The sequence below is a fragment of the Mesorhizobium sp. CA16 genome (genome assembly GCF_020165175.1).
Lineage (GTDB): Bacteria > Pseudomonadota > Alphaproteobacteria > Rhizobiales > Rhizobiaceae > Mesorhizobium.
The window spans coordinates 54724-111892 of sequence record NZ_JAIUHP010000017.1 but is presented as its reverse complement, the minus strand read 5'-3'; the positions used below and the strand labels follow the sequence as shown (position 1 = coordinate 111892).

Below are 57169 nucleotides of genomic sequence, written 5' to 3'. Positions count from 1 at the left end.
ACCTGGCCGAGGAGCTCGAGCATCAGATCCTGCCCGATGGCGGCCATATCTCGCGCAAGCCGATGGCGGTGCTCGAGCTGCTGGCCGATCTTCTGCCGTTGCGCCAGACCTATGCCAACCAGGCCGAGGCGCCGCCGTCGGCCTTGATCGGCGCCATCGACCGGATGTTGCCGGCGCTGCGTTTCTTTCGCCATCAGGACGGCAGCCTTGCCCGCTTCAACGGCATGGGCGCCACCATCCACGACCGCATCGCCACCATCATGCGCCATGACGACACGGTGGGCGCGCCGCTGCTGCACGCGCCGCATTCCGGCTACGAGCGCCTGTCGATGGGCGGCGTGACGGTGATCGCCGACACCGGCCTGCCGCCGCCTGTCGACGTCTCCAACGCAGCACATGCCGGCTGCCTCGCCTTCGAGCTCTCCTCCGGGCGCCAGCACTTCATCGTCAATGCCGGCATCGACACTTACGGCGCCCCGGAATTCCGGCCGCTGGCGCGCGCCACCGCCGCGCATTCGACCGCGACGCTCAACGACACCTCGTCGGCGCGCTTCAGCCACTCGCTGCGCGTCAGCGACCTGTTGGGATCGCCACTGATCGGCGGCCCGCAGCATGTGCCCTGCAAGCGCCTCGACGAGAAGGGCATGCAAGGCTTCGTCGCCCGCCATGACGGCTATGTCCAGCAGTTCGGCTTCCTGCATGAGCGCGAGCTGAAGCTGACCAGCAACGGCAACGTGCTTGCCGGCCGCGATCGGTTCCTGCGCCCGGGCAATGCCGCGATCCGCAACAACGGCCGCGACTTCGTCACGGTGCGCTTCCACGTCCACCCGGACATCAGCCTGCTGCAGGACGACCACGACCGCCTGACGCTCGCTGGCGCGCAGGGCGACAGCTGGGTCTTCACCTGCGCCGAAGTGGTGCCGGAGGTCGAGGAATCGATCTACTTTGCCGGCCTGAGCGGCCCGCGCCGCAGCCGGCAGATCGTGCTCGCCTTCAAGGCCTCGGAAATCGCCGAGGTCCACTGGCAGCTGACCCGCACTGTTATTTCCGGCTATTCCGAAAACAACTGAGGCTGGCTGGCAAACGGCTGCGCGCCTGATCCCGGACTCACTTGATTTCCGGGGCTCATATGCTAGGGCCGGCCAACGTCCCTGCCAACAGCTCTGAAAGGCCGCCCGCCATGGCCGTGCCCACAAAAAACATTCCGGCGCCTGACCTCGTTCCGGTGCGCCGCGCGCTGCTTTCCGTCTTCGACAAGACAGGCTTGGTCGATTTCGCCAAGGCGCTCGCCGCCGCCGGGGTCGAGCTGGTTTCGACGGGCGGCACGGCAAAGGCCCTCGCCGGGGCGGGCCTGGCGGTCCGCGACGTTTCCGACCTCACCGGTTTTCCCGAGATCATGGACGGGCGGGTGAAGACCTTGCATCCGTCGGTGCATGGCGCGCTGCTCGGCATCCGAGACGACGCCGAGCATGCCAAGGCGATGCACGACCACAACATCGAGCCGATCGATCTCGTCGTCTGCAATCTCTATCCGTTCGAGGACGTCCGCCGCTCCGGCGCCGGCTATGCCTCGATCGTCGAGAACATCGACATCGGCGGGCCGGCGATGATCCGCGCCTCGGCCAAGAACCACGCCTACGTCGCCATCGTCACCGACCCGGCCGACTATGCTTCCGTCGTCAGCGCGCTGGAGATGAATCTGGGCTCGCTGTCGCTCGATTTCCGCAAGATGCTGGCGGCCAAGGCCTTTGCCCGCACCGCCACCTATGACGCCGCGATCTCCGGCTGGTTCGCCGAGGCGCTGGAGATCGAGCACCCGACATGGCGCGCGTTCGGCGGCCGGCTCGACCAGGTGATGCGCTATGGCGAGAACCCGCATCAGGGCGCAGGCTTCTACCTGTCGGGAGACAAGCGGCCGGGCGTGGCAACGGCAAAGCAGTTGCAAGGCAAGCAGCTCTCCTACAACAACATCAACGACACCGACGCCGCTTTCGAGTTGGTCGGCGAGTTCGATCCGGCGCGCTCGGCGGCGGTCGCCATCATCAAGCATGCCAACCCCTGCGGCGTTGCCGAGGGCTCATCGCTGAAGGCGGCCTACGCCAAGGCGTTGGAATGCGACCCGGTCTCGGCCTTCGGCGGCATCGTCGCCATGAACCGCATCCTCGACGCCGAGGCGGCGGAAGAGATCGTCAAGACCTTCACCGAGGTCATCATCGCGCCCGACGCCACCGACGAGGCCGCCGCGATCGTCGCGGCGAAGAAGAATTTGCGCCTGCTGGTCACCGGCGGCCTGCCCGATCCCCGCGCCGCCGGCACGACGGTGAAATCCGTCGCCGGCGGACTGCTGGTGCAAGGCCGCGACAATGCGGTCGTCGACGATCTCGAGCTCAAGGTGGTGACGAAGCGCGCGCCGACGCCGGCTGAGATGGCCGACCTCAAATTCGCCTTCCGCATCGCCAAGCATGTCAAGTCCAACGCCATCGTCTATGCCAGGGACGGCGCGACCGTCGGCATCGGCGCCGGCCAGATGAGCCGCGTCGATTCCTCGCGCATCGCCGCCCGCAAGGCGCTGGACGCTGCCGAAGCGGCGGGCCTCGCCGAGCCGCTGACCAAAGGCTCGGTCGTCGCCTCGGACGCCTTCTTCCCCTTCGCCGACGGCCTCTTGTCGGCAATCGAAGCCGGCGCCACGGCGGTCATCCAGCCCGGCGGCTCGATGCGCGACGAGGACGTCATCGCCGCCGCCGACGAGCACGGCATAGCCATGGTGTTCACCGGGGTGAGGCATTTCAGGCATTGATGCGCTTCTTCCTTCTCCCCTTGTGGGAGAAGGTGTCGCCGAAGGCGACGGATGTGGGGTGTTCCAGAAGACACCAGCCTCTCACTCCGCTGGAACACCCCTCATCCGTCTCGGCGCTACGCGCCGATCCACCTTCTCCCACAAGGGGAGAAGGAAAAGTCGTACTACGCCTACCGCTTATCCGCCGGATAGGGTGTCCCCGCCAGGATCGCCATGCCGATGCCGAGGAACAGGATGATCGCCGCCATGCCGAGCCGGGGCGAATCGCTGATGGTGGTGATGCTCGCCACCATGAACGGCGCCAGGAAGCTCGTTGCCCGACCAGCCAACGCATAGATGCCGAAATAGCGGCCGGACTCGGCGGCGGTCACGCTGCGCGCCATGTAGGACCGCGACGAGGCTTGCACCGGCCCGAAGGCGAGCCCGATCAGCAGGCCGTAGAGGATATAGGCTTTCTCGGCCGCTGTGCCGAACAGGCCGCCGGAATCGGCGGTCGGCAGGGGGATCAGGCCGAGCAGCGTGAAGCCCGGTCCGGTGGAGACGACGCCGATGGTGGCGACCGACAGCATCACCAGCGCGATCATCACCACATGCTTCGAGCCCAGCGCTGTATCGAGCCGTGCCGCGATCCAGCAGCCGAAGATGGCGACGACATTGAGGATGATGCCGAACAAGCCGATCTCGGTGATCGACCACTGGAACATGCCGGCTGCGAACGTGCCGCCGAGTGCCAGCAGCGCATTGACGCCGTCCTGATAGATCATGCGGGCCAAGAGGAAGCGCAGGATGCCGCTGCGCTGGCGCACTTCCACCAGGGTGGACTTCAGCTCGGACAGGCCCTCGCGCACCGCCGGGCCGATCGGGATCCCCTTGGTGGCGTCCGGCGTGAATAAAAACATCGGCAGGATGAACAGGAAATACCAGCCGGCCGACATCGGCCCGGTGAAGCGCGCGTCCTCGCCGAGTTTCGGATCGAGTCCGAACAACGGATCAAGGCCGATGAGCGTCTTGCCGGTCTCGAGATTGCCGGCCAGGAACAGCACCACGAAGATCAGCGCGATCATGCCGCCGAGATAGCCAAGGCCCCAAGCCATGTTGGAGATCCGGCCGATCTCTTCCTTCGGCACCAGCCGCGGCATCATGGAATCGTTGAACACGGTGGAGAATTCGGCCGCCACCGAAGCCAGCGAGAACAAGAGCACGACCAGGAAAAGGTTGGAGCCCGGCGCCGCGAACCACAAAAGCGTGAGGCTGGCGATCTTGATGGCCGCGAAAAAAGCGATCCACGGCTTGCGCGGTCCGGTCTGGTCGGCGATCGAGCCGAGCACCGGCGACAGCACCGCGATGACCAGGCCCGCGGCGGCAATGCCGTAGCCCCACGCGGCCTGCCCGGCAGTCGGATCGCTCGCCATGCGCGAGACAAAATAGGGTCCGAAGATGAAGGTGGTGACAACTGTGAAGAAAGGCTGCGCCGCCCAGTCGAAGAACATCCAGCCCCAGATGCCGCGGCCCGATGCCCGCTGCACTGTCTCTACCGCCACCATGCTGATTCCCCTGGCACCGCTCGCGTCGGGCGCCATGTCTGCATGTTTTCAGCCAGCGATGCAAATGGACAAGCGCCGGTTCCTCGCCCCACGCAGTGGGTTACGCTATGCACACATCTTCTGTGACTGGCGCGACTGATCAGGCCGAAGCTTGATTGCCACGTGGTTCCCCCAATCCGTCGCTGCTTCGCAGCGCCACCTTTCCCCCTCCGGAGGGAAAGGAAGGGAGCGTTGCTGGACCAGCAGACGGCAAAAAGCTTGGCGCCTTTCCTCTACCCCGTCGATCGGGGGAGAGGTGGCTCGACGAAGCCGAGACGGAGTGGGGGTCGACCAGCGCGGCATAAGACAATGCATGCGAGGAACCCAAGCAAACTCTCACATCCCCGTCAGGTCGCTCATCAGGCCCGATGCCACCGACAGCCGCGACACGGTGATGTCGCCGCCTTCGGTCAGCGCCTGCAGCCGCTCGCGGATGCGCGCGACACGGTCGCCGCCGGCTTCCAGCCAAGCCCCGACCGGATCCGCCGTCGTGCCGTGCGCGGTGAGCGCCGCCACCGCGATGCCGCGCCGCGCCACGCCGATCGTGTCGGCCGCGCGCGACAGCGCCAACTGGTCGTAATAGTCCGGCGGCATGATCGAGCGCGCGGCTTCCTCGACGCGCGGGATGCGGAAGGCATCGCTGACGGCGAAGAAGGCCTTGGCCGCGCTGACGATGTCGGCATTGGCCGTGCGCGCGGTGAGCGCGACGTCGGGGATCAATTCGGCCACTTCGGCCAGAGCGAGCTGCCCGGCGAGCTTCTCCGGCGCGCCGCTCTTGGACAGACCGTGCCGCCGCTCCTCGACGCGTTCACGCGAGAAGGCCGGCAGCAGCGAGAGAAGCTTCGGCTCGAGCGCCTTGCGCGCCTCCTGCAATTCGGCGATGCGCTGGCCAAGCGGCGCGGAGCCGGCTTCGTGCTTCAGGTACCAGCCGCTGGTCACAAAGATAAGCCGGCTGATCGCTTGATAGAGATCGAGCTGGACCTGCCCGTCGATATGGTTGTCGAGCGCGTCGATCTCGCGATAGAGCGCAGGCAGCGCGAAGCCGTCGCGGACCATGGCGAAGATGCGCACCACATCGGCCGCCGTGCGGCCCGTGGCTTCCTGCAGCCGGTTGACGAAGGACGGTCCGCCGCGATTGACCAGGTCATTGGCGAGCACGCGCGCGATGATCTCGCGCCGCAGCCGGTGTTCGCGGATCTCGCCGGCGAATTTCCTCGCCATGCGTTCCGGGAAATAACCCATCAGATCGCGATCGAAATGCTGATCGTCCGGCACGTCGCTGACGACGATATCGGAGAACAGCACGATCTTGGCATAGGCGAGCAGCACGCCGAGCTCGGCCCGGGTCAGCGGCTCGCCGCGCGCCTCGCGTTCGGCAAGCGCAGCCGGCGAAGGCAGCGTCTCGACCGCCCGGTCGAGCAGGCCGCGCGCTTCCAGCGCCGACATGAAGCGCGCCTGGTGCGCGATGTCGGCAAGCCCGCGCTTGCGCGCCAGCGAAAGCGCCAGCGTCTGCTGATAGTTGTTGGCGAGCACCAGCGCGCCCACCTCGTCGGTCATCTCGGCAAGCAGCTTGTTGCGCGCCGGCCTCGCCAGCGAGCCTTTGCGCATCGCCGACGCCAGCGCGATCTTGATGTTGACCTCGACGTCGGAACAGTTGACGCCACCCGAATTGTCGATGGCGTCCGAGTTGCAGCGGCCGCCATTCATGCCGAACTCGATGCGCGCCCGTTGCGTGACGCCGAGATTGGCGCCCTCGCCGATGACTTTCGCCCGGACATCGAGCGCCGTGACGCGGACGGCGTCGTTGGCGCGGTCGCCAACATCGGCGTTGCTTTCGCCTGAAGCCCGCACATAGGTGCCGATGCCGCCGAACCACAAAAGGTCGACCGGCGCCTTGAGGATGGCGTTCATGATCTCGACCGGCGTAGCCGTGGTCTTGGCGAGGCCGATCGCGGCGGCCGCGGCCTGCGGCAGCGTGATCGATTTCTGGTTGCGCGAGACGATGACGCCGCCTTCCGACAGCTTCGACTTGTCGTAGTCCTGCCAGGACGAGCGCGGCAGCGCGAACATGCGCTGCCGCTCGACCATCGAGGCGGCCATGTCCGGATCGGGATCGATGAAGATGTCGCGATGGTCGAAGGCGGCGATCAGCCTGGTGGCCGGCGACAACAGCATGCCGTTGCCGAACACGTCGCCCGACATGTCGCCGACGCCGACCACAGTGAAGGGCGAGGTCTGGATGTCGCGGTTCATCTCGCGGAAATGCCGCTTCACCGCTTCCCAGGCGCCCTTGGCGGTGATGCCCATCTTCTTGTGGTCGTAGCCGGCCGAGCCGCCGCTGGCGAAGGCGTCGTCCAGCCAGAAATGGTGTTTTTCGGAAATGGCATTCGCGGTGTCTGAGAAGGTCGCCGTGCCCTTGTCGGCGGCGACGACGAAATAGGGATCGTCCTGGTCGCGCCGTACCACATCGGCCGGCGGGATGACGCCGTCGACGCCGATATTGTCGGTGATCGAAAGCAGGCTGGAGACGAAGTTCTTGTAGGCCGATGTGCCGGCTTCGAAGATGGCGTCCCGCCCGGCGCTCATCGGCAGTTTCTTCGGATAGAAGCCGCCCTTGGCGCCGACCGGCACGATGACTGCATTCTTGACCTGCTGCGCCTTCACCAGGCCCAGCACCTCGGTGCGGTAGTCCTGGGCGCGGTCCGACCAGCGCAGGCCGCCGCGCGCCACCGGGCCGAAGCGCAGATGCACGCCTTCCACCTCGGAGCCGTAGACGAAGATCTCGCGCCATGGCCGCGGCGCCGGCAGTCCCTCGACCGCCTGCGAATCGAGCTTGATGGCGAGCGACTGCCCTTTCTGTTTCGTATCGGCTACGAAATGATTGGTGCGCAGCGAGGCTTCGATGAGGTTGAGATAGCGGCGGATGATGGTGTCGTCGTCGATATTGGGCACCTCCTCCAGCGCATCCTTGATCTTGGCCTTGAGGTGCTTGGCCGCGACCGCGCCTTCGCCTTCGGCCGCCGGACCGAGCCGGGCGACGAACAGCGCGTGCAGGCCGCGCGCGATCTCGGGATAGCGATTGAGCGCGGCGGCGATGAAATCCTGGCTCTGCGGAATGCCGGCCTGCTGCAGATAGCGGCCATAGGCGCGCAGGATGGCGATCTCGCCAGACCACAGGCCGGCGGTCTGGGCCAGGCCGTTATAGCTGTCATTGTCGACATCGCCGCGCCAGACCGACAGGAAGGCGTCTTCGAACAACGCGCCGCCATCGGAGATGTCGATACGCGCGCCATAGCTGTTCTCCAGCTCCATGTCGTGGATGAAGACTTTGCCGGAGCCGGTGTCGGCGACCTCGAAGGTGCGCTCGCTGATGACGCGGAAGCCGATATTTTCGAGCACCGGCACGCGCCGCGACAGCGCGACAGGGCTGCCGAAATGATAGATCTTCAAAGCCGCCTGGTGCGGCTTCTGGTCGGCATGGCGGTAATAGTCGATGGCGATCGGATTGTCGGCCCCGATCTTCGCGATGCGACCGGCATCGGCCAGCGCCACGGCGGCCGAGAAGCTGTCGCGATAGCTTTCGGGGAAACGCGCCGCGATCGCCTTCAGCGCCGGGTCGCTGCCGGCCGCCTCCGCGGCTTCGGCGAGCGCGTCCTCCCAAGTGCGCACGATGTCGCGAATCGCCGCCTCGATCGCCGACTGCTCGACCTTCGGGGTCTTACCGCCGGAACGGCCGATGATGAAATGCACGCGCGCCAGCCCGCCTTCCGGGAAGGCCGGGTAATAGGCCGACAGACGGCCCTCGAACACCGTCTTGAGATAGGTGCCGACCTTCTCGCGCACGACGCTGTCGTAGCGGTCGCGCGGTACGAAGACGATGATCGAGACGAAGCGGTCGAACTGGTCGACGCGTACCAGCGCCCGCACGCGCGGCCGCTCGATCAGCCCGAGTATGGCGCTGGCATGCTTGCGCAGGATGGGAATGGGAACCTGGAACAGCTCGTCGCGCGGATAGCTTTCCAGGATGTTGATCAGCGCCTTGCCGGAATGATCGTGCGGATCGAAGCCGGATTTCGAGATCACGGTCTCGGCCTTGGAGCGCAGATAGGGGATCTTCATCACCGAGCGCGTGTAGGCGGTCGAGGTGAACAGGCCGACGATGCGCAGCTCGCCCGCGAGCGCCCCCTTCGACGTGTAGGTCTTGATGCCGATGTAATCGAGATAGATGCGGCGATGCACCGACGACTTGGCATTGGCCTTGGTGACGATCAGCGGCTCCGGCCCGTGCAGGAAGGCGCGGATTTCCGGCGTCGTCGTCACCGCCTCGGTGCCGCGCCTCAACACCAGCACATCCGGATCCGACAGGATGCCCAGGCCGGGTTTGTCGGCGCGCTCCAGCGAGCCGCTTTCCTCGCCGCCGGTATATTTGAACTCGCGCATGCCGAGGAAGGTGAAATTGTCGTCGCGCAGCCATTCGAGGAAGGCGATCGCCTCGGCGACGCTCTTCTTGTCGAGCGGCACCGCCGAATAGCGGAATTCGGAAATCGCCTGGTCGAGGCGGGCGAGCATCCGCTTCCAGTCGACGACGGCCGCCCGGACCTGCGAAAGCACCTTGTGCAGCCGCCCGGTGAGGCTCTTGGCCTGCTCGGCGGTCAGCCGCGGGATATGAACATGGACGACGCTCAGCCGGTCGTCATCCTCCTTGCCGCCGTCGCTAAGCACCTCGACCACACCGGTCTTGCCGTGGCGGACGGTGACGATCGGATGGGTGACCAAGGTCGGCTCACCGCTTGTCTCGGTGATTTCGCCGAGGATGGAATCGAACAGGAACGGCATGTTGTCGTTGACGACGGTGATGACCGTGACCGGCCGGCCGTCGCAGGCAACGCCCGAATCGGCTTCGACGGCAACGACGCTCTCGCCCTTCCTGTGGCTGGCGACTGCTTGGGCGGCGAGCTCGCCGGCGCGCTCGAGGTCGGCCACGTCATAGGCCGCGATGTCCTCGGCGGGCGCCCGCGCCAGCAGATAGTCGGCAAGCCTTGCGGGTTTCTCCTCCGCTTTCGCGGCGGCGGCTTTCCTCTTCGGCTTGGATTTCACGCTGGCCATGACGCTTAGTCCCTCCCGTTATATGCTTTTGCGACTATGGTAGCCAGATGACCGCCGTTTGGCGACAAAGGTTTGACGGCGCTTAAAAAAATTCCAACCGACGCCATCACAGCGCGAGGAGAACAGTCATGACCGGCAAAGTAACCGCGCTCGACCTTGTCCAGGCGGAGCTCGGCGAGGCGACGAAAGCCTATTTCGACAAATGCCGGGAGAAGCTCGGCCTCGTGCCAAACGTGCTTCTCGCCTACGCCTTCGACGAGAAGAAGCTGCGCGCCTTCACTGACATGTATAACGACCTGATGCTGGGCGAGTCCGACTTGTCGAAGCTGGAGCGCGAGATGATCGCCGTGGTCGTCTCCTCGATCAACCACTGCTTCTATTGCCTGACCGCGCATGGCGCGGCGGTGCGCCAGCTGTCGGGCGAACCGGCCTTCGGCGAGATGATGGTGATGAATTTTCGCGCCGCCGATCTGTCGGACCGGCAGCGCGCCATGCTCGAATTCGCTGTGAAGCTGACCGAGGAGCCGGCTAAAATCGTCGAGGCCGATCGCGCCGCCTTGCGCCAGGCCGGCTTCACCGACCGCGACATCTGGGACATCGCCTCGACTGCCGCCTTCTTCAACATGTCGAACCGGGTGGCGGCCGCCGTCGACATGCGGCCCAACCCCGAATACCACGCCATGGCAAGGTGAGCTCGTTACAGTAGACTCAACTTAACATCGATTGCCTGTTTTTCGTTTTGGTCCGATGATCAGGATTGCGGCAAGGCCGCATATCGGATTGCGGCATCACTGCATATCGCAAGCGGCGTGGCCGCATGCCGGTTCGACGTCGCCGACAAGGGAGGAGAACATGGCGAAATTTCTCTATGTCTATCATGGTTCCGGCAAGATGCCGACCGACGAAGCCGAACGCAAAGCGGCGATGGATGCCTGGACCGGCTGGTACGACAAGCTCGGCTCGGCCGTGGTCGACGGCGGCAATCCGGTCGGCATGTCGAAGACGGTGCTGCCCGGCGGCAAGATCGAGAACAATGGCGGCAGCAATCCGACCGCCGGCTACACCATCGTCGAAGCCAAGGATATCGACGATGCCGTCGCCAAAGCCAAGGACTGCCCGATCCTGATGGACCCGGCTTTCACCGTCGAGATCGCGCCGATCATCGAGATGATGTGAGGCCGGCGCTCTATCGCGCGGCGATAGCGGCGGCGGCGCCCGCCATCGTCGTAGCGCTGACGCGGTTGGCGATCTTCATGGCGCGCTTGCTCTTCAGCAGCCGGCGCGCCTGGGAGGCGGCCAGCACCCAGGCGAGATCGATGACGATCAGCACGAGCGCCATGGTCAGCGTCAGCTCGACCCAGCCGATCACGCTGACCGAAGCCAGATCGATGATGGTCGGCAGCAGCGCCAGATAGAACATCATGATTTTCGGATTGCCGAGTGTCACCGCCATGCCGGCAAGGAAAAGTTTCAGGGGCGAGTCCTCGCGCGGCATCTCGCCCTCCTTCGCCTCGACCGGCGCCGTCCACATCTTGAACGCGAGATAAGCAAGGTAGGCCACGCCAACCCATTTCACGACGACGAAGGCGTAATGGAAGGTTTGCGCCACGACGGCGAGCCCGAACACCGCCAGCGAAAGCCAGACGCCCTCGCCGATCCACATCGCCAGCAGGAACGGGAAGACGTCGCGGAACCCTTTCGAGATCACCCGTGCCACCAAGGCTGCGATCGACGGGCCGGGCGAACCGGCGGCGACAAAGAGCGCGGCGGCGAAGATCAGCAACGAGGCGAGATGCATGGGGTCGCTCCCTATAAGAAATAAAGAACGATAGCCGATCGTACTAGATTTGGCACGCCCAACAAGGCGCGAACGTTGATCAAGGCGACAACAACTGCCAGCGCCGGCGCCGCCCCTCATCTGGCTGCCGCCATCTTCTCCCCGTAAACGGGGCGAAGGGACATGGCGCCGACGATTTCGCCAGTCGCGAACGTTGCAGAAAGAGCGCCGGCGTCGCGGCCAGCCTCTTTCTCCCCGTTTACGGGGAGAAATGCCCGGCAGGGCAATGAGGGGCAGCGCCAACCTCGGCCCCCTAAACCTTGCCCCTTCGTCAACGTCCCGCTAGAAGACCCATCCCGACGTCCATTTCGAGCATCACTTTGCCTCAGTAATCGCCGGTCTCGCCAACTCCTCTGAATGCACCGCAGGCGCAGCTTTAGCGCCCCTGCATCTGTTCACGTGTTCTTCAGGCGGCGGTTCGAGACCGGTTTGGCATTGCTGAGCCGCCGTCGCGTGCAATCCGCGCCGACGCCTGACTTTCAAACACGCAGTCTTCGCCACGCCGTGGCCCGTGAGGGCATCTCGGACATCGCCGGCCTGAGGGACTTCCCGACGGGAAGGGCCTACCGGCATGTCTCGAGCCTTGTGCGCACGCTGGACGATTGCGCCCGCAATCGCGCCTCGACCTCTCATCAATTGCAATCGCTGCGGCGGCTTCAAGCCTTATCGATGCGGCGGGAAATTCCGCGTCAATGCCAACGGCAAGCGCATTGACGTCTGGCTGATCTATCGCTGCGTCGACTGCGACAATTCCTGGAATTTCCCCATCCTGGAACGGCGAAACCGCCGCGACATCGAGCCGGCGCTGCTCACCGCGCTTGAAAGCAACGATCCAGGCCTTGTCCGCCGCCACGCCTTCGATGGCGCGATGCTGCGCGACCGGGCTGGCCGGATCGAAGAATCGCCCGAAGTCACGGTTCGAAAGGAGCTTCTGGCCGGCGAGCCGGGGCGCGCGAGCGCGCTCGCGCTCGAACTTCGGCTCGAGAGCGCGACGCCTTTGCGGCTCGACCGCCTGCTTGCCGGCGAGCTCGGCCTTTCGCGGTCAAGGCTTCAGGCCCTGGACGACCGGAAGCAATTGACCGTCGAGCCCGATGGCGGAAGGGCCTTGCGCAAGCCCGTGCGCGATGGCCTGGCGGTGCGCATTGACCTGGCCGGGGATGCGGATTGCGCCGCGATCCTCTCGGCCGCGTGCTGCTGAAACAAAAAGAGGGAGCACCCGCTCCCTCTTGTACCTTCTCTGAAAATTTACGCCGCGCCCATCACCTTGGCGGCCTTCTCGAAACGCTTGCGCTCGTTCGGGTCGAGATGGAGCTTGCGCAGGCGGATGGTCTTCGGCGTCACCTCGACCAGCTCGTCGTCCTGGATCCAGGCGAGCGCCCGCTCCAAGGTCATGCGGATCGGCGGCGTCAGCTTCACCGCTTCGTCCTTGCCGGCGGCGCGGATGTTGGTGAGCTTCTTGCCCTTGAGCACGTTCACTTCGAGGTCGTTGTCGCGCGAATGGACGCCGATGATCATGCCCTGATAGACCTTGACGCCCGGATCGATGATCATCGGGCCGCGGTCTTCCAGGTTCCACATCGCATAGGCGACCGATTCGCCCTGCTCGTTGGAGATCAGCACGCCATTGGTGCGGCCGGGCAGCTCGCCCTTATACGGCTCGTAGGCAAAGAACAGCCGGTTCATCACGGCGGTGCCGCGCGTGTCGGTCAACAATTCGGACTGATAGCCGATCAGGCCGCGCGTCGGGGCATGGAAAACCAGGCGCTGGCGGTTACCGCCGGACGGGCGCAGCTCGACCATCTCGGCCTTGCGCTCCGACATCTTCTGCACGACGACGCCGGCATGCTCCTCGTCAACGTCGATAACGACTTCCTCGACCGGCTCCAGCAGCTGGCCGTCCTCGCCCTTCTGCATGACGACGCGCGGACGCGACACGGCAAGCTCGAAGCCTTCGCGGCGCATCGTCTCGATCAGCACGGCGAGCTGCAATTCGCCGCGGCCGGACACGAAGAAGGAATCCTTCTCCGCCGATTCCTCGATCTTCAGCGCGACATTGCCTTCGGCCTCGCGCAGCAGCCGGTCGCGGATGACGCGGCTGGTCACCTTGTCGCCCTCGGTGCCGGCAAGCGGCGAGTCATTGACGAGGAAGGACATGGTCACGGTCGGCGGATCGATCGGCTGCGCATGCAGCGGCTCGCTCACCGCCGGATCGCAGAAGGTGTCGGCGACGGTGCCTTTCGACAGGCCGGCGATGGCCACGATGTCGCCCGCCTGCGCTTCCTCGATCGGCTGGCGCTCGAGGCCGCGGAACGCGAGGATCTTGGAAATGCGGCCGGTCTCGATCTGCGTGCCGTCATGGTGCAGCACCTTGACCGCCTGGTTGGCCTTCAGCGTGCCGGACTCGATGCGGCCGGTTATGATGCGGCCGAGGAACGGATTGGCCTCGAGGATGGTGCCGATCATGCGGAACGGGCCGGGATGGACCGTCGGCGCCGGCACATGCTTGACGACCAGGTCGAACAGCGGTGCAAGACCTTGGTCCTTCGGACCCTCGGGGTTTTCCGAAACCCAGCCGTCGCGACCCGAACCGTAGAGGATCGGGAAGTCGAGCTGCTCGTCGGTGGCGTCGAGCGCGGCGAAGAGGTCGAACACCTCGTTGACCACTTCGATATGGCGGGCATCCGGACGGTCGATCTTGTTGATGACGACGATCGGGCGCAAGCCGACCTTGAGCGCCTTGCCGACGACGAATTTGGTCTGCGGCATCGGCCCTTCGGCGGCGTCGACGAGCACGATCGCCGAATCCACCATCGACAGGATGCGCTCGACCTCGCCGCCGAAATCGGCGTGTCCGGGCGTGTCGACGATGTTGATGCGGGTGCCATGCCAGTCGACCGAGGTCGCCTTGGCCAGGATGGTGATGCCGCGTTCCTTTTCGAGGTCGTTGGAATCCATGGCGCGCTCGGCGACGCGCTGGTTGTCGCGGAAGGCGCCGGACTGTTTCAGGAGTTGGTCGACCAGGGTGGTCTTGCCATGGTCGACATGCGCGATGATCGCGATATTGCGGAGGTTCATTGTCTGGTCTCGGGAGCGTTGCAGGCAGCAGGCCCAGAGGCGCCGCCTTTTTCGGTTGCGCGGCTCATACAAGGTTTTTCGCAATTGCGAAAGGGGAGGCCCGACCCCAAATACATGGTCACCGATTCTTAAACGTCTTGGTGTGAAATGATTCCGTTAACCAAGGCGGAACCTTTGAGGGGCCGGACAGTTCCATGTTCATGACCGATCAGATGTCCAGATTGCGTCCGGTTTTCGCGTGGGCGGCGCTTGGCGTGCTCGTCGCGGCCGGTGCCGCGCAGTCGGCGGCTGCCCTTCGGCAAGCCGACCCGATCGTACCGCCCGACGCCAGGACCGCGCAGCAGATGTTCGCCGACGCCCCCGACGGCGTCGACCCGATCGTCACCGGCCCGGTCAGCGCCGCCTTCAAGCAACGCCAGAAGGATGCCAACTGCGACACCGCAGTCTGGCCGAAGATTCCCACGGCTTGCTATCCGGATTGACGCTCTTGACGGCATTTCCGAGTTCAGTTCTGGACTGTCACGGCGCTTTGACATCGCGGCATTAGGCCGAGCGACTGCTGGGTCCAGGGTGTGTTGAGATTCAGGTTAGGCCGGGCCGAGAACGGTGGTTTCCGAGAACCGGAGCGGAGCGTACTTAAAGTACGTGAGCACCGGAAGCGCAGGAAACCATTGTTCGCAGGCCGGCATCACCTGAATATCAACGCAGCCTAAGCCGACCGCACCGGATCGAGCGTAACCTTGTAAAGCTCGTTGTCGTCGCGATCCATCAGCCGCACGGTGAGCTGTTCCGTCGCGCCGGAAATGTCGACCAGACCGAAGAACTGCAGCCCGGCCGACGGCGGCAGGTTCTGGCCCTGCTCGGCGGTTGGCGCCTTGATGAATTTCAGCTCCGGCCCGAAGGTCATGTCGAGGTCGTTGGGGCCGAAGGTGCCGGCGTGGATCGGGCCGGAGACGAATTCCCAGAACGGATTGAAATCCTGGAACTGCGCCTTGTCGGGATTGTAGTAATGCGCCGCGGTGTAGTGGACGTCGGCGGTCAGCCACACCGTGTTGGTGATGCCGGCATTCTTGATGAAACGCAGCACGTCGGCGAATTCCAACTCGCGGCCTTTCGGCACGCCATTGTCGCCGTTTGCGACCGCCTCGGCACCGGCCTTCTTCGCCGCGTCGTTCCAGACGACCAGGCCAAGCGGCATGTCGGCGGCGATGACCTTCCACGTTGCCCTGGAATTCGCCAGCTCGCGCTTCAGCCACTTGGACTGCTCCTCGCCGATCATGCGCGACTTCGGCGTCAGCGTCTCTTCCATGTCGGGGCCGTTCGGGCCGCGATAGGAACGCATGTCGAGGAAGAACACGTCGAGCAGCGGCCCATGCGAGACCTTGCGGTAGACGCGGCCCGGTTCCGACGGCTCGTAACGGATGGTCGTCATTTCATGGAAGGCGCGAGCCGCCCTGGCCGCCAGCACATGGATCGACTTTTCCTTGTAGCGGTCGTCGGCGGTCAGGTCCTTCGAATCCGACCAGTTGTTGAGCACCTCGTGGTCGTCCCACTGGTAGAAGGTCGGGCAGATGGCCGACAGGCCAAGCACATGCTTGTCCATCATGTTGTATTTCCACTGGTCGCGGTATTCGTCCAGCGTCTCGGCCACCTTGCGCTTGCCGTCGATCATGACGACGTTCTTCCACTTGCCGCCGCCGGGCAGGTCGACCTCGTCCTTCATGGCGCCGTCGGCATAGATGGTGTCGCCGGAATGCAGGAAGAAGTCCGGCGTGTGCTTGGCGATGGTCGAATAGGTCTTCATGCCGGTCTCGTCGATGCCCCAGCCCTGACCGGCGGTGTCGCCCGACCAGGCGAAGCGCACATCGCGCTTGGACGACGGCGCGGTACGGAAACGGCCGACGATCGGCTCGGACACGGCATTGATGTCGGAAAGATCGGCAGCAGTCATGCGGTAGAAGATGTCCTGGTCCGAGGCGAGATCGGTGAGCAGCCGCTTCACCGTGTAGTCGCTGGCCGGCGAGGTATCGAGCGCCGCCAGCCGCGTCGCATTGGCGAAGCTTTCGGTCGTCGACACTTCATACATCACGCGGGCCGGACGATCGGTGCGGGTCCAGACCATGCCCGAGATGGCGTCGACGTCGCCGGACTGGACGCCATGCGTGAAGGCCGGACGCTGGCTGGCGCGGGAATAATAGGGCAGCGCCAGACCGGAGGCGCCGACAAGGCCGAAGGCGCTGGCCGAAGTGACGAAAGCGCGGCGGGTGAGCGAAAGCTTGTTCATGGCTGTCTCCGGGATGGCATTGAGCGGGACCGCCAAGCTCTCGCTTCAATGTTTCAGGCGCATATCGGAACCATGAAGTTTTGATAACAGTCGACATCTTCCTTCTCCCCTTGTGGGAGAAGGTGGATCGGCGCGCAAGCGCCGAGACGGATGAGGGGTGTTCCAGCGGAGTGAGGCGTCGGTGTTCCCTGGAGCACCCCTCATCCGGCCGCTTCGCGGCCACCTTCTCCCACAAGGGGAGAAGGGAAAGTCGCGCCTCAAGCCGCCTGCGGCTCCGGCTCGAAAGCCGGCCTGTCGGTGTTGATCAAGAGCGAAATACAAGCCGCCGCGATGCCCGTCATGCCGGCAATCAGGAAGGCCAGCTCGTAATTGCCCTGCAGTTCGCGCATCGTGCCGCCGAAGGCGGCGGCGGCCGCGGCGCCCACCTGGTGGCCGGCGACGATCCAGCCGAACACGATCGGTCCGCTGCGATCGCCGAACGCCTCGTTGGCAAGCCGCAGCGTCGGCGGCACGGTGGCGATCCAGTCGAGCCCGTAGAGCACGGCGAAGATGACCAGGCTGGTAGCCGAGAAGCCGGAATAGGGCAGGTAGATCAGCGACAGACCGCGCACCGCGTAATAGACGCCGAGCAGCTTGCGCGGATCGAAACGGTCGGTGAGCCAGCCGGACAACGTCGTACCGATCAGGTCGAAAATGCCCATCATCGACAACAGCCCGGCTGCCTGCACCTCGCCGATGCCCATATCGCCGCAGAAGGCGATGAGATGCGTGCCGACGAGTCCATTGGTGGTGAAGCCGCAGACGAAGAAGGTGGCGAACAGATACCAGAACACCCGCGTGCCCGCCGCGCGGCGCAGCGTGTTCAGCGTGTGCGCCAGGAAATTGCCCTGCGATGCCGGCGACACCGGCGGCACGTCGTCGGCATCGGCGCCGTAACGAACCTGGCCGATCGAAGCGGGGCGCTCCGGCACCAGCAGCAAGACGAAGGGTATCAGCGCGGCGGTGGCCAGCGCCACGGCGATCGCCACCGGCTTCCAGCCGCCGCTCTGCGCCAGCGAGGCGATGAGCGGCAGGAAGACTAGCATTCCGGTGGCGCTGGAGGCCGACATCAGCCCCATCATCAGGCCGCGATTGGTCTTGAACCAGCGGTTGACGATGGTGGCGCCGAGCACGCTCGCCACCGCGCCCGAACCGATGCCGGAAAACACGCCCCAGGTGATGAAAAGATGCCATGGCTCAGTCATGAACAGGCTGAGCGCGGTCGATCCCGACATCACCAGCAGCGAGCCGAGCAGCGTGCGGCGCAGCCCAATGCGCTCCATCAGCGCGGCGGCGAACGGACCGGTCAGGCCGTAGAGCAGGATGCCGACGCTGGCGGCCCAGGACGTTACGTCGCGATGCCAGCCGAAGCTTTTCTCCAGCGGCACCATCATCACCGAGGGCGCCGAACGGAGCCCGGCCGCGATCAGCAGGCACAGGAAAATGACGGCAACAACGACGAATGCGTAGCGCTGGCCAAACGGACGGGACTGGATTATCATGTTACTGACCGGTACGTTGCAATGGAGTGAGGCCATACATACGTACCGGTCAGTAACATTGTCAAGCGAGTTGTTTGAATGCCATCCGACAATAAAATTGAAGCGTCGATCAGCGAGCCCCCTGCTCCGAGGGCGGCGGACAAGATCCTGGACGTGGCGCGCGACCTTTTTTATCGCGAAGGCATCAGGGCGATCGGCGTCGACGAGATCGTCAAGCGCGCCGGCGTCACAAAGCCGAGCCTGTACCGCAGCTTTCCATCCAAGGACGAGCTTGCCGCCTCCTATCTGCGCAAATACGACCTCGAATTCTGGGAACGCTTCGATGAAGCCGTCGACGCGCATCCGGGCGATCCGCGCGCCCAGATCATCGCCTTCCTGACCCGCGTAGGCAAGCGCACGCAAAAGCCGGACTATCGCGGCTGCGGCATGACCAACGCTGCGGTGGAATATCCCGAGCGCGGCCATCCCGCACGGGTGGTGAGCGAGAACAACAAAGTCGAATTGCGCCGCCGCCTGCGCGCCATGGCCGCCGCAATGGGCGCCGCCGATTCCGATACGCTGGGTGACGGCCTGCTGCTGCTCATCGAAGGCGCTTATATCAGCGGTCAGCTGTTTGGCGTTGGCGGACCGGCGGCGGCAGTCGCCCGCAACGCCGACCTCTTGATCGAAGCCAGCTTGAAGAAATAGCGATTGACGTTACGCTCGGGCAGCTCGAACGGAGTTGTCAGCGATGCGCGCTCTTCTGGTCCCGCTTGCCCTCGCCGGTTTCTGCCAGGCGGCCCAGGCCGGCGACATCTCCAGCGCCTACACCGATCTCGACTGGAAGAAGGACTGCGTGACCTACGCGCAGGCCGCGGAAGGCGACGGCGACTGGGCGAGCCTCGCCTGCTCCGGCTACCGCGGCTACCCGGTGCTGATCGGCTATGACGACGCGCGCGAATCCGTCTATTACGGCTTTCCGTCCGACGACATGACTGCGGTCTGGGAGAGCTTCACCGCCTTCAACGGCTCCGGACCGAAGGTGGAATGGCGCATCGAGACCAATGGCGGCGTCGCAATCCCCTTCGCCGCCATCCACCGCCGCTCCGTCAGCAACCCTGAGGACGAAAAGAAATCGACCGATGTGCTGGTCGTCGCCAAGGTCGCGCAACCGGAAGAGCATCAAGGCTGCACGATCGGCCTGGTATTAGCCACTGGCAACCCGCAGGCCAACGACCAGGCGCGCAAGCTCGCCGATGACAAGGCAAAGACCTTCGCCTGCGGCAAGGACAAGCGCGAGGTGATCGGCGACGTGCCGCCCTTCGGCCGCGTGGACAACTAACCGGGCCTCGCCAACAATTGGGCCAGGGCCGGATCGGGTTCCCATTCGGGTCGCTGCCTAGTAAACCCTTGCGCGGTTGCAGCCGGTCTCGGGAGGTTCCGCTTGTCCAGTTCTGTCAGCGTCACGAACGAGAACGGCGTGGCGGTGGTCACCATCGACAACCCGCCGGTCAATGCGCTGAGCTTTCATGTCCGCAAGCCGCTTTACGAGGCGCTCACCGCTTTGCGCGACGATCCCGCCGCGAGCGCGATCGTCATCGCCTGCGCCGGCCGCACCTTTGTCGCCGGCGCCGACATCACTGAATTCGGCAAGCCGGTCGAGCAACCGGAACTGCGCGCCATCGTTGCCTTGCTGGAAACCATCGCCAAGCCGACGGTGGCCGCCATCCATGGCACGGCGCTCGGCGGCGGGCTGGAACTGGCGCTCGGCTGCCATTTTCGTGTCGCGGACGCCGGCGCCAAGCTCGGCCTGCCGGAGGTAAAGCTCGGCCTGTTGCCGGGTGGCGGCGGGACCGTACGTTTGCCACGCCTGGTCGGCGCCGCGAAAGCGCTCGGCATGATCGTCTCGGGCAGACCGATCTCGGCCGGCGAGGCGAAGGCCGTCGGTCTTGCCGATGCGGTTGTCGACACCGATCTATTGGCAGAGGCGGTTCGTTTCGCCCGCGAAATGGTTTATCGAGGCGGACCGTTCGTGCCGGTGCGTGATCGCAACGACCGCCTTGCCGGAACCGACCTCGGTGCCTTCGACCGCCAAGCCGCCGATCTGGCCCGAAAAGCCCGCGGACTGGACGCGCCGCTTGCCTGCGCCGAAGCCGTGCGTAACGCGATCACCTTGCCGTTCGACGCAGCGCTTGCGGCCGAGCGGCAGCTCTTCCAAAAACTCGTTTCCGGCGACCAGTCGCGCGCGCAGCGGCATCTGTTTTTCGCCGAGCGCGAGGCGGCGAAGGTGCCGGGCAAGGATTTGCGGAAGCGCCGGATAGAGCGCGTCGGCGTGATCGGCGCCGGCACGATGGGCGGCGGCATCGCGATGGCCTTCGCCAATGGCGATCTGCCGGTGACTTTGCTCGAGACCAGCGAGGAAGCGCTGCGGCGCGGCCTGGCGACGATCGAGAAGAACTATGCCGTCTCCGTCAGCCGCGGCTCGTTGAGCGAAGAGGCGAAGCAGAAGCGGCTCGGACTTTTCAAGGGCAGCACCGATTACGCCGATCTCGTCGATTGCGATTTGATCATCGAGGCCGTGTTCGAGGACATGGCGGTGAAGAAGGACGTGTTCGGCAGGCTCGATGCGGTCGCCAGGCCCGGCGCCATCCTCGCCACCAACACCTCCTATCTCGACGTGAACGAAATCGCCGCCTCTACGTCGCGGCCGCAAGACGTGCTCGGCATGCATTTCTTTTCGCCGGCAAACGTCATGAAGCTCCTTGAGATCGTGCGCGCCGAAAAGACCGCACCTGAGGTTCTGGCGACGGTCACCGACCTCGCGCGGCGCATCGGAAAGGTCGCGGTCGTCGTCGGCGTCTGCCACGGTTTTGTCGGCAACCGCATGCTGTCCGCAAGGGGCGCCGAGAACGAGGCGCTGTTGCTTGAAGGCGCGACGCCAAGTCAGGTCGACAAGGCATTCACCGATTTCGGATGGCCGATGGGGCCGTTCCAGATGGGCGATCTCGCCGGCCTTGACATCGGTTGGCGCAACCGCAAGGCCCGCGGCCAGAAGGCTGTGATCGCCGATGCGCTGTGCGAAGAGGGACATTTCGGCCAGAAGACCGGGCGCGGCTGGTATCGTTACGAGACCGGCTCGCGTGAGCCGATTGCCGATCCGGAAATCGAGGCGCTGATCCGGGCGAAGGCGGCGGAGCTTGGAATTGCGCGGCGCGAGATCGGCGCCGAGGAGATTCTCGAACGCACGCTTTATCCCTTGGTCAACGAGGGTGCGAGGATTCTTGAGGAAGGCATCGCCGCGCGCGCCTCCGATATCGACGTCGTCTGGGTCAATGGCTACGGCTTCCCGATCGGCAAGGGCGGGCCGATGTTCTGGGCCGGGCTTGAAGGTGCGACGAAGATCGTCAGGCGGCTGGAGTTCTGGCACCGGCAGACCGGCCGGGCGATCTTTGAGCCGGCGCCGGCGTTGAGGCGGTTTGCCGAGACGGGATCGTGGGAAGGTGCGGGCGGCGCCCCATAACTTCGTCATTCCAGGGCGAAGCGAAGCGTAGACCCTGGAATCCATGCCGTTCCATCAGACAAAGAATGCAACGGTGCAGAACGAGCGATGGCACAGCCGTCGATTATTCTGCATCGTCGCCGCGCTCAGACGTCGCGGCATGGATCCTCGGGTCTGCGCTGCGTCGCTACGCTCCTTGCTCCGCCCGTGGATGACGAACGCGGAGGCGACAACACCCAAATTTGACCATGTGGACAAATCTCAGGCGCCGTTCCATAGTCCCGGGTGTCTGACATTTTGGAACGGCCGGCTCGACACGGCTGTCGAACAGAGGGGCACTTCAATGGAAAACGAACGTAGCAAAACGCAACGCGCCGGCCTGTCGCGGCGCAACGTGCTGGAACTCGGCGCGCTCGGCCTAGCGGCGGCTGCACTGCCCGGCGCGGCCTTCGCCAAGGACAAGAAGCTGAAGGTGGCGGCGATCTTCGCCACGCCGATCGAGGAGCCGTGGGACAACCAGATCCATGTCGCCCTGCAGAAGGCCGAGAAGGAGCTGGGCATCGAATACAAATGGTCGGAAAAGGTGCAGACCGCCGACTTCAGCCGCGTGATGCGCGAATATGCTCAAGGGGGCTACCAGCTGGTGCTGGGCGACGCCTTCGCCGCCGAGCGCGAGTCGCGCCGCACGGCCAAACAATTCCCAAAGACGGCGTGGCTGTTCGGCTCTGGCGCCGGTCCGGCCGAACCCAATTTCGGCGTCTTCGACAACTGGATCCACGAGCCCGCCTATCTCTCCGGCATGATCGCCGGAAAGATGTCGAAATCGGGCACGGTCGGCGCCGTCGCGGCGATGGGCATTCCGGAGGTCAACCGGCTGGTCAATGCCTTCTTTGCCGGTGCCAAGGAGGTCAACCCGAACGTCAAGAAGAAGGTCGCCTTCATCGGCTCTTTCTTCGATCCGCCCAAGGCCAAGGAAGCGGCCGTGGCGCAGATCGATGCCGGCGTCGACGTCATCTATGCCGAGCGCTTCGGCGTCATCGAGGCGGCGGTCGAGAAGAAGATCTTTGCCATCTCCAACATGTCCGACCAGTCCAGCCTCGGGCCGGATACGGTCATCACCGGCCCGGTGTGGGACATGTACCCAACGGTCGAGCAGGCGATCAAGCTGGTCAAGGCCGGCGTCTTCACCGCGCAGGACTATGGCGATTTCTCGCGCATGGCCAAGGGCGGTTCGTATCTGGCGCCCTTCCACAAGTTTGACAAGACGCTGCCGGCGGACGTCAAGGACCTGGTCGAGAAGAAGAAGGCCGAGATCCTCGAAGGCAATTTCCGCGTCGACGTCGACGAGAACACGCCGGTTTCGGATTAGAGCCGGCATTCCCCTCCCCCTTGAGGGGAGGGTGGCCCGCAGGGCCGGGAGGGGTCGCCCGCGATGCGCTCCATCCTTTTCATCAACGTCGAGGCGGTTGAGGCGACCCCTCCCGCCTCGCTTCGCTCGGCACCCTCCCCTCAAGGGGGAGGGATACCAGCGCAGGAGCACCCTTGTCCGCCCCACTCATTGAAATGCGCGGCATCACCAAGAGCTTCGGCGCCGTCAAGGCGAACGAGGCCGTCGACCTCAGCGTCGCACCCGGCGAGATTCTCGGGCTGCTCGGTGAGAACGGCGCCGGCAAGACGACGCTGATGAACGTGCTGTTCGGCGCCTATGCGCCGGACGCCGGCGAGATCCTGGTCGAGGGCAGGCCCGTTGCTATCCACAACTCCGCCGACGCCCTGGCCGCCGGCATCGGGATGGTGCACCAACATTTTCACCTCGCGCCGCGCCTCACGGTGCTGGAGAACCTCCTGATCGGCATTCCCGGCAAGTCCGGCCGCATCGACCGTGCTCGCGGGCTTGCCCGCCTGGACGAAATCAGCCGGCAATATGGCTTGAGCCTCGACCCGAACCTGCCGGTCTCGGCGTTGTCGGTCGGCGAGCAGCAGCGGCTGGAAATCATCAAGGCGCTGTTTCGCGGCGCCAGGCTTTTGATCCTCGATGAGCCGACGGCGGTGCTGGCGCCGAGCGAAGTGGACGGCCTGTTCGCCGCCCTGCGCTCGATGGCGGCGCAAGGGCTCGGCATCATCTTCATCTCGCACAAGCTCAACGAAGTGCGGGCCCTCACCCATCGCTGCGTCGTGCTGCGCCACGGCAAGGTCGCCGGCCGCGTCGACCATCCGGCAAGCACCACGTCGGCGGAAATGGCCAAGCTGATGTGCGGCCACGAGATTGTGCCGCCGGTCAAGCAGGCTTCGACGCCCGGCGCCGCCGTGCTGACGCTCGACCGCATATCCACTTCCGCTCATGCCGGCACGCCGCTGCGCGAGGTCTCGCTTTTCGTCCGTGCGGGCGAGATCCTCGGCATCGCCGGCGTTTCCGGCAACGGCCAGCGTGCGCTCGCCGACATCATTTCCGGCATGCTGCCGCCGAAGGCTGGCACCATGATGATAGCCGGCAAACCGGTGATGCAATTTTCGCCGCGCGAGCTGCAGGCGCTCGGCCTCGGCCGCATCCCGGAAGACCGGATGACCACCGGCCTCGTCACAAACCTGCCTTTAGCCGATTCCATGGTGCTGCCGCGTATCGGCACCGAGGCCTTCAGCCGCAAGGGCCTGCTCAACCCGGCCGCCATCCGCGCCTTCGCCGAGCAACAGATCAAGGCCTATGACATACGCTGCCCCGGACCGATGGTGCGCGCCGGAGCGTTGTCCGGCGGCAATCTGCAGAAGGCGCTTCTTGCGCGCGAGCTCGCCTTCGACCCCAAGGTGCTGATCGTCTCGCAGCCGACGCGCGGCCTCGACATCGGCGCTGCCCGCTTCATCCACGAGAAATTCCTCGCCATGCGCGCCAAGGGCTGCGGCATCATCGTCATCGGCGAGGACCTCGAGGAATTGCTGATGCTCTCGGACCGCATAGCCGTGATGTATGAGGGCCGCATCGCGGGCACGCTTCCCAGCGCGGATGCCACCGTCGCAAGGCTCGGCCTGATGATGACCGGCGCGGAGGGGCACGCCTGATGTTCCGCCTCGAAGCCCGCACCTCGACGCCCGCCTGGTTCAACCTCGCGCTGCCGCTGGTCGCCATCGCCGCCACACTGATCCTGTGCAGCGGCCTGATCGCGATTGCCGGCGCCGGCGTCGTCGAGGCCTATGGCGTGATGCTGTCTGCATCCCTCGGCGACAGCTACGCCGTCACCGAGACGCTGGTGCGCGCCGCCCCGATGATCTTCACCGGCCTTGCGGTGGCGATCGCCTTCCGCGCCAAATTCTGGAACATCGGCGCCGAGGGCCAGCTGCTCGCCGGCGCGGTGGCAAGCTGCTTTGTCGGCGCCATCCCGATGCCGGGCTATCTCGCTATGCTGCTGATGGCTCTTGTAGGCGCCACCGCCGGCGCTCTCGTCGCGCTGGTGCCGGCGACATTGCGCATCAAATTCAAGGTCGACGATGTGGTCAGCTCGCTGCTCCTCAACTCGGTCATCTATTACGCGCTGATGGCGCTGATCGAGGGGCCGTGGAAGGACACCTTCTCCGGCTATCCGATCTCGCCGCCGATCGAGGACTCGGCCAATTTCCCGGTGCTGGTCGAGGGCACAAGGCTGCATCTCGGCGTGGTCGCAGCGCTGATCGCCGCACCCCTTTGCTGGTTCCTTATCGCGCGCACCACGCTCGGCTTCAGGATCCGTGTCACCGGCGAGAACCCGGAAGCCGCCCGCTATGGCGGCATCAACGTCCAGCGCGTGCTGCTTTCCACCGCGCTGCTCTCCGGCGCGCTGGCCGGTCTCGCCGGCGTCGGCGAGGTCGGCGGCGTCCACTTCCAGGTGATGAGCGACATCTCGCCGGGCTACGGCTATTCCGGCATCGTCGTCGCCATGCTCGCCAGGCTCAACCCGCTCGGCGTGGTGCCGGCGGCGATCTTCCTGGCCGCGGTCATGACCGGCGCCGAGGCGATGTCGCGCGCCACCGGCGTGCCGGCTTTCTTAAGCGACGTCATCCAGGGCACGGCGCTGCTGGCCATGCTGGTGGCGCTGCTGTTCACCGCCTACCGCATCCGCCGCGTGGGAGCGCAAACATGAGCGCGGTGTTCGAGCAGATCTTCCAGGTCGGCTTCCTCGCCGCCATCATCCGCATCGCCACGCCGCTCGCCTTCGCCACGCTTGGCGAAATGTTTTCCGAGCGCGCCGGCGTGCTCAATCTCGGCATCGAAGGCATCATGCTGCTGTCGGCGATGGCCGGCTTCACCGCGGCGAGCCTTGGCGGCAGCCTGTGGCTTGGCGTGCTGGTGGCCGTGCTGGTCGGGGCGCTGATGGGCGCGCTGCATGCGCTGTTCACCGTGGCACTGGGCCTCAGCCAGCATGTCTGCGGCATCGGCGTGACGCTGTTCTCATCCGGCCTTGCCTATTTCCTCTACCGGCTGATCTTCGGCCAGCAATCGGTGCCGCCGAGCATCGACGGCTTCAAGCCGGTGCCGATCCCGCTGCTTTCGGACATCCCGATCCTCGGCCCGGCGGTGTTCAGCCAGTTCACGCTGGTTTATCTGGCGATCATCGCCATCCCGCTCGCCGCCTTCGTGCTCTACCGCACGCCATGGGGGCTGTCGGTGCGCATGGTCGGCGAGAATCCGCGCGCGGCGGACTCGGCCGGCGTCAGCGTGATCGCCACGCGTTTTCAGGCGGTGATCCTCGGCGGCGCTCTGATGGGCCTTGCCGGCGCCTTCCTCACCATGGCGCAGTTCAACGCCTTCACCTTCGGCGTCGTGTCCGGGCGCGGCTGGGTGGCGATTGCGCTGGTCGTGTTCGGCCGCTGGGATCCCTGGCGCTCGGCGGGCGCGGCGCTGCTCTTCGCCTTCGTCGACGCGCTGCAGCTCAGGATGCAGGCGAGCGGCCTCGGCCACATCCCCTACGAAGCCTTCCTGATGCTGCCCTTCATTTTCACCATCGTCGCCATGGCCTTCATGTCGCGCAACGCGGTCGCGCCTTCGGCGCTGCTGAAGCCGTTCCGACGGGAGGAGCGTTAGGCGGGTGGCGCCCTTTCCTCTCCCTCCGGAGGGAGGAGAGGTGGCGTTGCGAAGCAGCGACGGAGTAGGGGAACCACATCGCAACCGCCGCAAGCGAAAGGGCACTCGGCGCACGAATCTCCTTGCACCGCGCCGGAGTCGACCCCCCACTCCGTCGAGCGCCTGCCGTTCTGGAACGAAAAACCTGGAACCGGGTATGCCGCTACCGGGCGAGAATGAAAAACCACAGATTGCATCCTCCCCAAAAATTTGTTCCAGAAACTGCTCAAAAATAGCAATCGACAAAGTCTACTAACTTTATAGATTAACGGTCGACGGAGGATCGACCATGTCCTACATTCAGAACGCCCAACGCAAAGGCCAGAGGCTTGCCGCCGACCAGAGCTGGAGGCCCGCCTATGGCGGCACGTTCGCCTACCTCGTCTTTGCGCTTGCCTTCGTGTTCACCGGCGCCGTCGTTTTCGGGATCATCCCCTGACTGAGCCGGGGCCAGAGCAATTCCAGGAAAGTGCGATCTGTTTTCCGTCCGGAATTGCGTAAAAACAAAGGCCCCGCCGTCCAATAATCTGAGTTGAGAATCGGAGCTGAAGAAGGCCGTCGCGCTGTCGCGCGCCGACGAGATGGATTTGACTCGGGGGTTCGGAGCGGGGCGGCCCAACGTGATGGAGGAGATGGCAATGCCGATCGAGTTCACGCATGTTCCAGACAAGCCTGCCAATGGCAGCTTTTTCTATGATTTCGCCGAGACGGCGACCAAATTGTCGCTGATCGAGGATTCCGGTTTCCGCAAGCTGGTGGTGGACGATCCGGCCGGACTGCTTGCCAACATGGACATCGCCGCCCAGACGCTCGACCGCACCGGCTCGCTGGAGGTGGTGCTGACGCATTGGGCCGGCGTTATCGAGCCGACGGTAGCGGCCAGGCAGCTCGCAGCGCTCGACCGCAGAGGCGGGGGGCGTCTGTCGCTTCGCATGCTGAGCGAGCCGCTGGAAGACAGCGATGCCGAGGCACGGCCGGTCGGCCACGCCGTCGTGTGGCAGCGCATCGACGAATATCTGGTGCTGCTGAAGCGCCTGTGGTCGAACGACAGGCCGTTCGACCATGAGGGCGCCTTCTACAGCGTGCGCGGCGGTTTCGTGCCGCGCAAGGGTCCGCACGGCGCCGATCTCGTCATCCGGCTCGGCGGACAGTCGGGCACCGCGCTGAAGGTCGCCGGCAAGCATGCCGATGTCTTCGAGCTGGCCGCCGGTTCGCCCGACGGGGTGAGGCAATTGATGGAGCGCGCGCGCAGCGCCGCCGCCGAGCACGGCCGCGGCGGCAGGCTGCGCTTCGCGCTTCCGGTCCGCATCCGCCCGGACGGCTGGACGGGCGCCTCGGATCACAAGGCGGTCGAGATTGCCGGGCCGCCGGCGCGGCTCGCCTTGGCGCTGTTGCCCTATGCGGCGCTGGGAGTCGACGAGTTCATGATCGGCGGCATCGACCGCCTGGGCGAGATCGCCCGCATCGGGCGCGAGACGATCGCGCTGGTCGCGAATTCGCTGGCGCGACGCGAGACGGAGGTCCCGCAGCCGGGTGCGTTTGCCTCACACCTTTTTGCGCAACGCTGCGCGTCCTAGACTAAGGTCGCTCCGCGTCGGAATAGTCCAGGCCGTCCATCACGTAATCCGCGAACAGGAAGTCGCGGATGCCGGCGATCCGGCCGTTCTCCCAATCGATGAGGATGAAATAGCGCGGCGGTCCGTCCGGACGCTCCGGGCTGGTGACCAGGATGGCGGGCCGGCCTTCGACGAGGCCGGCCGTGAAATGCCAATGCGTCTCGTCGGCATAGCGGCCGAAATAATTGCCGACATATTCCTTGCCGTCGGCGCGCAGGCGGTTGACCAGCTCCAGCTTGACGTCCTCGGCCAGCAGGCCGCGCAAGGCATCGAAGTCCCTGGCGTTGAAGGCGGCCACATAATCGCCGAGGCGCCGCATGTCGTGTTGGTCGAGCGCCGGGCGGGGCGGCGCGATGCGCGGCGCGGCCGCCAGCTTGCGCAGGCTCTCGCGGCCCCGCTGCAGCGCGCCTTTGATCGCGGTCTCGGAAGTTTCAAGGATTTCGCCGATCTCCTCCAGACTGTGTCCAAGCACATCCTTCAGCACGACCGTGCATCGTTGCGCCGGCGGCAGTTGCATCAGTTCGGCCAGGCTCGCCTCGGCGGCAATGCGAGCATCCAGCGCCGAGTTCTGGTCGGCGATCGTGTCGAGCTCGACTTCGCTTTCGCGTCCCCGCAAGCGGGCCCGCTTGCGCAGGAAGTCGAGGGCGGCGTTATGTGCGATGCGAAACAACCAAGGCTCGGTCTTGTCGGGCATGTCGCCATTCCTGATCGCCACGAAGCTTTTTGCAAAAGCCTCCTGGACAATGTCTTCGCCATCGATGACCGATCCAACCATGCGCGACGCGTAGCGGTGCAGCTTGGCTCTCAGCAAGGCGGCATCGCGCTCGAAGGCGCGAAGCCTGGTTTCGGTCGCCGCAACGGACTGATCGTGCGAACCGGTCACGCGTGCTCTACCTCTTTGTTTGACGCAATTCCGGACAGAAGGTCGGCGAAGGCGCCGAACCTAACCGTTTCACACTTTTCCTGGAATTGCTTCAGTTCTCCACCCCGCCCGTGTGGGAATAAGTCGTGTGGCCCATCATGGTCTCGCCGGAGGCGAGCTCGACGATGCTCTTCATGTATTCGCCGAAGCGGGGATCGCCGCGGAAGGCCGCGATGTCGTCCGCCGAACGCCATTGCGAGATGTTGGCCACCTTGCTGCCGTCGCCGCCGACGACCACGGATGACGACAGCGAGCCAGGCTGCCTGCTGAAGAAACTCCTCGTGCCCTCGGCAAGCATGTTGGCGAGTTCCTGCTGCTTGCCCGGCTTGGCGGTGAAGACGTTGATCAAGGTCACTGTGGTCGACATGGCTTGGCTCCGTTCGTCCTGACGGCGGAGGCCGTCTTGGCTCTCGCACCCGTTACGACGCTCAAGACGAAGCCTGAACCGAAAACGGAACGGTACATGCAAAAGTTTTTCGGCAATCAATCAAGTTCGCGATCCGGACGCTGCCATGGACCTATATCGAGCGGCCGCCGCGCCCGTGAGTTCAGAAAAATTTATCCTCGCCGTTCCAAAAGCCATCCGCGTTTCGTCTTGGTGAGTGTCGGGTTGCATCCCGGCATCAACCAAGGGAGAAGCAAATGTCGATCCTGTCATCCATCGCTCGCATCGCGGGCGAATACACCGCGACCCGTGCCCGCTATCGGGCAGCGCGGACGCTCTATCTGCTGCCTCTCGACATCCGCAAGGATATCGGCTGGCCGGAACCCGGCGATCCGCGCGATCCCGAAATCCTCAGCTCGCCACGCTCGCGAGCCGTGATAGCGCGCTGATGACGGCCGCCGAATCCGCCAGCGCGCCGAAGACGCCGTCCTCGACCGTCACCATATGCAGCGCGGCTTCATGCGCATACCGGTCGCCGCTGGCGCAGGCGTCCGAAATCGTCAGGCACTGGAAGTTGCGGTCGCAGGCCTCGCGCAGCGTGGTGTGCACGCACACATCCGTCGTGCAGCCGGTGAACATCAGATGCGTGATGCCGCGCGCCCGCAGAATGAGCTCGAGATCCGTGTGGGTGAAGGCGCTGTTGCAGGTCTTGTCGATGATGATGTCCCCAGGCGCCACCTCGATGTCGGAAACGATCTGGAAACCTGGGCCGGAGCGCAGCAGGACATCGGTGCCGTCGAGGCCGGCCCGCTTGCGGCGCCATCTTTCGTAAGACGTCATATCGGCCATGTCGGCGCGATAGCCTTGCCTGGTGTGGATGATGGTGAGGCCGGCGGCGCGGGCCGCGGCAATCAGCCGGTTGACCGCCGGCAGGATGGCTCGCAGCGGCGACGGATCGTAGCCCTTCCTGGCGAAGTAGCCGGTCGGCGAGAGGAAATCCTCCTGCAGGTCGATCGCCAGCAGCGCCGTGTGCTGCGGCTCCAGCCTGCCGTCATAAGGGAAATCGAACGGTATCGCCTTGATCATTGGCTGCCAGCTCTTCTTGCTCCATGCGCATCGTGCCCGGCAACCGTCTTGCGGTCCAGGCCCGCAGCGTGCTCAGGCGGGCATAGGCACATTATGAATTGTGGAGCAACATAGTCATCTTTATAGTTGACTCGAAAACTCATGTTTCATAGTCACCCGGCACGGCTCGCCCTGCGCCTGTCTGTATGGCGGCCGCCGCATTGCAATGATGAAGCGAGGACGAGCCTTGTCCCGAAACAGCCTCTTGGCGGCGCTGGCCGCGTCGCTCATTCTTTCGGCCGGTGTCGCCGCGGCGCAGGGACGATCGCCTGCGCCGGTCGAGCAGGCGCCGGCCGCTCCAACCCTGCAGACGCCCCCGGCGCAGGCGCCCGCCGCCACGTCGGTCGCTCCAGGCATCCGGCCGGCTGCGAACGGCGCCATGAGCGAAGAGCCTTCCATCTCGCTGATGCTGCCGCACGACCTGTCGCCCTGGGGCATGTTCATGAATGCCGACATCGTCGTGAAGGCAGTCATGGTCGGGCTGGCCTTCGCTTCCCTCGTCACCTGGACGATCTGGCTCGCCAAGTCGCTGGAGGTCTTCGCCGGCAAGCTGAGGGCCCGTCGCGCCGCCGATGCGATCGGCAACGCCGCGACGCTGATGCAGGCCGGCCGGGAGCTTGGCCACAGCGGCGGTCCAGGTGCGCTGCTGGTGCGGGCGGCGGAAGAGGAACGCGCGCTATCGGCCGGCGCGCTCGATCATGCCTCCGGCGACGGCCTGAAGGAACGCGTCGCCTCCAGGCTTGCGCGCATCGAGGCGGCGGCGGCGCGGCGCATGTCGCGCGGTACCGGCCTGCTCGCCACCATCGGCTCGACGGCGCCCTTCGTCGGCCTGTTCGGCACCGTCTGGGGCATCATGAACGCCTTTATCGGCATCTCGCAGGCGCAGACCACCAACCTCGCCGTCGTCGCGCCCGGCATCGCCGAGGCGTTACTTGCCACCGCCATGGGCCTCGTCGCGGCCATTCCGGCGGTCGTCATCTACAACGTCTTCGCACGCTCGATAGCCGGCTACAGGCAGATCCTCGCCGACGCTTCCGCCGGCGTCGAGCGGCTGGTCAGTCGCGACCTCGATTTCCGCACTGTGCCGCAGGCGACGGCCATGGCGGCGGAGTAGCGGCGATGGCGGCGCGCATTCGCGAGATCTCCGGCGACGATCTTGAGGAAAGCCACGACATCAACGTCACGCCGTTTATCGACGTCATCCTGGTGCTCCTGATCATCTTCATGGTCGCTGCACCGCTCGCCACGGTCGACGTCAATGTCGACCTGCCCGGATCGACGGCTACGCCCGCGCCGCGGCCCGAGACACCGCTGTTCCTCACGCTGAGAAGCGATCTGACGCTCGCGGTCGGCAATGACAGCCTGCCCCGCCCGACCTTTGCCGCTGTGCTCGACAGCCGCACCAAGGGCGACAAGCAGACGCGCATCTTCCTGCGCGCCGACAGGACGGTCGGCTATGGCGACCTGATGGAGGTGATGAACCTGCTGCGTAGCGCCGGCTATCTCAAGGTCGCGCTGGTGGGGCTCGAAACTACGTCGGGCAGTGCTGGCGGACCGGCCGAGTCTGGAGCTCCGGCAACTGGTGTAAACTCGGCGTCGGCTCCGGGTGACGGTTCAGCGCCATGACGGTCGCCGCGCTTTCCCGCATTTCGCAGCCGCGCTTCGGCGCGCGTGAGGCCGGCCTGTGGACGAGCGCCGCCGCGATCATTCTGGCCGCGCATGTGGCGGTTGCCTATGCGGTGCAGAATCTGAGCTTCGCCGAGATGCAGGATGGCGGTCCGCCGCCGGCGCTGGCGGTCGAGATGGCGCCGCTGGCCATCGCCCCCGCCGTGCCGGAAGAGGCGGCGATGCCGGACACGGTGACACCGGAGCCGCCCGATGCGGCGGAGGAGACGGAAAAGCCCATCGACGCGAAATCGGTGATCGACCCGGCGCCGGTGGCCGAGCAGACCGAGCCCGTCGCTGAACAGCCCCTCGATACCGACGACACGCAGGAGGCCAAACAGGTCGCTCCCGCCGAACAGGCCGTTGCTGCCCTGAGCGAGGGGCCGCCGCTGGACGAGCCCGTGCCCGACCTTGTCGAGGCGATCGCGCCGGACGTCGTCATTCCGCTGCCGGTACCGAAACCTGCGGAAGCGGAGATGAAGGCGCAGAGACCGGTCGAAGCCAGGAAGAAGGCCGAGAAAAAACTGGTCGAGAAGCCGAAAGAACGGGTGAAAAAGGAAAAGGCGCCACCGCCAAAGGCGACGACCACCGCCAGCATCGACGCCAAGGCGGCGGCGAAGGCGGCAGCAACCCGGTCCTCGGATGCAGCGCCGCGCTCCAGCGTCGGCCCGTCGCGCTGGAATTCCAGCCTGGCGGCGTGGATCAGGCGGCACACCCGCTATCCGAGCGCGGCGCGCTCCAGGCGGGTCGAGGGCACGCCGAGCGTGACCTTCACGGTCGACACCTCCGGCAGGGTGGTCTCGGCCCGGCTGGCGCGATCCTCGGGCGATGGCGATCTCGATCGTGCGGCGCTCGGCGCATTGCAGGGCGCCTCGGTGCCGGCGCCGCCGGCGGAGCTCGGCGCCCGCGTCACCCGCACCGCGCCCTTCGTCTTCAGCCTGCGGGACTAGAGCAATTCCAGGAAAAGTGTGGGCGGTTTTCCGTCCGGAATTGCGCAAAAACAAGGAGATAGGGCGTTTCGCCGTTTCCATGAAACGGTGAAACGCACTAGGCCGGCGCGCCGGATGGTGGTAGGCGGCTCACTGGTTCAGCTCAATTCCAACGGCCGAGGCATCCTGCCGACGGAAACCATATGACGACATTCACGCGCCGCGCCTTTCTCAAAACCACAGCTGCCGCAGGCCTGGCCGGCATCGGCGCCGCGACTATCGGCAGATTGGCCGGCTTTGCTGCCGCCAAGTCGGCCCCGCTGATCCTGAAAACCGCGAACATCGAGGCGCAGCTGATGGACGGCGCGCCGACGAAGAATGTGCTGACCTACGGCGAGGCCGGCATGCCGCCGGTCGTCAGGATGAGGAAGGGCGAGCCGTTTGCCGCGCGCTTGATCAACGGCATCGACGATCCGACGACCATCCACTGGCATGGCATCCGCGTTCCCAACAAGATGGACGGCGTGCCGTTCCTTGTGCAGCCCTATGTCTATCAGGGCGACAATTTCGACTATGAATTCACGCCGCCCGACGCCGGCACCTTCTGGTACCACCCGCATTGCAACACGCTGGTCCAGATGGGCCACGGCCTGACCGGGGTGATCGTGGTCGAGAACCCGAAGGACCCGATCTTCGACATCGAGATGGTCGTCAACCTGCGCGACTGGCGGCTTGGCGACGACGGCCAGTTCATCGAGCCGTTCCGGCCGCGCGACGCGGCCAAGGCCGGCACCTTCGGCACGGTGCGCACCGCCAATTGGCAGGGCCAGCCGCAATTCGATGCGCCGGCCGGCGGGCTGGTGCGGCTGCGCGCGGCCATCACCGACGTCACCCGCATCTATGCCTTCCGCGTCGACGGCGCCGAGGCGACGGTCATCGCGCTCGACGGCAATCCGGTGCCGCAGCGTTTTACGCCGGATGCCTTGCAGCTGGGGCCTGGCCAGCGGCTGGAGCTTGCCATCCGCATGCCCGACGAGGAGGGCGCGATCGTCAGCCTGCGCGATGTCAGGGGCACCAAGCCGAAAATCCTGGCGACGCTGCGCTCGGTCGGCAAATCGCTCAAGCACGATCTGCGCGATCTCGGCCCGCTTGACGCCAATCCCGTGTCGGAGGTGGACCTGACAAGCGCCAAGCGGATTCCCCTGGCGCTGAGCGCGACGGCCGAGAACGTTGCGGCCGACGGCATTTGCGGCTCGCTCGGCTACAGTTTCTGGGCGATCAACAAAGTGCCGTGGCCGGGCGACACTCCGGACCCGACCGCGCCGCTCGCCGAACTGAAGCTCGGCCAGAGCTACATCATCGACATGGAGAACCTGACCCCGCACGCGCACCCGATCCATTTGCACGGCATGAGCTTCAAGGTGCTGTCGTCATCGACCAGGGCAGTGCAGCCGCTAATCTCCGACACCTATCTCATTCAGCCCGACGAGAAGGTGCAGCTCGGCTTCGTCGCCGACAATCCCGGCGACTGGCTGCTGCATTGCCACATCATCGAGCACCAGAAGACCGGCATGACGAGCTACTTCCGGGTGGTATGAGCGCATCGGCGCGGAAGGCGTCGGCATTCCGCGGGTTGACGCGTTTGGCCGATTGCCTAGGTAGGCAGGAGGGCGCTGGGGCGGCACACAACTCCGACCGACGGCATGACATCCTTGCATATTCGAAAACTTGCCTTTGTTGCGGCAGGCATCTCCACCCTGTCGTCCTGCGTCATCCCCGACGATACGTCGAGCATCGCCAAGGTCGACGCCACCACGGCCGCTGCCCGCAAGGAGATGGTCGGTCTCAGCGAGGCCGATGTCCGCATGTGCGCCGGCTTTCCGACCGCGACGGCCGACACGGGGCCTTCCGGTCAGATTTGGACCTACCAGCGCACCGTGCAACGCGGCAATCTCAGCATCGCGGTGCCGACAATGGCCGTGGGCGCGATTCCCGCGGTCGGAGGGTCGGTCAACGTCGCCCCCGGCGGCTATTGCAATACGCAAATACGCATGCTCAACGGCCACGTCGCAGAGGTAGCCTATGCCGGCGACAATAACTTGCCGAACAGCCGTGACGCGCTATGCGTCAGCACCGTGGACGCCTGCGTGGCCTATGCGCGCCAACGCAATCACAAAGCAACACCAGTCTCCAGGTGAGTGGGACGAGGCCGGTCCGAGACTCCGCTTGTGTCAGCGTCCTCCGGGGTGAATGGCGCCGGGCTCCTTTTCGGAGGCGTCCGGCGAGACATGCGGGCCCATGTCCCTGCGGGTTTCGGGCGGCGGGACATCCATCAGGTTTCTGACCTTGGCATTGTTGTGCGCGTGGATGATGGCGCGGCTGAAATGGAGCAGGGTTCCGAGCACTGACATTGGCACTTCCTCCATTGAAATGGCTGATATGTCGGCGGCGGATGCCGGAAAATGCGCCTAGTCTGTTTCACGGGAATGGCTCGGAAACCGGCTGATCGTTTCCAAACCCTCTGGTCTGGAAACACTTGCCTGCAAATGGCTTCGATCGCGGCGAAAGAGCCGACGGTCCCTGGAGTAGTGCGAAATTCGTCGGCGCGAAGCCCGTGTTTCGGCAGGATTCAGTCGGACGCCAGAAGCATGTATGTTTAACGATACTGATTCTTCCGATCATTTTGGCGGGTCGATGTGAGAAAAATCGTCGCTGCACTCACCGTAGCTGTTGTTCTTTCCGCCGGGCTGCTTTTCCTTGTGCCCGCTCTTGTTTCAATCGACTGGGTTCGTGCCGAATTGAGCCGGCAACTGTCATCCGCAACCGGAATGACAATTCGGCTGGACGGACCTGTCAGACTATCGCTGCTGCCCAAGCTGGCGGTGGTCGCGGACGATATCTCGCTTTCGACCGGCACGGGCGATATCGCGATATCCGCTCCGCGGCTCTCGACTTCGATAACGCTGTCGTCGCTGTGGTCGAAAAAGCTCGAGATACAGTCCGTCGCGCTGGCGGATCCGACAATCGCGCTCAAGGCTTCGGCAAACGCGGCGTCAGCTCCGGAACCGAAGGATGTACAGGCCGATCCGTTCGCGGCGGTTGTCGATACGCTCGAGCGGCTGGCGATCAACCAACTGACGATAACGAACGGCACCCTCACCTCAGGCGCGTCGACCGGCAATTCCGCTGAGGTGACGGCAATCGACGCCGATCTGAGGGTTCCGGACCTCGACCGGGAGGTCTCGTTTTCATTGGCCGGCACCAGCGGCGGCCGTCGCGTTGAAATGAGCGGGAGCCTTTCCGCCTTGAGGCCGATCCTGAAACGGCTGCCGGCCCAGATCGCCATCGAGGCGCGTCTCGATCCGGCGCCGGTTGCCAAATTCTCTTCCTTGCATGCCAGTGGAGAGATCCAGCTCAACGGGAACGGCAGTTATCAGATCAAGGGCGGAAAGTTCGATGTCGGCGACCAGAGCTTCCAGATGGACGCGCTCTTTCAGCCCGGGGCGCGGCATCGCTTCTTCGCCGACCTGGCGGCAAAGCGCGTCGATATCGACGCCTTGAGCGATATTGGAAAGGATGGTTCCAGCGCGGGCAAGGTTTCGGCCGGCTCCGGCGAGCCCGACCTCGCGATGCTCTCTGCGTTCGACGCCGACATCAGCGTCGCCATCGATGAATTGGTCGGCGGCAAGATACGGGCTTCCGATGTCCAGCTCGCCGCGACGCTGCGCGACGGACATATCGAGGCAAAGCTGGAGCACTTCGGCCTCGATGCGGGAAGCGTTACCGCGAAAGCCTCGACGAATGTCGGTGAAACGCCTCCGACCATACGCGGCAATATTGCGAGTTCAGGGCTGGATATCGGCTCTGTAGCGAAGCTGGCCGGACAATCCGTGCCGTTGTCCGGCAAGCTGACCGCCGATATGGGGTTCGCTTTTCGCGGACTCACCGCAGAGCGCATACGCAGCAGCGTCAATCTGCAGGGAACGGTCGGAATTCGGGAAGGCAAGCTTCCGCTCGCAGCACTTGCCGAGGCCCGGACGGCCGACGACATCACCGGGCTCAATCTTGACGCGAAGGTTCACGATGTCGGCAAGCCGGTCGATTTGACGGGCAAGCTCGTCTGGCGGAGACAGGCCGTGACGTTCAAGTCCCAGCTCGCGCCTGCATCCTTTCTGGCCAGCGGCTCCGTTGCCGATGCGTCCGGGCCGATCAGCCTTTCGGTTTCGTCCAAATACCTCGAAGGCAGCATAAGCGGCGCTGCCGGGGGTGGCGGCACGTTCAAGGGTCAGGTTTCGGTCACATCGGCCTCGGTCGACAAGCTCATGCAATGGCTGGGGCAGAGTGCTTCCCACGGTCTGCGAGACTTTGCCTTCAAAGGTGACGTGGACGCCGGGCGAGGACAGCTTTCCTTTCAGAAAGCCTCTGTTGCCTTGAACGGCGTCAAGGCGTCGGGCCAGGGCTCGATGAAACTTGGGGCGCCCCTCAACATCCGGACGTCGCTCAATTTCGCGAAGCTTGACTTCGCGGCGTTCGCCGGCGGCGGCGAGCCTGCCACGGGCGGAAAGCAGAAGCCGAACGGCGCCACCGACGCGCCGATCGATCTCTCCTTCCTCAAGAGAATTGACGCCAAGGTGGACATCCAGGCCGACAAGCTCGGCTATGGAAAGGTCTTCGCCGGGCCGGTGGCCACCACTCTGGTGGTTGCTGATGGCAAGGCGCACCTGAACGTGCCGCAAAGTCCCTTCTACGGCGGCACGATTGCCGCGGAGATGACAGCCGACGGCTCGAAGGACGCCGCTTCCCTGACCCTGAACACTGCGATCGCCGGCGCGGCCGCGGCTCCCTTGCTCCATGACGCGGCGGATTTCGACCGCATCGAAGGAACGCTCAATGCGACCGTCGCGGTTTCAGGTTCGGGAAAGACCACGAAATCGCTTGCCCGCTCCCTTGGCGGCAAGGCGGCGGCAAAATTCGGCGCCGGTGCCTTCCGCGGCATCGACATAGCAGAGGTCTATAACAACCTGGTCGGGCTGCTTTCCAGCGGCTTCAAGCAGGATCAGACCAAGAAGACGACGTTCACCGAACTCGGCGCCTCTTTTGCCATCGAGAACGGCGTCGCGCAGACGACGGACATCAGCCTGCTGGGTCCGCTGGTACGAATGGACGGCTCAGGCAAGATCGACTTCGCCGACCAGACGCTCGACATCCGTCTCAACCCCCGCGTCGTTGCCTCGCTTGCCGGGCAGGGAGGCGACGTTGCCGTGAAGGGCATCGGGGTGCCGATCGTGGTCCAAGGCCCGCTGTTTGCGCCTCGGGCCTATCCGGACCTGAGCGCATTGGCCAAAGACCCGCAGGGCGCGCTGGATATGTTGAGCCGCCTTGGGCTGCCGACCGGGAAACTCAATCTCGACAAGCTGATCCCGGGCCAAACGGGCTCGAACGGCGACGGTTCCGGCAAGGGAGCGGCGGATCTGATCGGCGATCTTCTGCGCAACGCCGCACCCCGGCCCAAAGCGCCGCCCGCGGCTCCGGAACCCGCCGTGGCGCCAGACACCGGCAATACGGATAATGCGCCGCCGCCAGGTTCGAACGCCGGCGGCGAGGCCGAAGCAGAGATCACCGCGCCGGCGGCTGAACCCGCTTCCGCCGACCCGCAGGCCGCCCCTGTTTCGCCCGAAGCGCCAAAGAAAGGGGAAATCGACACGCTTCTCGATCAGCTGGCGAATTAGCGTTATGGGATGCGTCGGGTCGCCAAGGATTGCGTGAAGGACACCGGCGGCTCCGTGGACTTCAAGCCTGAAGGCGGGTTTGGGCATACCGGCGCAATACATGATCTAACGCTCATATGTGCGGCCGCAAATCAAAGTGATCTCGGCCGCCGCAAATCGTACCCAATCAGGACGTTCTTCCGGCCTTAATCTGCACAGATTGGAGAGGCCGATGAAATTGTCTGTTCTTGCCCTTGCCGGCACCATGCTGGCGGTGATGCCAGCGGTCCACGCGGCACCAATGATTGGCATGCCGGCCAGAAATGGCCTGGTGCAGCAGGCGCATGTCACATGCGCCTACCTGACCGAGGACGGCTACTGCGTGCGGCCGCACAAGAAGCATAAATACTGGAAGCGCCACCACTACGACCGGCCTGCCTACCGCACCGATGAGCGTCAGCTACCGGACGAGGATTACTGGCGCTATCAGCGTCCGCGGCCGATCATCCGGGTCGTTCCCGACTATCCGCAGGACGAAGACAATTGGGATGACTGGGACGATTGAGGCGAGCCGCCCTTCATTGGCAAGCGGGATGCCTGCAGGCCTGCTATTCATCAGAGCGGACACCCCGCCATTGGTCTGGCAGGTCGGCGGAGAGGTCGATGAAACTCGCCGCCTGGCCTGCCCGGCGCGATCTTTGCGCGCCCGGGCGGCGCCCGAACCGGCCCGTCCCGGAATAACGGACGGAGCCGGGGCTCCTACCTCTTCAGCGCGATGCTCATGCCGCTGAGGTCGGCGTTGACCTGCAGGCCGACCTGCCGGCCGGTGAGCTCGAGCTGGGCGCCCTTGTCATTGGTCATGACGATCACCTGGGCGCCTCTGCCGAGCGCGCCGCCACCGCCGGCCGCGCCGTAGACGCCCGTCACATCGCTGGCGCGTCGGATGTGGCGCACCCTGCCCTGAAAATAGGTTTTGGATGCGCCGAAGGCCAGGCCGCCCGAGATGCCGCCGATCGAGATCGGATAGCGTTTGCCATGGAAGGTCAGCGAGCCTTCCCCGCCGGAACCCCCGATGAAGAAGGCCGCCTTGTAGACGGAGAAGCGGATCGTGCCGCTGTCGGCATGCGCGGCGCTGGCAATGCTGACGCCGGCGGCAGCGATGGCCGCAACCGCGACTGAACGGAACCTGGACGAAATCTGCATGATGGTGACCTCCTCGCACATCGCCGCTTACCCAGCCGGCCGGGGATATCAGCTTCAAAAGTATAGCTGAACCGTCTTGCCCCGCCATTGGTTCCAAGCGGCGGCCCGAAATCCGGCTGTCACAAAATGCTGAGGGAGGAGGCCGAAGCCGATGAGAAGCACATGCGTGTGCTGGCTGGTGGAGCTGAGGGGGATCGAACCCCTGACCTCATCATTGCGAACGATGCGCTCTCCCAGCTGAGCTACAGCCCCGTTCCAGCGGATGGGCTTGTATCGGTCGCGGCCGTTTGATGTCAAGGCGAAAGACCGGGCCGGCACAAGCGCCGTGGTGGGGCGGGCCTTGCCCGCACGCCAAGCCCGCGGGCCTTGCCCGCTCGCCAAGCAATGGCTACATGTCGGCGACAATTTGGAGACCGGCATGATCGCCCTTATTCAGACCATCGTCATGGCGCTTGATATCTACTGGTGGATCATCATCGCCTCGGCGATCTTTTCCTGGCTCTACGCCTTCAATGTCGTCAATTCGCGCAACCAGTTCGTCGGCAGCGTCGGCAACATGCTCTATCGGCTGACCGATCCGGCATTGCGCCCGATCCGCCGCTTCATGCCCGATCTCGGCGGCATCGACATTTCCCCGATCATCCTGCTTCTGATCATCTTCTTCATCCGGCAGTTTCTGGTCACCACCGTCTGGTCCTGGGTCGTGGCCGGCGGCTGATGGGCACGCCGTTCCGGCTGCGCGAGAACGGCATCGACCTCTTCGTGCGGCTGACGCCGAAAGCGGCGCTCGACCGGATCGACGGCGTCGAGACCGCTGCCGACGGGCGCAGTCATCTTAAGGCCCGCGTCCGCGCACGGCGCCGCCAATCAAGCGCTGGAACGGATGCTGGCCAAGGCGCTGGGTGTACCAGTGTCGGCCGTTTCGGTGGTTGCCGGCGGGACATCGCGACTGAAGACGCTGCGGGTCGTGGGGGAAGGGGCCGAGCTGGCGAAAAGCGTCGAGGCTCTTTCTAAGCAATCGAAGATCTGAGACGCAGGCGGGACGGCGCCCCCTCTGTCCTGCCGGACATCTCCCTCGCTTGGCTACGCGATGCACACATCTTCTGTGACTGGCGCGACTGATCAGGCCGAGGCTTGATTGCCACGTGGTTCCCCCAATCCGTCGCTGCTTCGCAGCGCCACCTTTCCCCCCTCCGGAGGGAAAGGAAGGGAGTGTCGCTGGACGGGCGTTGACGGCAAAAAGCTTGGCGCCTTTCCTCTACCCCGTCGATCGGGGGAGAGGTGGCTCGGCGAAGCCGAGACGGAGTGGGGGTCGACCAGCGCTACATGAGGGGCGCGGAAGCTGCCAATCGGGAAGATGCCCGGCAGGGCAGCGGGGGGCGCGAAGGATCGCCAATCTCGGCGGCGCAAGCCGCTGCAACCGCTCAATCGCCCAGCGGCAGTCTCGGATCGTCGACCTTCAGCGTGTTCACGCTCTGCTTTATGCGGCGCAGATTCTCCAGCACTTTCGGCCCGCGCGCTTCCGCCACCGTGGTGGCGATCATGTCGAGGATGGCAAGCAGCGCGTAGCGCGACGAGGTCGGCTTGTAGATGTTTCCGTCCTCGACGGACTGCAGAAGGATGACCGTGTCGGCGACCTTGGCCAGGGCCGAATCCGGCGCGGTGATGGCAACGGTCGCCGCACCATATTGCTGCGCAACCTCGACCGCCTCGATCACCGAGCGCGCATAGCCCGAGACGGAGAAGGCAAGCATTGTCGTCTCGGGCGTCGCGACGGCGGCATACATGCGCTGCAGCTGGCCGTCGGTCTGGGCGAGCGCCGACAAGCCGAGCCGGAACAGCCGGTTCTGCATCTCGGTCGCCATCATCGAGGAGATGCCGCCTGAGCCGATGCACAGCACATTGCCGGAGCTCGCAATCCGGGCGGCGACGTCCATCACCGTCGTCATGTCGAGGTTTTCGCTGGCGCGCTGGATGGCGGCGATCGCCGCCTCGGTGATCGCCGAGGCGATGCGCTGCTCGCGCGCGTCGCGGCTGAGCGGCTCCGGCGACAGATACTGGCCGCCGATGGCGATCGCCTGCGCCAGGTAGAATTTGAAATCGCGCAGGCCCTCGCAGCCGAGATTGCGGCAGAAGCGGGTGACGGTCGGCTCGCTGACGCCGACGCGCGCGGCGATCTCCGAGATCGCGGCCTTCGAGGCGAAATCGAGATCGGAAAGCACCAGTCCGGCCAGCCGGCGGTCCGACTTGGTGCCGTCCTGCGATATCAATTGCAGGCGGGTGATGATGTCGGCCGGGGTCTTCATGTCATCATCTCACAGCGGCAGGCCCGTCGCCTTGTCGAAGAGGTGGATGTTGCGCGGGTCGACGCTCACCGGCAGCCGGTCGCCGGGCTTCACCTGCAGCCGGTCGCGGAACACCGCGCGCACCGTGTCGTCGCCGACCGAGCCATAGACATGCGTTTCCGAACCGGTCGGCTCGACGACGTCGACCTTGATGGCGAGGGCATCGTCGCCGGCGCCGACGAGGAAGTGCTCGGGCCGGATGCCGACCTCGACCGTGTCCCTGCCGGACGCGGCCTTGCCCGGGAGCGCCAGACGGCCGCCGCCCGTCGTCTCGAACCAGGACTTGGCTCCGGCGGTCTTCAGCGCGCCGGAGACGAAGCTCATCGAAGGCGAGCCGATGAAGGCGGCGACGAATTTGTTGGCCGGCCGGTCGTAGAGCTCCAGCGGCTGCCCGACCTGCTGGATGCGGCCGCGATCCATCACCACGATGCGGTCGGCCATGGTCATCGCCTCGATCTGGTCGTGGGTGACGTAGACGATGGTCGATTTCAGCCGCTGGTGCAGCGCCTTGATCTCGGTGCGCATCTGCACGCGCAGCTGCGCGTCGAGATTTGAAAGCGGCTCGTCGAACAGGAAGACCGAAGGCTCGCGCACGATGGCGCGGCCCATGGCGACGCGCTGGCGCTGGCCGCCCGACAATTGCCTTGGATAGCGGTCGAGATAGGAAAAGAGGTTGAGCACGCCCGACGCCTTCTTGACCTTGTCGTCGATCGCGGCGCGCGTCTCGCCGCGGATCTTCGGGCCGAAGCCGATATTCTCCGACGCCTTCAGATGCGGGAACAGCGCGTAGGACTGGAACACCATGGCGATGTTGCGTTTCTGCGGCGGCAGGTCGTTGGCGCGCATGCCACCGATGACGAGGTCGCCTGAGGTGATCGTCTCCAGACCTGCCAGCATGCGCAGCAGGGTTGACTTGCCGCAGCCGGACGGGCCGACCAGCACGACGAACTCGCCGGTCCGGATGTCGAGATTGATGTCCTCGAGTATTTTGTGCTGGCCATAGGATTTCGACAGGTTGCGGAACTGGACGTCGGTCATGGTCACGCTCCCAAAATGTCGTCGATGAAAGGCAGGTAGCCGGCTGTCAGTCCCGCGTCCACGGGGACCACGGCACCTGTTATGCCGGAAGCGCGCTCGGAGGCAAGGAAGGCGACGGCCTCCGCCACTTCCGACGCGTTGACGATGCGGCCGAGCGGGTAGAGCCGCTTCAGCCGGCCTAAGATCTCGGGGTCCTTTGCCAGGCGATGGTCCCAGGCGGCGGTGCGGATCGAGCCCGGACAGACGACATTGGCACGCAACCCGCTGCGGCCGAGCTCGACGGCGATGGATTTGGCGTAGGCGTTGATGCCGGCCTTGGCCGCCGCATAGGCCGGATTGCCGAAATGCGAAATCGCGTTGACGGAGGAGATGAAGACGACGCTGCCCGAGCCGCGCTCGGACATCGCCTTGACGAGCGGATCGGCGAAGGTCATCACGCCGGTCAGATTGAGGCCGAGCTCCTCTTCGATTTTATCCGCCGTCAGCGCCTTCAACGTTTCGGCGCGCGTCCAGCCGGCATTGTTGATCAGGATATCGGGAACGCCGTCCTTGTCGAGCAGCGCGGGTATCGCCGCTTCGATCGAGGCCCGGTCGAGCAGGTTGAAGACATGGCGCGACGCGATATGCGGGCTGGCCAGAGCTTCCACCGACTGGTCGCAGCCGACGACGCGCGCGCCGCGCTCGGCTATGAGCTCGACGATCGCCGAACCGAGGCCGCCGCCGGCGCCGGTGACGACAACGGTTCTGCCCTCGAAATCGGCCTTTGATGCCACGATGCGCGCTCCTCCGCCGTGCCAGACAGCGACGGAACGCTATCCAACAAAATGTAATTTAGCAACATGATAAACTGCTTGCATTGGGCATTACCCTGGATAATGTAGGAAAGTAACATAAATCCTGTGCCTCTAGGCCAGGCGCGAATGCGCATCAATGGGAGAGATCAGATGAGCCTTGCGAAATGGACTGTCGGCCTGTTGGCCGGAATGAGCATGCTGGCTTTTGCGGCACCTGCCGGTGCCGGCGAGGTGCGCGTCACCGTCGCCGAGTACAGCGCAAAGACCGGCCCCTATTTCGAGGAGGTCAAGAAGGAGTTCGAGGCGGCCAATCCCGGCATCACGATCAAGTATGAAGTGGTGCCCTGGGACGTGCTCCTGCAGAAGCTCACCACCGACATCACCGCCGGCACCAATGCCGACCTTTCGATCATCGGCACGCGCTGGCTGATCGACTTCGTCCAGCAGGATGTCGCCGAGCCGCTCGACAGCTACATCAAGCCGGAGTTCAAGGACCGCTTCATCGACACCTTCCTGCAGCCCTCGATCATGGACGGCCACACCTACGGCCTGCCGATTGCGGCTTCGGCCCGCGCCATGTATTACAACAAGGAGCTGTTCGAGAAGGCAGGCATCGCCAAGCCACCGGCCACCTGGAGCGAGCTGCAGGAGGACGCGCGCAAGATCAAGGCTCAAGGCGCCTTCGGCTACGGCCTGCAAGGCAAGGAGATCGAGACCGACGTCTATTACTACTACGCGATGTGGTCCTTCGGCACCGAAATCCTCAACAAGGACGGCACCTCCGGTCTGAGCACGCCCGGCGCGCTTGAGGCCGCCAAGCTTTACAAGTCGATGATCGACGAGGGGCTGACGGAACCGGGTGTCACCTCCAACAATCGCGAGGACGTGCAGAACCTGTTCAAGCAGGGCAAGGTCGGCATGATGATCACCGCGCCGTTCCTGTCCAACCAGATCAAGGAAGAGGCGCCGAAGCTGAAATACGGCGTCGCGGCGATCCCCGCCGGCCCGACCGGCGCGCGCGGCACCTATGGCGTCACGGATAGCATCATCATGTTCAAGAACTCCAAGAACAAGGACGAGGCCTGGAAGCTGCTCGACTTCCTGTTCACCAAGGAGCAGCGCGCCAAGTTTACGCAGGGCGAAGGCTTCCTGCCGGTGAACAAGGAGGAGGCCAAGATGGACTATTACGTCAACAATGCCGACCTCGCCGCCTTCACCGCGCTTCTGCCCGACGCCCGCTTCGCGCCGGTTATCCCCGGATGGGAAGAGATCGCCCAGATCACGTCGGACGCCATGCAGAAGATCTATCTCGGCAGCGCCACGCCGGAAGCGGCCTTGAAGGAGGCCGCCGACAAGGCCAACGCCGTCCTGACGAAGAAATAGGGCGTATCTCCCTGCGCCCGTGGCGCGCTCCACCCGTCGGAGCGCGCCACACTTTCCCTGCCTCCTTCCTCTCCCTCCGGAGGGGGGAGAGGTGGCTCGGCGAAGCCGAGACGGAGTGGGGGAACCACCTGGCCACCGCCGCGAGCCGACTTGCGAAAGACACTCCGCGCAAGCATCGCCTCGCCTTGCGCCAAGGGTCGACCCCCACTCCGTCGAGCTTCGCTCGACACCTCTCCCCCGATCGACGGGGGAGAGGAAGGGGCTCTTCCGCAACTGCCGCGGAGGACAGGCAGACAGGTGAGGGGCGGCGCCTGGAAGGAATTCGAAACTGAGCGCCTGGCAAGACAGATGAGAATTGGCACCCCCTCGAAGCCGCGCAACGCGATACAAACCAGCCGATGCAAAATCGTTTCCTGCCCTATCTGCTGACGCTGCCCAGCCTGTTCCTGGCGGCGGTGGTGATCTTCTGGCCGGTCTGGGACCTGATCCAGATCTCGACGCATGACGTCAACCGCTTCGGTCAGTTGCGCGAGTTCAGCGGTCTCGCCAATTTCGCGGCGCTCGCCGCCGATCCCGATTTTGTCGCCGCGCTCTGGCGCACCGCGCTGTGGACGGTGCTGGTCGTCGGCGGCGCGCTGCTTTTGTCGATCCCGGTGGCGATCATCCTCAATACCGACTTCTACGGCCGCGGCCTCGCCCGCGTCATCATCATGCTGCCCTGGGCGGTGTCGCTGACCATGACCGCGGTGGTCTGGCGCTGGGCGCTTAACGGCGAAAGCGGCATGCTGAATTCGGCGCTGATGAAGCTCGGCCTGATCAGCCAGAACATCCAGTGGCTGGCCAGCGCCGAGACCGCCTTCCCGATGCAGGTGCTGATCGGCATATTGGTGACGGTGCCGTTCACCACAACGATCTTCCTCGGCGGCCTGTCCTCGATCCCCGACGATCTCTACGAGGCGGCGGCACTCGAGGGCGCGACGCCCTTGCAGCAGTTCCGCGAGATCACCTTTCCGCTCCTGAAGCCGTTCATCAACATCGCGATCGTGCTCAATACCATCTATGTCTTCAACTCCTTCCCGATCATCTGGGTGATGACACAAGGGGGGCCGGCAAACTCGACCGACATATTGGTGACCCATCTCTACAAGCTCGCCTTCCGCATCGGCAAGCTGGGCGAGGCTTCCGCCGTGTCGCTGGTGATGTTCGCGATCCTGCTCGTCTGCACCATGATCTATGTGCGCCTCGCCATGCGGGAGCAGCGCGCATGAACGGCAAGTTGAAACGCACCATCATCGCCTGGCTGCTGCTTGCACCGTTGGTCGCGGTGACGATCTTCCCCTTCGCCGTGATGTTCCTGACCGCCGTCAAGCCACGCACCGAGGTGTTGACGCCCACCTGGTGGCCGAGCGAATTCCGCTGGTCGAATTTCGCCGACATGTGGGTGGCGACCGGCTTCGGTCAGGCGCTGCTCAACTCGCTCTATGTCTCGGCGCTGGCGACAATCGGCGCGATCCTGATCTCGGTGCCGGCCGCCTACGCCATGTCGCGCTTCCGCTTTGCCGGCTATGGCGCCTTCCGCCAGTTCCTTTTGATCTCGCAGATGATATCGCCGATCGTGCTGGTGCTCGGCCTGTTCCGGCTGATGGCAGCCTGGGGGCTGGTGGAGAGCACCACCGCGCTCGGCTTCATCTACATGGCCTTCAACGTCGCCTTCACGGTCTGGATGCTGCAGAGCTATTTCGACACCATCCCGCGCGACCTCGAGGAGGCGGCCTGGATGGAAGGCGCCGGCCGTTGGTTGACGCTGCGCAAGGTGTTCCTGCCGCTCTGCCTGCCGGCGATCGCGGTGACGGCGATCTTCACCTTCATCAATGCCTGGAACGAGTTCGTCGTGGCGCTCACCATGCTGCGCAGCCAGGAAAGCTACACGCTGCCGATCCAGGTTTTCTCGCTGGTCGCCGGCCGCTATACGATCGAATGGCACCATGTCATGGCGGCCACGCTCTTGGCGACCTTGCCGGTGGCGATCCTCTTCATCTGGCTGCAGCGCTACCTCGTCCGCGGATTGGCGCTCGGCGCGGTCAAATAGCTATCCCCGCAATTCCAGGAAAAGTGCGCAGCGGTTTTCCGTCCGGAATTGCGAAAAACAAAAGGTCCTCACGGAGCATTCATGCGCATCTTCACCGCCTCGCTGGCGACGGAAACCAACACCTTCTCGCCGGTGCCGACCGACCGGGCTTCCTTCGAGATGGCCTTCTATGCCGGCCCCGGAAAACATCCGGAGACGCCGACGCTCTGCTCCTCGCCGATCGTGGCGCTGCGCAAGCGCGCGGCGAAGGAAGGGCTGACCGTCATCGAAGGCACCGCCACCTGGGCGGAGCCCGGCGGTCTGGTGCAGCGGCAGACCCATGAAGCGCTGCGCGACGAGATCCTCGATCAGCTCAAGGCCGCCTTGCCGGTCGATGCGGTGATCCTGGGATTGCATGGCGCCATGGTGGCGCAAGGCTATGACGATTGCGAAGGCGATCTGTTGGAGCGCGTGCGCGCCATCGTCGGCCCGAAAGTGGTGATCGCCTCGGAGTTCGATCCGCACAGTCATTTGACGCCGAAACGCGTCGCAGCTTGCGACATCATGGCCTACTTCCTCGAATTCCCGCACACCGATTTCTACGAGCGCGGCGAGCATGTGGTCGAGCTCGGCCTTGCCGCGGCGCGCGGCGAGATCAAGCCGGTGATCTCGACCTTCGACTGCCGCATGATCCAGGTGCTGCCGACCAGCCGCGAGCCGATGCGTTCATTCGTCGACAGGATCAAGGCGCTGCATGGCAAGGACGGCGTGCTGTCTGTCTCGGTCATCCACGGCTTCATGGCCGCCGACGTGCCGGAGATGGGCACGCGCATCCTGGTCATCACCGACGACGACAAGGCCAAAGGCGACAAGCTCGCCGAGACGTTGGGCCGCGAGCTCTATGCGCTACGCGAACAGACGGCGATGACCATGCTTTCCGCCTCGGCCGGCATCGATCGGGCGCTGAACGTGCGCGCGGAGCGCAAGGACAAGCCGGTCGTGATCGCCGACATCTGGGACAATCCGGGCGGCGGCGTGCCGGGCGACGGCACCATCGTGCTGCGCGAGCTGCTTTCGCGTGGCGTGACCAAGGTCGGCGTGGCGACGATTTGGGATCCGATCGCCGTGACCTTTTGTCATGCGGCCGGCGAAGGCGCGGTCATCGACCTGCGCTTCGGCGGCAAGGCCGGCCCTCAGGCCGGCGAGCCGATCGATGCCCGCGTCAGGGTGCTGAAGACAACCAACGAAGGCTGGCAGAGCTTCGGGCCAAGCCGGGTGACGCTGGGGCCGTCGGCGGTGGTGCGCATCGAAGGCACCGAGGTCGACGTCATCTTGAACACCAACCGCACCCAGACTTTCGAGCCGGATATCTTTTCCAACATCGGCATCGATCCGCTGTCGAAGGACGTCCTCCTGATCAAGTCGACGAACCATTTCTACGCCGGCTTCGCGCCGATCGCCGCCGAGATCATCTATGTGGCGGCGCCGAGTTCCTATCCGAGCAATCCGGCTGTGACGGATTACAAGAAACTGACGCGGCCGATCTGGCCGAGAGTGGCTGATCCGTGGCGCGCTTCCCCTTCTCCCCTTGTGGGAGAAGGTGGCCGCGAAGCGGCCGGATGAGGGGTGTTCCAGCGGAGTGAGGCGCTGGCGTTCCCTGGAGCACCCCTCATCCGTCTCGGCGCTTGCGCGCCGATCCACCTTCTCCCACAAGGGGAGAAGGGAAAGATGCGTCACACCAGCCCTCGCTTCACCATCATCGCTTCAGGCGAAGGCATTTTCCCTCGAAACGCCGTGTAAAGCTCCTCCGGATCCTTCGAGCCGCCGGCGGCATAGATGTTCTTCCGAAGCCGCTCGGCGAGTTCCGGATTGAAGGCGTCGCCCGTCTCCTCGAAAGCCGAGAAGGCGTCGGCGTCGAGCACTTCCGACCACATGTAGGAATAATAGCCGGCTGAATATCCGTCGCCGGCGAAGACATGGCCGAAATGCGGGGTACGGTGGCGCATCGCGATCGTGTCCGGCATATGCAGTTTTTCCAGCGTCTCGGCCTCGAAACGAAGCGGTTCGGCTGGCGCATCCGCCTTTGCGTGATAGGCCATGTCGATCAGCGCCGAGGCGGTGAACTCGACCGTGGCGAAGCCGGCGCCGAAGGTGCGGGCGGCGAGCATCTTGTCGAGCAGCGCCTTCGGCATCGGCTTGCCGGTCTTGACGTGCAGCGCATGCTTTTCCAGCACCGCCGGCACCGTCAGCCAATGCTCATAGAGCTGCGAGGGCAGTTCGACGAAATCGCGGCTGACGGAAGTGCCCGAAACCGACGGCCAGGTGACGTCGGTCAGCATGCCGTGCAGCGCGTGGCCGAACTCGTGGAACAGCGTCTTCGCCTCATCGACCGACAGAAGTGCCGCCTCGCCGGCCGGCGGCTTGGCGAAATTCATGATGTTGTAGATTACCGGTTTGGCGCCGTCGCCGAGCTTGTAACCGGACCGAAGCGCGCTCATCCAGGCGCCGGAGCGTTTTGACGGGCGCGCAAAATAATCGGCGAGGAACAGGCCGCGTTCGCTGTCGTCAGCATTCTTCACCACGAAGACGCGCGCGTCGGGATGCCAGGCTGTTATGCCCTTCTTTTCCTCGAAAGTGACGCCGAACAGGCGTGTCGCCACATCGAAGCAGGCTTCGATGACGCGTTCGAGCTGCAGGTAAGGCTTCAGCTCCGCTTCGTCGAAGGCGAATTTCTCGGCGCGCAGCTTCTCCTGGTAGAAGCGCCAGTCCCAGGCCGCGAATTTCTCGTTGCTGCCGGCTTCCGCCGCCAGCCGCTCCAGCTCCTTCTGGTCGGCGGCCGCTTTTTCCAGCGCTTTCTCCCACACCGGATCGAGCAGCTCGTGCACGGCTTTCGGCGTCTTCGCCATCGTGTCGTCGAGCTTCAGCGCCGCGAAAGAATCGTAGCCCAGCAGCTTCGCCTTCTCGGCGCGCAGCTTCAGCATGTCGCGCACCACATCGGTGTTGTCGGAGGCGCCGCCATTCTGGCCGCGCATGATGAAGGCTTTGAACACGATCTCGCGCAGGTCGCGGCGCTCCGAGAAGGTCGAGAACGGCTCGTAGATCGATCGCGACAGCGTCACCGCATAGCGGCCCTTCTGGCCGCGCATCTCGGCCGCTTCCGCCATCGCGCTCTTCAAAAAGTCCGGCAGGCCGGCAAGGTCGGCCTCGTCGAGGAACAGCGCCCAGTCGCGCTCGTCGGTGAGCACGTTCTGGCCGAATTTGGTACCGAGCGAGGAGAGTTCCTCGTTGATTGCCGCGAGCCGCTTCTTGCCGTCGGCATCGAGCTTGGCGCCCGAACGGACAAAGCCCTTCCAGGTCTTTTCCAGGACACGCAGCGTTTCGGCATCAAGGTTGAGGCTGTCGCGCCGCTGATAGAGATCGTCGATGCGGGCAAACAGTTTTTCGTTCATCGAGATCGCCGAGAAATGCCGCGACATCTTTGGCGAAACCTCGCGCTCCATCGCCTGGATCGTGTCGTTGGTATGAGCGCCGGCGCGGCACCAGAAGATGGACGAGACACGGTCGAGCGCCTCGCCGGCAAGCTCGAGCGCGGCAAGCGTGTTCTCGACGGTCGGCATCTCGCTGTTGCCGGCGATCGCGTCGATCTCGGCCTGATGCGCCGCCAGCGCCGCGTCGAAGACTGGCCCGAAATCATTGTCGCCGATTCGCGAGAAATCCGGCAGGCCTAGCGGCCCTTGCCAGACGGTCAGCGGATGGGCGGCGAGATCGACGGTTTTTGAAGATGACATGTGCATTCCGGTGAGCTGATTTGGAGGCGGGCTGCCCCGGATGTAGAGCGATGCCGCGCAGCGTGCAACAAGGGTCGCTCCACGATTCGCCCTACGAGCATTCAAGGGAAAGGCGGTTCGCCGTTTTCCGTGGAACGGTGAAATGCGCTGGTCCATCGCAAACCGAACCTCGTCATCCACGGGCGGAGCGACGCGAAGCGGAGCGCAGACCCGAGGATCCATTCCGTGACCTTGGCCGAGGAACACAGCGGAGCAGAATTCTGCACCGTGGCAACGCTCGGAAGTCACGGAATGGATTCTAGGGTCTGCGCGCGTCGCTTCGCTCCTTGCTCCGCCCTAGAATGACGACCTGACAAGCGCGTCAGCCAATCTCCAAGAATGCCGCCTACCAACGCAAACACTAGTAGGCGCTGCAGTCCTGCGCCACCGCCGTTTGCGTGCTGACGACGATCCGCCCGCCAGCGATGGTAAAAGTCTCGCGCATCAGCATGTCGTTGCTGGGGAAGTCGTAGCAGGCGAGCACCGTGGTCTCGCCATTCTCGCTCTTTTCGACGCGATGACGGATCGCGGCGCCCGCCACCGCGCTCTGCCATTCGTCGATCGAGGCGATGAAATCCTGCTTGGTCTGCACGACGCCCATGTCGTCGAGCTTCATGCGCACGTCGTCGGAAAGCAGGTCGGACAATTCTGTGCGGTCGGCGACCAGCAGTGCCGAGTACCAGCGGTCGATGATGGCGCCGTCATCGGCGGCGGCACGGACGAGCGAGGACATGAGCAGCGCCGCCGCGAGAAGGAACCTCCGCCAGGTCCGGTGCATCGTCCCTCCCTTACAGCTCCGGCCGCTGGAAATCGCCGGTTTCCTTGTTCATCACCCACAGCTCCCCGGTCGAGATGTCGAACCATGCGCCGTAGAGCGTAAGCTTGCCCTTGCCCTCAAGGATCGAGACGCAGGGAAAAGTCCTGAGATTGGCGATGGAGTAGCGGATGGAAATACGCTCCAGCGCCGTTTGCCGCTCGGTCGCCGTCATGAAGGTGCTGGACGAGACAGTCTCGGCGGCAGGCGCGATCAGGCTCATCCATTTGCCGATGAAATCGCCGGGCGATAGCGGCGCAAAGTTCGTGTCGAGCGCGGCACGGATGCCGCCGCAGCGGCCATGGCCCATCACCACGATGTTCTTCACCTTCAGGCTCTGCACGGCGAATTCCAACGCGGCCGATGTCGAGTGATATTCGCCGTCCGGCTCATAGGGCGGCACCAGATTGGCGACATTGCGCAGCACGAAAAGCTCGCCGGGGCCGGCATCGAAGATCGCTTCCGGGGCTGAGCGGGAATCGCAGCAGGCGACGATCATCGTTTCCGGCGCCTGGCCTTCGCGCGCCAGCGAGCGATAGCGGTCGCTTTCCGAGGGATAGCGGCCGGCCATGAAGTTGCGATAGCCGGCGAGGAGGTGCTCAGGGAGGTGAGGCATGGGCGGCGTCTGGGCCCTTTCCGGGTTGGATGCGGCACGAATGTCGGTGTTCGAGCGATGTCTGCCTGAAGTCTGGCAAAGCCTCTAGCGGCAAAAGTCGGTCGCGAGCAATGCCGAATTGCGGATGAGCCCGTCGCAATCGCGATGCGGCATTCATGGCTTCGTCAGGCCCAGATGGCAACGGGAATGCCGAAACGATCGATCAATGGCGGATCTGGGGAAGGTTTTGCCTCGCCGCCGGCGATACGCCCGGCAATCAGCATCATGGCCGCGGCGTCGAGGAAGTCGTCGCTCGTCGCGCCTCGTGGCGGCGCCTGATCGAGAAAGACTTTGCCGTAGCCGTGCCGGCAAAGCAGTGCCTTGCGCTCCTCCATGCCGGCCGGGTTGACCGCTCCCTTGATCTTCTTCGGCAAGGCCATCGCCGTGCCGCCGTTCAGCCGGCAGAACGCCACTTCCGGATGCGATTCGAAGATGCGGCCACGCAAATCGGGCCGCGAGATCAACAGCTGATCGATCTCGCGGATTTTGGCAAAGATGCCGAAAGCCTGGACGGAAACGCCGCGCGGCGGATCCGACGTTGCCAATGCCGTCGCGCTTGCCAGCCGATGCGCCGCATACCAGGCCTCGATCGTGGTGAAGTCGCTGGTATCGGCATAGAGCGCCGCCCGCGAAGGGATGGCGAACACGCTGGATTGCCGCGCCCCGAGCAGCGGCCGCACCAGCGCCTCCGGCCCGCGGCCTCCCTTGCGCGAAAAATCCGGCAGGCCGATCGGCATGTCGACGGCGATCGTTGCATCCGGCAGCGCGTCGAGCAGCGCCTGGAAGCTCGGGAAGACCGAGACCGACGGCGCGGCGTCCGCTTCGCGGTGGACGGCGATCCAGCCGGCCTTGCAGCCGTCGATGCCTGCGAGCTTCACGCCCGCTTGTCCCGCCCCGGATGCAGGAGATGGCGCAACTGCACCATGGCCATGGGGTGCGACAGGCTCTGCGCGTCGGTTTCGAGCTGCAGCTCGTCGCCGCCTCGCTTCGCGGTGCGGGCGAGGATCTCGTAGACGGCGGCGGTGGTCGATTGCAGCGCCTTGACCGGCGGCTGGCCGGACAGAACGCGCGCCAGATAGACGGCCGCAGTCAGGTCGCCCAACCCGTTCGGCGGCTTCTCGATCACGCGGTGCTCGGCAAGCAGCGCCTGGCTGCCGTCGAGCAGGAAATTGCCGGTGCCGCCCGCCATTATCGCGGGCGCCGAGGTCACCAGCATGGTCGAAGGGCCGGCGTGAAGTGCCGCCGCCGTCACCGCCTTGATGTCGGGCAGCGGCGCGCCCGCCATCCATTCCAGCTCATAGCGGTTGGGCGTGGCGATATCCGCGATCGGCATCAATTTGTCGCGCATGGCGGCCGCCGTCGGCTCGGGCACATAGAGCCCGCCCGAATCGCCCATCACCGGATCGCAGATGTAAAGCGCGTTCGGCGTCTTTTCCTTGACGGCGGCGACCAGCGAGGCGACTGCGTCGGCCTGGCCGGCCTCGCCGAGATAGCCCGACAGCACGGCCCGCACCTCGCCCAACCAGGGCGCGCGCTCGAGATCGGCCATCAGCGCCTTGAACTGATCGAGCGGCGGAACGATGCGCGTGGCCCGGCTGTGGCCCGGATGCCAGGGCAGGATGACGGTCGGCACCGCCCAGACCGGGAAGCCCAGCGTCTCCAGCGCGAAGACGGCGGCGCGGTTGCCGACCGAGCCGCGGGCGACATGGCTGGAGATGACGATGACCGCGCGCGGCGCGTCGATTTTTTCTGCACTCATGGAAATCTGTTCCTAGCCGCCACGCGTTGCGGCATACACCAGCCAGGCCAATAGCCCAATGGCAATGAGGAAGCCGAGCGTTCGGCCAATGCGGGTACCCCAATATTCGATGGGATCGGTGCGGTCGGTGTCGCCGGCGGTCACGCGGTCGCGCGCGTCCTTCCCCGTGCGGACGATGAACGACGCGCCGCCCGGCGTTGTCTCGCGCGCTACGCGTTCGAGGATGCGGCGCGATTCGGTCTCGTCATCTTGGCGCTCGGCCATGGCAATTGCCCTTTCCTGCCCGGACCTTAGAGCAATTCCCGGAAAAGTGCGAAGCGTTTAGGCTCGGCTTACTTCGCCGCAGCCTTCCGACCGGAATTGCGTCAGACAAGAAGATGAAATCCTGTTCGCTCGACTATTCACAGGGGCTCTCGCCCGAGCCGGAGCAGGCGTCATCGGCCGGACATTTTCTTACGCGTGGATTGTGGTAATGCTTCGCGCGCAACTTCTGTCGAGGGACCAATCATGATTGCCGAGCGCCTCTCACTAGCCTCCCCCTTCCGCAGCCTTGCCGCCTTCCTGATGATGGTTTTCGTGCTGCCGCTGCTTGGCGGCTGCGGTTACAACACCATCCCGACGGCGGAAGAGAACGCGCATGCGGCCTGGAGCGAGGTGCTCAACCAATATCAGCGCCGTTCCGACCTGATCCCGAACCTGGTCGAGACGGTGAAGGGCTATGCCTCGCATGAAAAGGATACGCTCGACGCAGTCGTCCAGGCGCGCGCCAAGGCAACGCAGATCACGGTGACGCCCGACACGCTGAAAGACCCCGAGGCGCTGAAGAAGTTCCAGGATGCCCAGGCCGGCCTGACCAGCGCGCTGTCGCGGCTGATCGCGGTGTCGGAAGCCTATCCCGACCTCAAGGCGAACCAGAATTTTCTCGCGCTGCAGGCGCAGCTCGAAGGCACCGAGAACCGCATCGCGGTGGCGCGGCGCGATTACATCCAGGCGGTCAGGGACTATAATCTGACCCTGAAGACCTTCCCGTCCGTGCTGTGGGCGACCTTCTGGTTCCGCGGCAACGAGCCCTTCGCCAACTTCACCGTCGAGGAAGACAAGATGCAGGTGCCGAAGGTCGATTTCGGCACGAGCACCAAGCAGGGCGGGTGAGAAACTCGGCTGAAAATTAATCGAGCTTGCAGGCCTTGAGTTCCTTCACACCCCCCTCTGTCCTGCCGGACATCTCCCCCGCAAGGGGGGAGATCAGCCGTCATCCGCGCTTTCGCCAACTTTCAGCCTCTGAAAGAGAAAACCGGCGACGAGGCTATCAATCTCCCCCCTTGCGGGGGAGATGGCCGGCAGGCCAGAGGGGGGTGCCTCGCGGCTACCTCGTCTATCTTGGCCTTCTTGCCTTTCTCCTCCTCCCCCTCGCAGCCCTTGCCGCCGACCTGCCCGCTCTCACCGGCCGCGTCGTCGACAATGCCGGCATCATCGATGCCGGCACGCGCGCGGCGCTGACGCAGAAGCTCGCCGACTTCGAGACAAAAGGCTCCGACCAGATCGTCGTCGCCACCATACCCAGCCTCGGCGGCGAGGAGATCGAGCCCTACGCCAACCGGCTGTTCCGCTTCTGGAAGCTCGGCCAGGCCAAGGAAAATAACGGCGTGCTGCTGCTGGTGGCGCCCATCGACCGCAAGATGCGCATCGAGGTCGGCTACGGGCTGGAAGGCACGCTGACCGACCTGCACACCAAGCTGATCATCGAGAACGACATGGTGCCGGCCTTCCGCGCCGGAGACTTCTCCGGCGGCATCACCAAGGCCGTCGACGACATGATCATGGTCCTGGAGGGCAATCCGGAGGAGCTGGAAGCGCGCGGCAAGCGCAACGAGCAGGCGCCGTTCAATTCAGACGACCTGTTCTTCGCCATCTTCATCACCATCTGGGCGCTGATCTTCTTCGGCGGCATCGCGATGACGGTGCTGCCGCCGATCTTCGGTCAGAAGATCGGACCCGGCCGCTATCGCTGGCTCGGCATGACCTTCAATCAGAACCGGCGCTCTTCCTCGGGTGGCTGGTCGTCGGGTGGTGGCGGTTGGTCGTCCGGCGGCGGGGGCTGGTCCTCGGGAGGCGGCGGCGGCGGATTTTCAGGCGGCGGCGG

49 protein-coding genes, 1 tRNA gene and 3 pseudogenes (2 of these 53 running past the window's edge) are annotated in these 57169 nt (G+C 64.8%); 32 read left to right on the top strand and 21 right to left on the bottom strand.

Annotated features, from left to right (window positions below; genetic code table 11):
- Window positions 1–1070: the 3' portion of a heparinase II/III family protein gene (locus LB525_RS22545; protein WP_411971041.1), read on the top strand. 676 nt of this gene lie to the left of the window's left edge; 1070 of the gene's 1746 nt are visible here — the last part of the coding sequence; the start codon falls outside the window, past its left edge; the stop codon is at window positions 1068–1070.
- Window positions 1071–1180: 110 nt separating this feature from the next.
- Window positions 1181–2797 (top strand): bifunctional phosphoribosylaminoimidazolecarboxamide formyltransferase/IMP cyclohydrolase, encoded by a 1617-nt coding sequence (gene purH, locus LB525_RS22540; protein WP_224547313.1) that lies wholly within the window; start codon window positions 1181–1183, stop codon window positions 2795–2797.
- 170 nt (window positions 2798–2967) lie between these two features.
- Here purH and LB525_RS22535 read toward each other — a convergent pair whose 3' ends face one another.
- Together LB525_RS22535 and LB525_RS22530 are read right to left on the bottom strand one after the other, a co-directional pair.
- Complete coding sequence (locus LB525_RS22535) at window positions 2968–4341, bottom strand: MFS transporter (protein WP_224547311.1); 1374 nt, start codon at window positions 4339–4341, stop codon at window positions 2968–2970.
- A gap of 375 nt (window positions 4342–4716) precedes the next feature.
- Window positions 4717–9486, bottom strand: coding sequence for an NAD-glutamate dehydrogenase (locus tag LB525_RS22530; RefSeq protein ID WP_224547309.1), 4770 nt, complete (start codon window positions 9484–9486; stop codon window positions 4717–4719).
- A gap of 128 nt (window positions 9487–9614) precedes the next feature.
- Between LB525_RS22530 and LB525_RS22525 the strand changes: the two genes are divergently transcribed.
- Both LB525_RS22525 and LB525_RS22520 read left to right on the top strand, forming a co-directional pair.
- A complete protein-coding gene (locus LB525_RS22525) occupies window positions 9615–10178 on the top strand; it encodes a peroxidase-related enzyme (protein ID WP_224547307.1) in 564 nt (187 codons plus the stop codon).
- 160 nt (window positions 10179–10338) lie between these two features.
- Window positions 10339–10662, top strand: coding sequence for a hypothetical protein (locus LB525_RS22520; protein ID WP_224528372.1), 324 nt, complete (start codon window positions 10339–10341; stop codon window positions 10660–10662).
- Between the two features lie 10 nt (window positions 10663–10672).
- Here the strand turns inward: LB525_RS22520 and LB525_RS22515 are convergent, their stop codons facing one another.
- Window positions 10673–11284: a LysE family translocator gene (locus tag LB525_RS22515; RefSeq protein ID WP_224547305.1), complete on the bottom strand. Its 612-nt coding sequence runs from the start codon at window positions 11282–11284 to the stop codon at window positions 10673–10675.
- A gap of 610 nt (window positions 11285–11894) precedes the next feature.
- Here LB525_RS22515 and LB525_RS22510 point away from each other — a divergent pair.
- Window positions 11895–12521 carry a DUF1062 domain-containing protein gene (locus LB525_RS22510; protein WP_224547303.1) on the top strand — a complete coding sequence of 209 codons (627 nt, stop codon included), beginning with the start codon at window positions 11895–11897 and terminating at the stop codon, window positions 12519–12521.
- A gap of 47 nt (window positions 12522–12568) precedes the next feature.
- Here the strand turns inward: LB525_RS22510 and typA are convergent, their stop codons facing one another.
- Entirely contained in the window at window positions 12569–14398 is a 1830-nt protein-coding gene (gene typA, locus LB525_RS22505; protein WP_140544231.1) for a translational GTPase TypA, read from the bottom strand.
- A 194-nt stretch (window positions 14399–14592) separates the two neighbouring features.
- Between typA and LB525_RS22500 the strand changes: the two genes are divergently transcribed.
- On the top strand, window positions 14593–14880 hold the full coding sequence (locus LB525_RS22500) for a hypothetical protein (RefSeq protein WP_224547302.1): 288 nt from the start codon (window positions 14593–14595) through the stop codon (window positions 14878–14880).
- 227 nt (window positions 14881–15107) lie between these two features.
- On the opposite strand, the gene LB525_RS22495 is transcribed toward LB525_RS22500, so the two are convergent.
- Window positions 15108–16682 carry an alkaline phosphatase D family protein gene (locus tag LB525_RS22495; RefSeq protein ID WP_224547300.1) on the bottom strand — a complete coding sequence of 525 codons (1575 nt, stop codon included), beginning with the start codon at window positions 16680–16682 and terminating at the stop codon, window positions 15108–15110.
- A 257-nt stretch (window positions 16683–16939) separates the two neighbouring features.
- The gene (locus LB525_RS22490; protein WP_224547297.1) at window positions 16940–18223 is read right to left on the bottom strand and encodes an MFS transporter; all 1284 of its coding nucleotides are present in this window, start codon (window positions 18221–18223) and stop codon (window positions 16940–16942) included.
- A gap of 78 nt (window positions 18224–18301) precedes the next feature.
- Here LB525_RS22490 and LB525_RS22485 point away from each other — a divergent pair, with 78 nt between their 5' ends.
- From LB525_RS22485 to LB525_RS22445, 9 genes and pseudogenes are all read left to right on the top strand, one after another.
- Window positions 18302–18910 carry a TetR/AcrR family transcriptional regulator gene (locus LB525_RS22485; protein WP_224547295.1) on the top strand — a complete coding sequence of 203 codons (609 nt, stop codon included), beginning with the start codon at window positions 18302–18304 and terminating at the stop codon, window positions 18908–18910.
- A 43-nt stretch (window positions 18911–18953) separates the two neighbouring features.
- Window positions 18954–19544 carry a hypothetical protein gene (locus tag LB525_RS22480; RefSeq protein WP_224547293.1) on the top strand — a complete coding sequence of 197 codons (591 nt, stop codon included), beginning with the start codon at window positions 18954–18956 and terminating at the stop codon, window positions 19542–19544.
- A gap of 102 nt (window positions 19545–19646) precedes the next feature.
- Entirely contained in the window at window positions 19647–21722 is a 2076-nt protein-coding gene (locus LB525_RS22475) for a 3-hydroxyacyl-CoA dehydrogenase NAD-binding domain-containing protein (RefSeq protein ID WP_224547291.1), read from the top strand.
- 322 nt (window positions 21723–22044) lie between these two features.
- Entirely contained in the window at window positions 22045–23070 is a 1026-nt protein-coding gene (locus LB525_RS22470) for a BMP family protein (protein WP_224547289.1), read from the top strand.
- Between the two features lie 194 nt (window positions 23071–23264).
- Window positions 23265–24515 (top strand): annotated as a pseudogene (locus tag LB525_RS22465) (ABC transporter ATP-binding protein); the annotation flags it as partial.
- A gap of 239 nt (window positions 24516–24754) precedes the next feature.
- Window positions 24755–25810, top strand: a complete 1056-nt coding sequence (locus tag LB525_RS22460) for an ABC transporter permease (protein ID WP_224547286.1) — start codon at window positions 24755–24757, stop codon at window positions 25808–25810.
- The gene (locus LB525_RS22455; protein WP_224547276.1) at window positions 25807–26751 is read left to right on the top strand and encodes an ABC transporter permease; all 945 of its coding nucleotides are present in this window, start codon (window positions 25807–25809) and stop codon (window positions 26749–26751) included. The genes LB525_RS22460 and LB525_RS22455 overlap by 4 nt, the downstream gene beginning before the upstream one ends.
- A 328-nt stretch (window positions 26752–27079) precedes the next feature.
- On the top strand, window positions 27080–27229 hold the full coding sequence (locus LB525_RS22450; RefSeq protein ID WP_140544253.1) for a hypothetical protein: 150 nt from the start codon (window positions 27080–27082) through the stop codon (window positions 27227–27229).
- A 199-nt stretch (window positions 27230–27428) separates the two neighbouring features.
- On the top strand, window positions 27429–28367 hold the full coding sequence (locus LB525_RS22445) for an LLM class flavin-dependent oxidoreductase (protein WP_224547274.1): 939 nt from the start codon (window positions 27429–27431) through the stop codon (window positions 28365–28367).
- Window position 28368: 1 nt separating this feature from the next.
- On the opposite strand, the gene LB525_RS22440 is transcribed toward LB525_RS22445, so the two are convergent.
- On the bottom strand, window positions 28369–29289 hold the full coding sequence (locus tag LB525_RS22440; RefSeq protein ID WP_224547272.1) for a sigma-70 family RNA polymerase sigma factor: 921 nt from the start codon (window positions 29287–29289) through the stop codon (window positions 28369–28371).
- A gap of 91 nt (window positions 29290–29380) precedes the next feature.
- Window positions 29381–29695: a putative quinol monooxygenase gene (locus tag LB525_RS22435; RefSeq protein ID WP_224547270.1), complete on the bottom strand. Its 315-nt coding sequence runs from the start codon at window positions 29693–29695 to the stop codon at window positions 29381–29383.
- Between the two features lie 275 nt (window positions 29696–29970).
- Here LB525_RS22435 and LB525_RS22430 point away from each other — a divergent pair, with 275 nt between their 5' ends.
- Window positions 29971–30162, top strand: a complete 192-nt coding sequence (locus LB525_RS22430) for a hypothetical protein (RefSeq protein WP_224531985.1) — start codon at window positions 29971–29973, stop codon at window positions 30160–30162.
- On the opposite strand, the gene LB525_RS22425 is transcribed toward LB525_RS22430, so the two are convergent.
- Window positions 30125–30799: a cysteine hydrolase family protein gene (locus LB525_RS22425; protein ID WP_224547268.1), complete on the bottom strand. Its 675-nt coding sequence runs from the start codon at window positions 30797–30799 to the stop codon at window positions 30125–30127. The two genes, LB525_RS22430 and LB525_RS22425, sit on opposite strands and share 38 nt — an antisense overlap.
- Window positions 30800–31025: 226 nt before the next feature.
- Between LB525_RS22425 and exbB the strand changes: the two genes are divergently transcribed.
- The 5 genes from exbB to LB525_RS22400 all read left to right on the top strand — a co-directional run bounded on the left by exbB (window position 31026) and on the right by LB525_RS22400 (window position 35630).
- A complete protein-coding gene (gene exbB, locus LB525_RS22420; protein ID WP_224547266.1) occupies window positions 31026–31952 on the top strand; it encodes a tonB-system energizer ExbB in 927 nt (308 codons plus the stop codon).
- A 5-nt stretch (window positions 31953–31957) separates the two neighbouring features.
- Window positions 31958–32464, top strand: coding sequence for a TonB system transport protein ExbD (gene exbD / locus LB525_RS22415; RefSeq protein ID WP_224547256.1), 507 nt, complete (start codon window positions 31958–31960; stop codon window positions 32462–32464).
- A complete protein-coding gene (locus tag LB525_RS22410) occupies window positions 32461–33453 on the top strand; it encodes an energy transducer TonB (protein ID WP_224547254.1) in 993 nt (330 codons plus the stop codon). Before exbD ends, LB525_RS22410 begins: the two co-directional genes overlap by 4 nt.
- Before the next feature lie 182 nt (window positions 33454–33635).
- Window positions 33636–35030 (top strand): multicopper oxidase family protein, encoded by a 1395-nt coding sequence (locus tag LB525_RS22405; RefSeq protein WP_224547252.1) that lies wholly within the window; start codon window positions 33636–33638, stop codon window positions 35028–35030.
- Window positions 35031–35135: 105 nt separating this feature from the next.
- Window positions 35136–35630, top strand: coding sequence for a hypothetical protein (locus LB525_RS22400; RefSeq protein ID WP_224547250.1), 495 nt, complete (start codon window positions 35136–35138; stop codon window positions 35628–35630).
- A 33-nt stretch (window positions 35631–35663) separates the two neighbouring features.
- Here LB525_RS22400 and LB525_RS22395 read toward each other — a convergent pair whose 3' ends face one another.
- Window positions 35664–35843, bottom strand: coding sequence for a hypothetical protein (locus tag LB525_RS22395; RefSeq protein ID WP_095770049.1), 180 nt, complete (start codon window positions 35841–35843; stop codon window positions 35664–35666).
- A gap of 285 nt (window positions 35844–36128) precedes the next feature.
- On the opposite strand from LB525_RS22395, the pseudogene LB525_RS28740 reads away from it, so the two are divergent.
- The 3 genes and pseudogenes from LB525_RS28740 to LB525_RS22380 all read left to right on the top strand — a co-directional run.
- A pseudogene (locus tag LB525_RS28740) lies at window positions 36129–36413 on the top strand (hypothetical protein); the annotation flags it as partial.
- 498 nt (window positions 36414–36911) lie between these two features.
- Entirely contained in the window at window positions 36912–39161 is a 2250-nt protein-coding gene (locus LB525_RS22385) for an AsmA family protein (RefSeq protein WP_224547450.1), read from the top strand.
- Window positions 39162–39372: 211 nt separating this feature from the next.
- A complete protein-coding gene (locus tag LB525_RS22380; RefSeq protein WP_224547248.1) occupies window positions 39373–39705 on the top strand; it encodes a hypothetical protein in 333 nt (110 codons plus the stop codon).
- A gap of 194 nt (window positions 39706–39899) precedes the next feature.
- Here the strand turns inward: LB525_RS22380 and LB525_RS22375 are convergent, their stop codons facing one another.
- Both LB525_RS22375 and LB525_RS22370 read right to left on the bottom strand, forming a co-directional pair.
- Window positions 39900–40343 (bottom strand): hypothetical protein, encoded by a 444-nt coding sequence (locus LB525_RS22375; RefSeq protein WP_224547246.1) that lies wholly within the window; start codon window positions 40341–40343, stop codon window positions 39900–39902.
- A 176-nt stretch (window positions 40344–40519) separates the two neighbouring features.
- Window positions 40520–40595: transfer RNA gene (locus LB525_RS22370), tRNA-Ala, on the bottom strand.
- Window positions 40596–40761: 166 nt separating this feature from the next.
- On the opposite strand from LB525_RS22370, the gene LB525_RS22365 reads away from it, so the two are divergent.
- Together LB525_RS22365 and LB525_RS22360 are read left to right on the top strand one after the other, a co-directional pair.
- Window positions 40762–41061 (top strand): YggT family protein, encoded by a 300-nt coding sequence (locus tag LB525_RS22365; RefSeq protein ID WP_095770068.1) that lies wholly within the window; start codon window positions 40762–40764, stop codon window positions 41059–41061.
- A pseudogene (locus LB525_RS22360) lies at window positions 41061–41373 on the top strand (DUF167 family protein). The gene LB525_RS22365 and the pseudogene LB525_RS22360 overlap by 1 nt, the downstream one beginning before the upstream one ends.
- Window positions 41374–41767: 394 nt before the next feature.
- On the opposite strand, the gene LB525_RS22355 reads toward LB525_RS22360, so the two are convergent.
- Genes LB525_RS22355 through LB525_RS22345 form a run of 3 tightly spaced genes read right to left on the bottom strand, consistent with a single transcriptional unit; the run spans window position 41768 to window position 44499 of the window.
- Window positions 41768–42649 carry a MurR/RpiR family transcriptional regulator gene (locus tag LB525_RS22355; RefSeq protein WP_224547244.1) on the bottom strand — a complete coding sequence of 294 codons (882 nt, stop codon included), beginning with the start codon at window positions 42647–42649 and terminating at the stop codon, window positions 41768–41770.
- Window positions 42650–42658: 9 nt separating this feature from the next.
- Window positions 42659–43726 carry an ABC transporter ATP-binding protein gene (locus tag LB525_RS22350; protein ID WP_224547242.1) on the bottom strand — a complete coding sequence of 356 codons (1068 nt, stop codon included), beginning with the start codon at window positions 43724–43726 and terminating at the stop codon, window positions 42659–42661.
- 2 nt (window positions 43727–43728) lie between these two features.
- Window positions 43729–44499, bottom strand: a complete 771-nt coding sequence (locus LB525_RS22345) for an SDR family NAD(P)-dependent oxidoreductase (protein ID WP_224547231.1) — start codon at window positions 44497–44499, stop codon at window positions 43729–43731.
- Window positions 44500–44670: 171 nt separating this feature from the next.
- On the opposite strand from LB525_RS22345, the gene LB525_RS22340 reads away from it, so the two are divergent.
- From LB525_RS22340 to LB525_RS22325, 4 genes are all read left to right on the top strand, one after another.
- Entirely contained in the window at window positions 44671–45903 is a 1233-nt protein-coding gene (locus tag LB525_RS22340) for an ABC transporter substrate-binding protein (RefSeq protein ID WP_224547229.1), read from the top strand.
- A 398-nt stretch (window positions 45904–46301) separates the two neighbouring features.
- Window positions 46302–47171: a carbohydrate ABC transporter permease gene (locus LB525_RS22335; protein ID WP_224547227.1), complete on the top strand. Its 870-nt coding sequence runs from the start codon at window positions 46302–46304 to the stop codon at window positions 47169–47171.
- The gene (locus LB525_RS22330; protein ID WP_224547225.1) at window positions 47168–47992 is read left to right on the top strand and encodes a carbohydrate ABC transporter permease; all 825 of its coding nucleotides are present in this window, start codon (window positions 47168–47170) and stop codon (window positions 47990–47992) included. The genes LB525_RS22335 and LB525_RS22330 overlap by 4 nt, the downstream gene beginning before the upstream one ends.
- Window positions 47993–48073: 81 nt before the next feature.
- The gene (locus tag LB525_RS22325) at window positions 48074–49594 is read left to right on the top strand and encodes a M81 family metallopeptidase (protein ID WP_224547223.1); all 1521 of its coding nucleotides are present in this window, start codon (window positions 48074–48076) and stop codon (window positions 49592–49594) included.
- A 110-nt stretch (window positions 49595–49704) separates the two neighbouring features.
- Here the strand turns inward: LB525_RS22325 and LB525_RS22320 are convergent, their stop codons facing one another.
- The 6 genes from LB525_RS22320 to LB525_RS22295 all read right to left on the bottom strand — a co-directional run bounded on the left by LB525_RS22320 (window position 49705) and on the right by LB525_RS22295 (window position 55290).
- On the bottom strand, window positions 49705–51759 hold the full coding sequence (locus LB525_RS22320) for a M3 family metallopeptidase (RefSeq protein WP_224547221.1): 2055 nt from the start codon (window positions 51757–51759) through the stop codon (window positions 49705–49707).
- A gap of 400 nt (window positions 51760–52159) precedes the next feature.
- A complete protein-coding gene (locus LB525_RS22315; RefSeq protein WP_224547210.1) occupies window positions 52160–52531 on the bottom strand; it encodes a nuclear transport factor 2 family protein in 372 nt (123 codons plus the stop codon).
- 55 nt (window positions 52532–52586) lie between these two features.
- Window positions 52587–53228: a carbonic anhydrase gene (locus LB525_RS22310; protein WP_224547199.1), complete on the bottom strand. Its 642-nt coding sequence runs from the start codon at window positions 53226–53228 to the stop codon at window positions 52587–52589.
- A gap of 164 nt (window positions 53229–53392) precedes the next feature.
- On the bottom strand, window positions 53393–54145 hold the full coding sequence (locus LB525_RS22305; protein WP_224547197.1) for a DUF429 domain-containing protein: 753 nt from the start codon (window positions 54143–54145) through the stop codon (window positions 53393–53395).
- On the bottom strand, window positions 54142–55026 hold the full coding sequence (gene pdxY, locus LB525_RS22300) for a pyridoxal kinase PdxY (protein WP_224547194.1): 885 nt from the start codon (window positions 55024–55026) through the stop codon (window positions 54142–54144). The genes LB525_RS22305 and pdxY overlap by 4 nt, the downstream gene beginning before the upstream one ends.
- A 12-nt stretch (window positions 55027–55038) precedes the next feature.
- Window positions 55039–55290 (bottom strand): hypothetical protein, encoded by a 252-nt coding sequence (locus LB525_RS22295; RefSeq protein ID WP_224547192.1) that lies wholly within the window; start codon window positions 55288–55290, stop codon window positions 55039–55041.
- 243 nt (window positions 55291–55533) lie between these two features.
- On the opposite strand from LB525_RS22295, the gene LB525_RS22290 reads away from it, so the two are divergent.
- Window positions 55534–56178 (top strand): LemA family protein, encoded by a 645-nt coding sequence (locus LB525_RS22290; RefSeq protein WP_224547190.1) that lies wholly within the window; start codon window positions 55534–55536, stop codon window positions 56176–56178.
- A gap of 170 nt (window positions 56179–56348) precedes the next feature.
- Window positions 56349–57169, top strand: partial view of a TPM domain-containing protein gene (locus LB525_RS22285; RefSeq protein ID WP_263492856.1) — the 5' portion only. It continues 37 nt past the right edge of the window; 821 of the gene's 858 nt are visible here — the first part of the coding sequence; the start codon lies at window positions 56349–56351; its stop codon lies beyond the right edge, outside the window.

Coding starts and splice junctions, on each gene's coding strand:
- purH (WP_224547313.1), top strand. CDS start 1,181: ATGGCCGTGCCCACAAAAAACATTCCGGCGCCTGACCTCGTTCCGGTG.
- LB525_RS22535 (WP_224547311.1), bottom strand. CDS start 4,341: ATGGTGGCGGTAGAGACAGTGCAGCGGGCATCGGGCCGCGGCATCTGG.
- LB525_RS22530 (WP_224547309.1), bottom strand. CDS start 9,486: ATGGCCAGCGTGAAATCCAAGCCGAAGAGGAAAGCCGCCGCCGCGAAA.
- LB525_RS22525 (WP_224547307.1), top strand. CDS start 9,615: ATGACCGGCAAAGTAACCGCGCTCGACCTTGTCCAGGCGGAGCTCGGC.
- LB525_RS22520 (WP_224528372.1), top strand. CDS start 10,339: ATGGCGAAATTTCTCTATGTCTATCATGGTTCCGGCAAGATGCCGACC.
- LB525_RS22515 (WP_224547305.1), bottom strand. CDS start 11,284: ATGCATCTCGCCTCGTTGCTGATCTTCGCCGCCGCGCTCTTTGTCGCC.
- LB525_RS22510 (WP_224547303.1), top strand. CDS start 11,895: ATGTCTCGAGCCTTGTGCGCACGCTGGACGATTGCGCCCGCAATCGCG.
- typA (WP_140544231.1), bottom strand. CDS start 14,398: ATGAACCTCCGCAATATCGCGATCATCGCGCATGTCGACCATGGCAAG.
- LB525_RS22500 (WP_224547302.1), top strand. CDS start 14,593: ATGTTCATGACCGATCAGATGTCCAGATTGCGTCCGGTTTTCGCGTGG.
- LB525_RS22495 (WP_224547300.1), bottom strand. CDS start 16,682: ATGAACAAGCTTTCGCTCACCCGCCGCGCTTTCGTCACTTCGGCCAGC.
- LB525_RS22490 (WP_224547297.1), bottom strand. CDS start 18,223: ATGATAATCCAGTCCCGTCCGTTTGGCCAGCGCTACGCATTCGTCGTT.
- LB525_RS22485 (WP_224547295.1), top strand. CDS start 18,302: ATGCCATCCGACAATAAAATTGAAGCGTCGATCAGCGAGCCCCCTGCT.
- LB525_RS22480 (WP_224547293.1), top strand. CDS start 18,954: ATGCGCGCTCTTCTGGTCCCGCTTGCCCTCGCCGGTTTCTGCCAGGCG.
- LB525_RS22470 (WP_224547289.1), top strand. CDS start 22,045: ATGGAAAACGAACGTAGCAAAACGCAACGCGCCGGCCTGTCGCGGCGC.
- LB525_RS22460 (WP_224547286.1), top strand. CDS start 24,755: ATGTTCCGCCTCGAAGCCCGCACCTCGACGCCCGCCTGGTTCAACCTC.
- LB525_RS22455 (WP_224547276.1), top strand. CDS start 25,807: ATGAGCGCGGTGTTCGAGCAGATCTTCCAGGTCGGCTTCCTCGCCGCC.
- LB525_RS22450 (WP_140544253.1), top strand. CDS start 27,080: ATGTCCTACATTCAGAACGCCCAACGCAAAGGCCAGAGGCTTGCCGCC.
- LB525_RS22445 (WP_224547274.1), top strand. CDS start 27,429: ATGCCGATCGAGTTCACGCATGTTCCAGACAAGCCTGCCAATGGCAGC.
- LB525_RS22435 (WP_224547270.1), bottom strand. CDS start 29,695: ATGTCGACCACAGTGACCTTGATCAACGTCTTCACCGCCAAGCCGGGC.
- LB525_RS22430 (WP_224531985.1), top strand. CDS start 29,971: ATGTCGATCCTGTCATCCATCGCTCGCATCGCGGGCGAATACACCGCG.
- LB525_RS22425 (WP_224547268.1), bottom strand. CDS start 30,799: ATGATCAAGGCGATACCGTTCGATTTCCCTTATGACGGCAGGCTGGAG.
- exbD (WP_224547256.1), top strand. CDS start 31,958: ATGGCGGCGCGCATTCGCGAGATCTCCGGCGACGATCTTGAGGAAAGC.
- LB525_RS22410 (WP_224547254.1), top strand. CDS start 32,461: ATGACGGTCGCCGCGCTTTCCCGCATTTCGCAGCCGCGCTTCGGCGCG.
- LB525_RS22405 (WP_224547252.1), top strand. CDS start 33,636: ATGACGACATTCACGCGCCGCGCCTTTCTCAAAACCACAGCTGCCGCA.
- LB525_RS22400 (WP_224547250.1), top strand. CDS start 35,136: ATGACATCCTTGCATATTCGAAAACTTGCCTTTGTTGCGGCAGGCATC.
- LB525_RS22395 (WP_095770049.1), bottom strand. CDS start 35,843: ATGTCAGTGCTCGGAACCCTGCTCCATTTCAGCCGCGCCATCATCCAC.
- LB525_RS22385 (WP_224547450.1), top strand. CDS start 36,912: ATGGACGCGCTCTTTCAGCCCGGGGCGCGGCATCGCTTCTTCGCCGAC.
- LB525_RS22380 (WP_224547248.1), top strand. CDS start 39,373: ATGAAATTGTCTGTTCTTGCCCTTGCCGGCACCATGCTGGCGGTGATG.
- LB525_RS22375 (WP_224547246.1), bottom strand. CDS start 40,343: ATGCAGATTTCGTCCAGGTTCCGTTCAGTCGCGGTTGCGGCCATCGCT.
- LB525_RS22365 (WP_095770068.1), top strand. CDS start 40,762: ATGATCGCCCTTATTCAGACCATCGTCATGGCGCTTGATATCTACTGG.
- LB525_RS22355 (WP_224547244.1), bottom strand. CDS start 42,649: ATGAAGACCCCGGCCGACATCATCACCCGCCTGCAATTGATATCGCAG.
- LB525_RS22350 (WP_224547242.1), bottom strand. CDS start 43,726: ATGACCGACGTCCAGTTCCGCAACCTGTCGAAATCCTATGGCCAGCAC.
- LB525_RS22340 (WP_224547229.1), top strand. CDS start 44,671: ATGAGCCTTGCGAAATGGACTGTCGGCCTGTTGGCCGGAATGAGCATG.
- LB525_RS22335 (WP_224547227.1), top strand. CDS start 46,302: ATGCAAAATCGTTTCCTGCCCTATCTGCTGACGCTGCCCAGCCTGTTC.
- LB525_RS22330 (WP_224547225.1), top strand. CDS start 47,168: ATGAACGGCAAGTTGAAACGCACCATCATCGCCTGGCTGCTGCTTGCA.
- LB525_RS22325 (WP_224547223.1), top strand. CDS start 48,074: ATGCGCATCTTCACCGCCTCGCTGGCGACGGAAACCAACACCTTCTCG.
- LB525_RS22320 (WP_224547221.1), bottom strand. CDS start 51,759: ATGTCATCTTCAAAAACCGTCGATCTCGCCGCCCATCCGCTGACCGTC.
- LB525_RS22315 (WP_224547210.1), bottom strand. CDS start 52,531: ATGTCCTCGCTCGTCCGTGCCGCCGCCGATGACGGCGCCATCATCGAC.
- LB525_RS22310 (WP_224547199.1), bottom strand. CDS start 53,228: ATGCCTCACCTCCCTGAGCACCTCCTCGCCGGCTATCGCAACTTCATG.
- pdxY (WP_224547194.1), bottom strand. CDS start 55,026: ATGAGTGCAGAAAAAATCGACGCGCCGCGCGCGGTCATCGTCATCTCC.
- LB525_RS22295 (WP_224547192.1), bottom strand. CDS start 55,290: ATGGCCGAGCGCCAAGATGACGAGACCGAATCGCGCCGCATCCTCGAA.
- LB525_RS22290 (WP_224547190.1), top strand. CDS start 55,534: ATGATTGCCGAGCGCCTCTCACTAGCCTCCCCCTTCCGCAGCCTTGCC.